At 71.3% G+C, this 56,513-nt stretch carries 51 protein-coding genes (1 of these 51 running past the window's edge); 25 read left to right on the top strand and 26 right to left on the bottom strand.

The window, feature by feature from the left end:
* The first annotated feature begins 148 nt into the window (after positions 1-148).
* Genes OHA21_RS21080 through OHA21_RS21070 form a run of 3 tightly spaced genes read left to right on the top strand, consistent with a single transcriptional unit; the run spans position 149 to position 2,616 of the window.
* Positions 149-784 (top strand): hypothetical protein, encoded by a 636-nt coding sequence (locus OHA21_RS21080; protein WP_328476119.1) that lies wholly within the window; start codon positions 149-151, stop codon positions 782-784.
* A 42-nt stretch (positions 785-826) separates the two neighbouring features.
* A complete protein-coding gene (locus tag OHA21_RS21075) occupies positions 827-2,086 on the top strand; it encodes a serine hydrolase domain-containing protein (RefSeq protein WP_328476117.1) in 1,260 nt (419 codons plus the stop codon).
* A complete protein-coding gene (locus OHA21_RS21070) occupies positions 2,083-2,616 on the top strand; it encodes a pyridoxamine 5'-phosphate oxidase family protein (protein WP_328476115.1) in 534 nt (177 codons plus the stop codon). Before OHA21_RS21075 ends, OHA21_RS21070 begins: the two co-directional genes overlap by 4 nt.
* Before the next feature lie 13 nt (positions 2,617-2,629).
* On the opposite strand, the gene OHA21_RS21065 is transcribed toward OHA21_RS21070, so the two are convergent.
* Genes OHA21_RS21065 through OHA21_RS21050 form a run of 4 tightly spaced genes read right to left on the bottom strand, consistent with a single transcriptional unit; the run spans position 2,630 to position 6,150 of the window.
* Positions 2,630-3,274: a response regulator transcription factor gene (locus tag OHA21_RS21065; RefSeq protein ID WP_328476113.1), complete on the bottom strand. Its 645-nt coding sequence runs from the start codon at positions 3,272-3,274 to the stop codon at positions 2,630-2,632.
* A complete protein-coding gene (locus OHA21_RS21060; RefSeq protein ID WP_328476111.1) occupies positions 3,271-4,497 on the bottom strand; it encodes a sensor histidine kinase in 1,227 nt (408 codons plus the stop codon). The genes OHA21_RS21065 and OHA21_RS21060 overlap by 4 nt, the downstream gene beginning before the upstream one ends.
* Positions 4,498-4,507: 10 nt before the next feature.
* Positions 4,508-5,248 carry an ABC transporter permease gene (locus OHA21_RS21055; RefSeq protein ID WP_328476109.1) on the bottom strand — a complete coding sequence of 247 codons (741 nt, stop codon included), beginning with the start codon at positions 5,246-5,248 and terminating at the stop codon, positions 4,508-4,510.
* Positions 5,245-6,150 (bottom strand): ABC transporter ATP-binding protein, encoded by a 906-nt coding sequence (locus OHA21_RS21050; RefSeq protein ID WP_328476107.1) that lies wholly within the window; start codon positions 6,148-6,150, stop codon positions 5,245-5,247. Before OHA21_RS21050 ends, OHA21_RS21055 begins: the two co-directional genes overlap by 4 nt.
* Before the next feature lie 154 nt (positions 6,151-6,304).
* Between OHA21_RS21050 and OHA21_RS21045 the strand changes: the two genes are divergently transcribed.
* Positions 6,305-8,134, top strand: a complete 1,830-nt coding sequence (locus tag OHA21_RS21045; RefSeq protein ID WP_328476105.1) for a hypothetical protein — start codon at positions 6,305-6,307, stop codon at positions 8,132-8,134.
* Between the two features lies 1 nt (position 8,135).
* Here the strand turns inward: OHA21_RS21045 and OHA21_RS21040 are convergent, their stop codons facing one another.
* On the bottom strand, positions 8,136-9,344 hold the full coding sequence (locus tag OHA21_RS21040) for a helix-turn-helix domain-containing protein (protein ID WP_328476103.1): 1,209 nt from the start codon (positions 9,342-9,344) through the stop codon (positions 8,136-8,138).
* Positions 9,345-9,492: 148 nt separating this feature from the next.
* Between OHA21_RS21040 and OHA21_RS21035 the strand changes: the two genes are divergently transcribed.
* On the top strand, positions 9,493-10,113 hold the full coding sequence (locus tag OHA21_RS21035) for a sigma factor (protein WP_328476101.1): 621 nt from the start codon (positions 9,493-9,495) through the stop codon (positions 10,111-10,113).
* Positions 10,114-10,170: 57 nt separating this feature from the next.
* Complete coding sequence (locus OHA21_RS21030) at positions 10,171-12,918, top strand: helix-turn-helix transcriptional regulator (protein ID WP_328476099.1); 2,748 nt, start codon at positions 10,171-10,173, stop codon at positions 12,916-12,918.
* Here the strand turns inward: OHA21_RS21030 and OHA21_RS21025 are convergent.
* A complete protein-coding gene (locus tag OHA21_RS21025) occupies positions 12,915-13,712 on the bottom strand; it encodes an alpha/beta hydrolase (protein ID WP_328476097.1) in 798 nt (265 codons plus the stop codon). The genes OHA21_RS21030 and OHA21_RS21025 overlap by 4 nt on opposite strands.
* Positions 13,713-13,859: 147 nt before the next feature.
* Between OHA21_RS21025 and OHA21_RS21020 the strand changes: the two genes are divergently transcribed.
* From OHA21_RS21020 to OHA21_RS21005, 4 genes are read left to right on the top strand one after another with little or no spacing between them, the layout of a single operon-like run.
* Positions 13,860-14,735, top strand: a complete 876-nt coding sequence (locus tag OHA21_RS21020; RefSeq protein ID WP_328476095.1) for a patatin-like phospholipase family protein — start codon at positions 13,860-13,862, stop codon at positions 14,733-14,735.
* Positions 14,732-15,880 (top strand): macrolide family glycosyltransferase, encoded by a 1,149-nt coding sequence (locus OHA21_RS21015; protein WP_328476093.1) that lies wholly within the window; start codon positions 14,732-14,734, stop codon positions 15,878-15,880. The genes OHA21_RS21020 and OHA21_RS21015 overlap by 4 nt, the downstream gene beginning before the upstream one ends.
* The gene (locus OHA21_RS21010; protein ID WP_328476091.1) at positions 15,877-16,359 is read left to right on the top strand and encodes a hypothetical protein; all 483 of its coding nucleotides are present in this window, start codon (positions 15,877-15,879) and stop codon (positions 16,357-16,359) included. Before OHA21_RS21015 ends, OHA21_RS21010 begins: the two co-directional genes overlap by 4 nt.
* Positions 16,356-17,297 (top strand): hypothetical protein, encoded by a 942-nt coding sequence (locus OHA21_RS21005; protein WP_328476089.1) that lies wholly within the window; start codon positions 16,356-16,358, stop codon positions 17,295-17,297. The genes OHA21_RS21010 and OHA21_RS21005 overlap by 4 nt, the downstream gene beginning before the upstream one ends.
* 337 nt (positions 17,298-17,634) lie before the next feature.
* Here OHA21_RS21005 and OHA21_RS21000 read toward each other — a convergent pair whose 3' ends face one another.
* A complete protein-coding gene (locus tag OHA21_RS21000; RefSeq protein ID WP_328476087.1) occupies positions 17,635-18,867 on the bottom strand; it encodes a hypothetical protein in 1,233 nt (410 codons plus the stop codon).
* Between the two features lie 202 nt (positions 18,868-19,069).
* Here OHA21_RS21000 and OHA21_RS20995 point away from each other — a divergent pair, with 202 nt between their 5' ends.
* The gene (locus OHA21_RS20995) at positions 19,070-20,266 is read left to right on the top strand and encodes an MFS transporter (protein ID WP_328476084.1); all 1,197 of its coding nucleotides are present in this window, start codon (positions 19,070-19,072) and stop codon (positions 20,264-20,266) included.
* A gap of 17 nt (positions 20,267-20,283) precedes the next feature.
* On the opposite strand, the gene OHA21_RS20990 is transcribed toward OHA21_RS20995, so the two are convergent.
* The 3 genes from OHA21_RS20990 to OHA21_RS20980 form a co-directional block, all read right to left on the bottom strand.
* Positions 20,284-22,272, bottom strand: a complete 1,989-nt coding sequence (locus OHA21_RS20990; RefSeq protein WP_328476082.1) for a glycerophosphodiester phosphodiesterase family protein — start codon at positions 22,270-22,272, stop codon at positions 20,284-20,286.
* Between the two features lie 98 nt (positions 22,273-22,370).
* On the bottom strand, positions 22,371-23,966 hold the full coding sequence (locus tag OHA21_RS20985) for a GGDEF domain-containing protein (RefSeq protein WP_328476080.1): 1,596 nt from the start codon (positions 23,964-23,966) through the stop codon (positions 22,371-22,373).
* 63 nt (positions 23,967-24,029) lie between these two features.
* Positions 24,030-24,440, bottom strand: a complete 411-nt coding sequence (locus OHA21_RS20980; RefSeq protein WP_328476078.1) for a hypothetical protein — start codon at positions 24,438-24,440, stop codon at positions 24,030-24,032.
* Positions 24,441-24,527: 87 nt separating this feature from the next.
* On the opposite strand from OHA21_RS20980, the gene OHA21_RS20975 reads away from it, so the two are divergent.
* Positions 24,528-25,679 (top strand): glycosyltransferase family 4 protein, encoded by a 1,152-nt coding sequence (locus OHA21_RS20975; RefSeq protein ID WP_328476076.1) that lies wholly within the window; start codon positions 24,528-24,530, stop codon positions 25,677-25,679.
* Positions 25,680-25,724: 45 nt separating this feature from the next.
* On the top strand, positions 25,725-28,550 hold the full coding sequence (locus OHA21_RS20970; protein ID WP_328476074.1) for an ATP-binding protein: 2,826 nt from the start codon (positions 25,725-25,727) through the stop codon (positions 28,548-28,550).
* A 44-nt stretch (positions 28,551-28,594) separates the two neighbouring features.
* Here the strand turns inward: OHA21_RS20970 and OHA21_RS20965 are convergent, their stop codons facing one another.
* The 7 genes from OHA21_RS20965 to OHA21_RS20935 all read right to left on the bottom strand — a co-directional run bounded on the left by OHA21_RS20965 (position 28,595) and on the right by OHA21_RS20935 (position 36,661).
* A complete protein-coding gene (locus OHA21_RS20965) occupies positions 28,595-30,274 on the bottom strand; it encodes a CocE/NonD family hydrolase (RefSeq protein ID WP_328476072.1) in 1,680 nt (559 codons plus the stop codon).
* Positions 30,271-31,155 carry an MBL fold metallo-hydrolase gene (locus OHA21_RS20960; protein WP_328476070.1) on the bottom strand — a complete coding sequence of 295 codons (885 nt, stop codon included), beginning with the start codon at positions 31,153-31,155 and terminating at the stop codon, positions 30,271-30,273. Before OHA21_RS20960 ends, OHA21_RS20965 begins: the two co-directional genes overlap by 4 nt.
* Positions 31,152-32,018 carry an alpha/beta hydrolase gene (locus tag OHA21_RS20955; protein ID WP_328476068.1) on the bottom strand — a complete coding sequence of 289 codons (867 nt, stop codon included), beginning with the start codon at positions 32,016-32,018 and terminating at the stop codon, positions 31,152-31,154. Before OHA21_RS20955 ends, OHA21_RS20960 begins: the two co-directional genes overlap by 4 nt.
* 2 nt (positions 32,019-32,020) lie before the next feature.
* A complete protein-coding gene (locus OHA21_RS20950; RefSeq protein WP_328476066.1) occupies positions 32,021-33,118 on the bottom strand; it encodes an FAD-dependent oxidoreductase in 1,098 nt (365 codons plus the stop codon).
* 25 nt (positions 33,119-33,143) lie between these two features.
* Positions 33,144-34,091, bottom strand: coding sequence for a hypothetical protein (locus tag OHA21_RS20945; RefSeq protein WP_328476064.1), 948 nt, complete (start codon positions 34,089-34,091; stop codon positions 33,144-33,146).
* Positions 34,092-34,102: 11 nt separating this feature from the next.
* On the bottom strand, positions 34,103-35,035 hold the full coding sequence (locus OHA21_RS20940; RefSeq protein WP_328476062.1) for a hypothetical protein: 933 nt from the start codon (positions 35,033-35,035) through the stop codon (positions 34,103-34,105).
* Positions 35,036-35,110: 75 nt separating this feature from the next.
* Positions 35,111-36,661 carry an MFS transporter gene (locus OHA21_RS20935; RefSeq protein ID WP_328476060.1) on the bottom strand — a complete coding sequence of 517 codons (1,551 nt, stop codon included), beginning with the start codon at positions 36,659-36,661 and terminating at the stop codon, positions 35,111-35,113.
* Between the two features lie 124 nt (positions 36,662-36,785).
* On the opposite strand from OHA21_RS20935, the gene OHA21_RS20930 reads away from it, so the two are divergent.
* From OHA21_RS20930 to OHA21_RS20920, 3 genes are all read left to right on the top strand, one after another.
* Positions 36,786-37,409 (top strand): TetR/AcrR family transcriptional regulator, encoded by a 624-nt coding sequence (locus OHA21_RS20930; protein WP_328476058.1) that lies wholly within the window; start codon positions 36,786-36,788, stop codon positions 37,407-37,409.
* A 51-nt stretch (positions 37,410-37,460) separates the two neighbouring features.
* The gene (locus OHA21_RS20925) at positions 37,461-38,444 is read left to right on the top strand and encodes a hypothetical protein (RefSeq protein ID WP_328476056.1); all 984 of its coding nucleotides are present in this window, start codon (positions 37,461-37,463) and stop codon (positions 38,442-38,444) included.
* Between the two features lie 70 nt (positions 38,445-38,514).
* Entirely contained in the window at positions 38,515-41,067 is a 2,553-nt protein-coding gene (locus OHA21_RS20920) for an EAL domain-containing protein (RefSeq protein WP_328476054.1), read from the top strand.
* A gap of 106 nt (positions 41,068-41,173) precedes the next feature.
* On the opposite strand, the gene OHA21_RS20915 is transcribed toward OHA21_RS20920, so the two are convergent.
* From OHA21_RS20915 to OHA21_RS52780, 3 genes are all read right to left on the bottom strand, one after another.
* Positions 41,174-42,412 (bottom strand): serine hydrolase domain-containing protein, encoded by a 1,239-nt coding sequence (locus OHA21_RS20915; protein WP_328476052.1) that lies wholly within the window; start codon positions 42,410-42,412, stop codon positions 41,174-41,176.
* A gap of 61 nt (positions 42,413-42,473) precedes the next feature.
* Positions 42,474-42,806: a hypothetical protein gene (locus OHA21_RS20910; protein WP_328476050.1), complete on the bottom strand. Its 333-nt coding sequence runs from the start codon at positions 42,804-42,806 to the stop codon at positions 42,474-42,476.
* A complete protein-coding gene (locus tag OHA21_RS52780) occupies positions 42,803-43,132 on the bottom strand; it encodes a DJ-1/PfpI family protein (RefSeq protein WP_442875115.1) in 330 nt (109 codons plus the stop codon). The genes OHA21_RS20910 and OHA21_RS52780 overlap by 4 nt, the downstream gene beginning before the upstream one ends.
* On the opposite strand from OHA21_RS52780, the gene OHA21_RS52775 reads away from it, so the two are divergent.
* Together OHA21_RS52775 and OHA21_RS20900 are read left to right on the top strand one after the other, a co-directional pair.
* Positions 43,037-43,669, top strand: a complete 633-nt coding sequence (locus tag OHA21_RS52775; RefSeq protein ID WP_442875114.1) for a pentapeptide repeat-containing protein — start codon at positions 43,037-43,039, stop codon at positions 43,667-43,669. The two genes, OHA21_RS52780 and OHA21_RS52775, sit on opposite strands and share 96 nt — an antisense overlap.
* A 130-nt stretch (positions 43,670-43,799) precedes the next feature.
* Entirely contained in the window at positions 43,800-44,432 is a 633-nt protein-coding gene (locus tag OHA21_RS20900; protein WP_328476046.1) for a class I SAM-dependent methyltransferase, read from the top strand.
* 187 nt (positions 44,433-44,619) lie between these two features.
* Here OHA21_RS20900 and OHA21_RS20895 read toward each other — a convergent pair whose 3' ends face one another.
* Positions 44,620-45,018 (bottom strand): VOC family protein, encoded by a 399-nt coding sequence (locus OHA21_RS20895; protein WP_328476044.1) that lies wholly within the window; start codon positions 45,016-45,018, stop codon positions 44,620-44,622.
* A 39-nt stretch (positions 45,019-45,057) separates the two neighbouring features.
* Between OHA21_RS20895 and OHA21_RS20890 the strand changes: the two genes are divergently transcribed.
* The gene (locus tag OHA21_RS20890) at positions 45,058-45,234 is read left to right on the top strand and encodes a hypothetical protein (protein WP_328476042.1); all 177 of its coding nucleotides are present in this window, start codon (positions 45,058-45,060) and stop codon (positions 45,232-45,234) included.
* Between the two features lie 3 nt (positions 45,235-45,237).
* On the opposite strand, the gene OHA21_RS20885 is transcribed toward OHA21_RS20890, so the two are convergent.
* Positions 45,238-45,957: an ABC transporter permease gene (locus OHA21_RS20885; protein ID WP_328476040.1), complete on the bottom strand. Its 720-nt coding sequence runs from the start codon at positions 45,955-45,957 to the stop codon at positions 45,238-45,240.
* Positions 45,958-45,971: 14 nt separating this feature from the next.
* A complete protein-coding gene (locus tag OHA21_RS20880) occupies positions 45,972-46,853 on the bottom strand; it encodes an ABC transporter ATP-binding protein (protein WP_328476038.1) in 882 nt (293 codons plus the stop codon).
* Here OHA21_RS20880 and OHA21_RS20875 point away from each other — a divergent pair.
* The 3 genes from OHA21_RS20875 to OHA21_RS20865 are packed head-to-tail and all read left to right on the top strand — an operon-like array spanning position 46,834 to position 49,357.
* Positions 46,834-48,090 carry a sensor histidine kinase gene (locus OHA21_RS20875; RefSeq protein ID WP_328476036.1) on the top strand — a complete coding sequence of 419 codons (1,257 nt, stop codon included), beginning with the start codon at positions 46,834-46,836 and terminating at the stop codon, positions 48,088-48,090. The genes OHA21_RS20880 and OHA21_RS20875 overlap by 20 nt on opposite strands.
* Complete coding sequence (locus OHA21_RS20870; protein WP_328476034.1) at positions 48,087-48,689, top strand: response regulator transcription factor; 603 nt, start codon at positions 48,087-48,089, stop codon at positions 48,687-48,689. Before OHA21_RS20875 ends, OHA21_RS20870 begins: the two co-directional genes overlap by 4 nt.
* Before the next feature lie 2 nt (positions 48,690-48,691).
* Complete coding sequence (locus OHA21_RS20865; RefSeq protein ID WP_328476032.1) at positions 48,692-49,357, top strand: GOLPH3/VPS74 family protein; 666 nt, start codon at positions 48,692-48,694, stop codon at positions 49,355-49,357.
* Positions 49,358-49,605: 248 nt separating this feature from the next.
* On the opposite strand, the gene OHA21_RS20860 is transcribed toward OHA21_RS20865, so the two are convergent.
* Positions 49,606-50,676: a glycoside hydrolase family 43 protein gene (locus OHA21_RS20860; protein WP_328476030.1), complete on the bottom strand. Its 1,071-nt coding sequence runs from the start codon at positions 50,674-50,676 to the stop codon at positions 49,606-49,608.
* 284 nt (positions 50,677-50,960) lie between these two features.
* Between OHA21_RS20860 and OHA21_RS20855 the strand changes: the two genes are divergently transcribed.
* On the top strand, positions 50,961-51,485 hold the full coding sequence (locus tag OHA21_RS20855) for a hypothetical protein (protein ID WP_328476028.1): 525 nt from the start codon (positions 50,961-50,963) through the stop codon (positions 51,483-51,485).
* 54 nt (positions 51,486-51,539) lie between these two features.
* On the opposite strand, the gene OHA21_RS20850 is transcribed toward OHA21_RS20855, so the two are convergent.
* The gene (locus OHA21_RS20850; protein WP_328476026.1) at positions 51,540-52,901 is read right to left on the bottom strand and encodes an FUSC family protein; all 1,362 of its coding nucleotides are present in this window, start codon (positions 52,899-52,901) and stop codon (positions 51,540-51,542) included.
* 149 nt (positions 52,902-53,050) lie between these two features.
* Here OHA21_RS20850 and OHA21_RS20845 point away from each other — a divergent pair, with 149 nt between their 5' ends.
* Positions 53,051-55,357 carry a putative bifunctional diguanylate cyclase/phosphodiesterase gene (locus tag OHA21_RS20845; RefSeq protein WP_328476024.1) on the top strand — a complete coding sequence of 769 codons (2,307 nt, stop codon included), beginning with the start codon at positions 53,051-53,053 and terminating at the stop codon, positions 55,355-55,357.
* A gap of 79 nt (positions 55,358-55,436) precedes the next feature.
* Entirely contained in the window at positions 55,437-56,204 is a 768-nt protein-coding gene (locus tag OHA21_RS20840) for an alpha/beta hydrolase family protein (RefSeq protein ID WP_328476022.1), read from the top strand.
* A 161-nt stretch (positions 56,205-56,365) separates the two neighbouring features.
* Here the strand turns inward: OHA21_RS20840 and OHA21_RS20835 are convergent, their stop codons facing one another.
* Positions 56,366-56,513, bottom strand: partial view of an MOSC domain-containing protein gene (locus OHA21_RS20835; protein ID WP_328476020.1) — the 3' portion only. It continues 557 nt past the right edge of the window; 148 of the gene's 705 nt are visible here — the last part of the coding sequence; its start codon lies beyond the right edge, outside the window; the stop codon is at positions 56,366-56,368.

Here is a 56,513-nt window from a genome sequence, read left to right as displayed (position 1 = left end):
CGAAGGCGCGGGCTCACCTTGCCTACCGTGTCCGACCCGCAGATGCCCGCCGACGTCGGTGGTGACGTCGGGGTTCGGCGACGGCCCGGATCCCGATGAGGCCTGGAGTGGCGGCAGCAGACCCGGTATTCGCTGCATTCTTGACGCCATGCGATGGACTCCGGACGGGACCATTCGTGACGCGCTCTGGATCGGTGGCGGGCAGTGGTCCGGCAAGACCACCGTCGCGGCCATCCTCACCGGCCGGCACGGCCTGACCCACATGCACTGCGATTACCAGGATTCCCGGGCCTACGAGGATCGGCGCTTCGCCGCACGGGTCCGGCGTGGCGAGCCGCCGATCGACTGGACGCGGTACTGGCTCGAGCTCTCCCCGCGCGAGATGGCGGATCTGGCCGTCGGCAACGTTGCCGAACAGTTCCCCTGGGTGCTGGACGACCTGCGCGCCCTGGTGTCGGCACGCCCGGTCGTGGTCGACGGGTGGAACCTGCGGCCCGACCTGGTCGTGACCGTGGCCGATCCGCGGCGCATGGTGGTGCTCGTCCCGACCGATGACTGGCGCCGGCACCAGGCCGCCACCCTCGCTCGCGCCGTGGCGTTCGGCGCCGACCTGCCCGATCCGGACCGGGCCCGGCGCAACCGCCTGGAACGCGACCGCCTGCTCGCCGCGGACGCCGCCCGCCAGGCCCGCGCTCAGGGCATCCCGGTGATCGAGGTGGACGGCGATCGCGACGCAGACTCGATCGCGGATCAGGTGGCTGATTGTTTCGGTGCCGCCCTATAGCGATGAGTTTCCGGCGCTGGGCTGGTCTGCACTGTCATGACTATGCGAAGGCGAACACTGTTGGCAGGTGCCGGCGCGGTGGGTGCGTCGGCGTTGATTCCTCCGGGCCCGGCGTCGGCCGGGCTGTCCGGGCTCACCGAGCTGCGCCGGGCGATGGCGGCCCGCGTCGCGCGGGGTGAGATGACCGGCATCGTCTACCTCGTCGCGCACCGCGGCCGCGTGCACGTCGAGACGATCGGGGCGGCCACGCTGGACGGGGCCACGCCGATGCGGCGCAGCACGCCGTTCCGGCTGGCGTCGCTGACCAAGCCGGTTGTCGCGGCCGCCGCGATGATGCTGGTCGAGGACGGGAAGCTGGCGCTGGACGAGCCGGTCGACCGGCTGCTGCCCGAGCTGGCCGGGCGGCGGGTGCTGACCCGCATCGACGGGCCGCTCGACCAGACGGTGCCGGCGCGGCGCGCGATCACGGTCGAGGACCTGCTGACCTTCCGGATGGGGCACGGCATCATCTTCGAGCCGAGCTTCCAGCCGCCGTACCCGATCATCACCGCGGCCGCCGGTCTGCAGTTGGCGATGGATCAGCCGGATCCGCGTACGCCGCTGAGCCCGGACGAGTGGATCCGGCGCTTCGGCACCCTGCCCTTGATGTACCAGCCCGGCGATCGCTGGCAGTACAACACCGGGGCGCTGGTGCTCGGGGTGCTGCTGGCCAGGGCAGCCGGCCGGCCGTTGGAGGACTTCCTGCGTACCCGGCTGTTCCGGCCGCTCGGCATGCGGCACACCGGTTTCTCGCTGCCGCGGTCGCAGGCCGCGCGGCTGCCCGACCTGTACGCCGCGAACCCGCAGACCGGCGAGCTGGAACTGGCCCCCGGCTCGCCGCGGGAGGATTGGACCCGGCCGCCGGCCTTCCCGTCCGCGGCCGCGGGGCTGGCGTCGACTCTCGACGACTACCACGCGTTCGGCCGGTTCCTGCTCAACCGGGGTGTGCACCGTGGCCGGCGCCTGCTGTCCGCGGCGTCGGTCCGGCTGCTGACGACCAACCACCTGACCCCGCAGCAGATCGCGGACACCGGCCAGTTCCCGCTGGCCGGCATGGGCTGGGGCTACGGCATGGCGGTCAGTGTCACCCCGGACGAGATCTCCGCGCCCGGCCGCTACGGCTGGGACGGCGGCTACGGCACGACGTGGTTCAACGACCCGCACCGCGATCTCACCGCGATCGCGCTGACGCAGTCGTTCGACTTCCTGTTCAACGGGGCGTCCGTGGAGTTCCAGCGGCTGGCGGCGGGGGTGGCGCGATGACCGCCCAGGCCATCCCGCGCCGGGGCCGCGGGGTTCAGCCGGCGGACGGGACGGGCCCGCTGCCGGTCGCCGACTGGGACGAGGTGTGCGCGGTCCTGCGCCGCGGTGAGGTGGGCCCGTTCTGGCTCAGCATCGTCCGCGACGACGACAGCAGCCCGCATGTGCGGCCGGTCTTCGCCGCCTGGGGCGGGTCGTCGTTCTTCATCGCCTCGAAGAGTTCGGCCGCGAAGACGCGTCACCTCAACCGCCACCCGCACGCCACGATCAGCGTCGACCTGGGCAAGGTGCACCTGACCGTCGAGGGCGCGGTCACCCGGGTCACCGGCGCCGACCGGCTCGGGCTTGCTTCGAAGGCCATGCAGGAGGTGTTCAGCTGGCCCACCGTGGTGGCCGGCGACGAGCTCGACGCCGACTACGGCGCCCCGACCTCGGGCGGGCCGCCGTATCAGGTCTACGAGCTGGTGCCGGTACGGGCGTACGCGTTCCCCACCGCCGACCAGGTCCAACCGACGCGATGGATCTTCGACTGAACCGATGCGGATCTCAGCGTGAGTCGGGGATGAGCAGGCGCCGGTTGTAGCCCTCGGCCACGGCGGCGGCCCGGTCGCTGACGCCCAGCTTGGCGTAGATGTTGAGCAGGTGGCTCTTGACCGTCGCCTCGGTGATGAACAGCCGGGCCGCCGCCTCCCGGTTGGTGTTGCCGGCCGCCACCAGTTCGAGGACCTCGAGTTCGCGCTGGCTGAGCAGCTGCGGCGCGGGGGTGCGGACCCGGTTGACCAGCCGCACGGCGACCGACGGCGACAGCACGGACTCGCCTCGCGCGGCCGCGCGCACCCCGCGCAGCAGGTCCTCACGGGGCGAGTCCTTCAGCAGGTATCCGGTGGCGCCGGCCTCGATCGCGGGCAGCACGTTCGCGTCGTTGTCGTAGGTGGTCAGCACCAGCACGTGGGCCGGGTTGCCGGTGCGGGCCAGCTCGGTGATCGCGGTCAGCCCATCGGTGCCGGGCATCCGCAGGTCCATCAGGATCACGTCGGGGTGCAGCGCGGCGGCCATCCGCACCGCCTCGGCGCCGTCGGCTGCCTCGCCGACCACCGTGAACCCGGGCGCTGAAGCGAACATGCTGCTCAGCCCGTCCCGCACGACCGGGTGGTCGTCGGCGATCAGCAGCCGGATGTCGTGGTCGCTCATCGGTGACTCCCGGTGGGCAGCAGGGGGACGCGGGCCGAGATGCCGGTGCCGGCGCCGGGTTCGGACTCGATCTGCAGCGTGCCGGAGTGCGCTTCGACCCGCTGCCGCATGATCGTAAGGCCGTAGCCGCCGGAGCCGGGGCCGGCCGGATCGAAGCCGGCGCCGTCGTCGACCACGTCCAGCGCCACCTCGTGCTCCAGATAGGACAGCGTCACCCCGACGCGGGTCGCGCTCGCGTGCTTGGCGATGTTGGCCAGCGCCTCCTGCGCGGTCCGCAGCAGGGCGAACTCCGCCTCCGGCGCCAGCGGCCGCGGCGTGCCGGTCGTGGTGACCTGGACCGGCACACCGTGCAGCGTGGACCAGTGGTCGACGGCCTCGCCGAGCGCCTCGCTGAGCCGGGCGGTCTCCAGCATCGCGGGGCGGAGCGCGTCGACCGAGCGCCGCGCCTCGGTGAGGCTGTCGCGGGCCAGCTGCTTCACCGCCTCGAACGGCCGGCGCCACGGCTCGGGCACCTCATGCCGCTGCTCGGCGGCCTGCAGCTGGGTGATGATGCCGGTCAGGCCCTGCGCCACGGTGTCGTGGATCTCGCGGGCCATCCGCTGGCGTTCCTCGAGGATGCCGGCCTCCCGCGCCTGGGCGAGCAGCCGGGTCTGCAACGCGTTGTTCTCCGCGAGGGAGGCTTCCAGCAGGCGGTTCGCCCGGCTCAGGTCGTCGTGGGAGCGTTCCTCGATGCGCAGCACCCACGCCATGCCGGTCATGATGACGATGTTGACCGCGATGACGATCACGGTGATCGCGATGCCGGCCGCGTCGGACTTCGCCACGCCGGACACCTGCGCGATCCCGGCGACCACCGCCACGACCGAGACCGCCGGCAGTCGCCACGGCCAGGGCAGAAGGGCGAAGGCGTAGATGTAGGGGGCGGTGGTCAGGAACCCGAACGTGGGCTGGCGCAGCACGAGCACGGCGTTCAGCAGCACGAGCCCGAGGAACAGCACGGTCATCACCGGCGGCCGGCTCAGCCGGCCGGGGCGCGGCGGGAACATCGCCAGCATCCACAAGGCGGTCAAGGCACACAGGGCCAGGTCGATCTGCCAAGGGCCGCCTTCGGTGTACGTGTCGACGACCGCGAAAACGGTCAGCAGGGCGAGCAACGCGTACGGCACGACGGTCACCAGCACCCATGGCGGGCGCGGCAGCTCCCTGCTCACCTCGGTGTCCACAGTCGTCACCCTAAGCCCACCGGAACCAGCGGACGGCGGCCAGCGCGCTCACCACGGCGTAGCCGGTGAGGATCAGCAGCGGCTGGACGGACGGGAAGTCACCGGCGTAGGCGTCCTGGAAGGCCCGCATCCCGGCGCCGAGCGGGGTGAGGTGGCTGATGTCGCGCAGCAGCGGCGGCATCTGGGTGATCGGGATCCACAGCCCGGCGCAGAACATCAGCGGGAAGTACAGCACCGTGCCCAGGGCGGTGGCCTGTGCCCGTCCGGGCGCCAGCGCGGTGAGGAGCAGGCCGATGGACATCACCGCGGCGGCGACCAGCAGCCAGGCGATGAGGAAGCTGAGCGGCGCGGCGGGCAGGCCGACACCGAACGCCAGGCGGGCGACGGCGAGGAACAGCCCGGCGGCGACGACCGCGGTGGCCAGGTTGGCGGCGAGCTGGGCGCCGAGCACCCGGGCCGGGCCGACGGGTGTGGTCTGCATGCGGCGCAGCACCCCGCTCTCCCGGTAGCCGGCGAGCACGTTCGGCAGGGCAATCAGCGCCAGCGTGGCCAGGTTGAACAGGACCAGGACCGGCACGTACAGCTCGAAGGTGGACACCCCGCCGTTGACGGCCTGGGGTTCGCGCATGGACGGGACGCTGCCGAGGATGACCAGCAGGACCAGCGGGAAGCAGACGCCCCAGAGGGGGCCCACCTTGTCGCGTACGGAGAGCACGGTCTCGATCCTGATGAGCCGCCAGGTCGTGGTCATTGGAGTTCCTTTCCGGTGAGCGCGACGAACGCGTCCTCGAGGCTGGCCTGCTCCACCCGCAGTCTGCGGGCGGTGATCTGGTGCTGGGCGAGCACCATGACGACGGCGGTGATGGCGTCGTCGGTGCCGTCGACGATGACCAGGTCGTCGCGCCGGCTCACCCGGATGACGTCGGGCAGGTCGGTCAGCAGCGCGTCGTCGAAGGGCCGCGACGGGCGGAACTGGATCCGCTGCCCGGCGCGGGCCTGCTCGATCAGACCGGCCGGGGTGTCGACGGTGGCGACCCGCCCGCCGGTGATCAGCGCCAGCCGGTCACACAGCCGCTCGGCCTCCTCCATGAAGTGGGTGACCAGCACGATCGTGGTGCCGCCGCGGCGGACCTGCTCGATCAGCTCCCAGGTGTCGCGCCGGGCCTGCGGGTCCAGGCCGGTGGTGAGCTCGTCGAGGATGGCGATCCTCGGGTTGCCGACCAGGGCCAGCGCGATCGAGAGCCGCTGCTTCTGGCCGCCGGACAACTTGTCGTACCGGGTCTTGGCCTTGGCCGTGAGGTCCAGGGCGTCCATCAGAGTGCGCCAGTCGGCCGGGCCGGGGTAGAAGGAGCTGTACAGCTCCAGGGCCTCGGCGACCTGCAGCCGTTCGGGCAGGTGGCTGAGCTGCAGCTGGACGCCGACCTGCCGGGTCAGCTCGGCCCGGTCGCGTTGCGGGTCGAGCCCGAGGACGGTGATCCGGCCGCGGTCCGGGGCCCGCAGTCCGGCGATGCACTCGACGGTCGTGGTCTTGCCGGCCCCGTTCGGGCCCAGGATGCCGAAGATCTCGCCCTCTTCGACGGCGAGCGAGACGTCGTCGACAGCGACGGTGTCTCCGTAGCGCTTGTGCAGGTCGTTGACCTCGATGACTGCCATGCCCACGACTTTTCCGTGGGCGGCCTTCGGCGGGCAGTCACCGGTGGACGGGTTCGGTCCGTCGCCCGGCGGGTGCCCCGAACCAGCCGATCGGCTGACCGGACGGACCGCTGACGGGGTCACGGCAAGATCATCAAAGCCCTATCCTGGCCTGATGTCTTCCTCACCGCCCCCGGGGCTGCTCGGCAACGTGGTCCTGGGCTACGCGGTCGCCTGGCGGGACCGGCGGCCGCTGTTCGCGGTGCTGCTTCCGGTGGTGGCCGTGCTGCTGCTGGCGACCGCGCTGCTGGATCTGCTGCTGGGCGCGGACCGGCTGGTCATCGTGGACGGGATCGTCCGGCCCGGCGAGGCGGACGTGCTGGCCTGGGCGAAGCTGGCGACGGCGGTGCTGTTGTGGCTGCTCGGGCTGACCGCCGGAACAGCGGCGCTCACCGGTGGCCGGGGCACGATCGGTGCTTTCCGGCGCGCGGCGACCTATCTGCCGGTCTTCGTGATCGGGCTGCTGGCGGCCGGGGTGGGCCTGTTCGTGGCGTTGTGGGCGGTCGCCGGGCTGGCGACCGGCTGGTTCGGCGTGGCCGTCGTGTTCGGGGTGCTGGCCGCCGGAGCGCTCATGTCGGCGCTGATCCTGCTCACCGGGCTGACCCGGGTGGCCGGTGCCGCCGACCGGATGCCGACCTGGGTCGAGGCGGGCTCGTTCGTGCTGGGCGGCATCGTGGTTCCGCTGCTGCTCAGCAGCGTGCTGGGCCGGGTTCCGTACGTCGAGGCTCTGCTCCAGGCGGTGGTGATACTCGTGGCGCTGGCCGCGCAGGTCGGCGTGGCGGTGCGTCCGCTCGTACCGGAAACAATGCCGTCGCGGCCGGCCCGGCTGTGGCCCGGCGCCGTCCTGATCACGGTGGCCGTCGGGATTTCGATTTCCCTGGTCGTGGTGAACCCTCATCAGGTGCCGTCGGTGCGCACCAACGACGGCCGGCCGAGCGGCCCGGTCGCGGTGGCCTGGCCGGCCGGGCAGCATCCGGTGATCGTCACCGATGCCGGCGTCTGGTTCTGCGACGACGACCTGTGCGAGTCGTTCACCGACGTCAACGGTGGCCCGTCCGCGTTCGGCGGCTACGCCACGGCGGGGATCGGCGCGGACGGCACCGTGGTGAAGACCGCGGTGACCGGTGGCCCCGACAACGGCGGGCCGTTCGTGCACTATGCGACGTGCGTACGCTCCGGTTGCCGGGAAGCGTGGTTGCCGGTGCGCGCGAGCGCGAGGGAGAAGCTGGACCAGGAGGCCCGGGTGGAGGTCGCCGGCGCCGCCGCGCCGGACGGCGCCCTGTGGATCTTCGTGGCCGCGCCGGTCCAGGGCGGTGAACACGGCAGATACCGGTTCTCGCTGATCCGGTGCGCGCAGTTCGGCTGCGCTGCCCCACAGCGCCACGAGCTCGGGATCGCCGACCGGACCCCGGAGGACGGCTACCAGGACGGCCGGCGTGCCCGGCTGTCGATCGGCGCCGACGGGCGCCCGGTGGCGTCGTTCTGGATCGGCTGGTCGGTCTACCGGTTCAGCTGCGAGCCGGGGACCTGCGCGAAGCCGCAGCGGGCCACCCAGGAGGCTGCCCCACCGGACGCCGTGTGGGAGACCGTCGGGGACCGGACCGTCGCGTTCCGGGCCGGCCAGCTCTACGACGGCGCCGACTCGGCGCTGATCAGCACCGATGTCGCGGCGCAGCCGGGCGGGCTGGCCACGGTCGGGCAACAGGTGTACGTCGCGGGTGCCCAGCCCAGCGCGCCGGACTCGGGTTTCCGGGTGAGTGTCGGCGAGGCGGCGCAGCATTGGCGGCAGACCGTGTGGCGGTGCACCGGTTTCGACTGCGTGAGCTCGCCGCTGGACGTGTACGAGGGCGAGGCCCGCGACGCCCTGCTGGCGGTCGCCGACGACGGCCGGGTGCTGGTCGTGCGCTACGACCGCATCGTGCTGCTCCAGACCCCGATCGGCTGACTCAGGCCGCCACCTGCAGACGTTCGGCCAGGCCCCGCAGCTCGGCGCCACCGGCCTGCCGGATCGAGCGGTCCAGCAGGGCGCGGGTGGTCTCCCGGGCCATCGCGGAGGTGTGCAGGTGCTGCGGCGCCAGTCGTTCCGCGGCGAGCAGGAAGCGGATCGCCTCCCGGTCGCGGCCCCGCAACCGGGCCAGGGCACGGGCGGTGTCGGCGAAGTAGAACACCTGCCGGAAGCCGACCGGCAGGGCCGCCGGGTCGGTGTCGCGGGCGATCTGCGCGGCCCGGCCGGGGTCGCCGCCGTCCACCTCGATGCCGATCTGCCAGAAGGCGACGTTGGTCGGCCCGAAGTACAGGCCCATCGTGGTGGTCTCGCCGGTGCGCCCGGCCAGGTCGGCGGCCTCGGCCAGCCAGGAGCGGCTGTCGTCCAGGCGCCGGCGACCACGGCTGCCCAGCGCACAGACCAGCTGCAGCGAGCCGAGCATCTCGGCCGCGCCGGGCTGAGCGAGGTGGCCGTGCAACTCGTCCACCGCGCGTTCGGCCAGGGTGAGTCCACGCTGGTAGGAGCCGCAGGCGGTGGCCGCGGTGGCGCGCGCGTAGGCGGCGTACCCGGCGAGCACCGGGTCGCCGGTGGCTTCGGCGGCGTCGCGGCAGCGTTCGGCGCCCAGCCAGGCGTCGGCCGGGCGGCCCAGGTTGCGCAGCACCGATGAGGCGATGAAGGTGACGTCGCAGAGCAGCCGCAGCGCGACCTCGCGGTCCGGCCCGGCGGTCTCGGCGTGCAGGCCCCGCAACAGGTCCGGCAGCAGGCGTGCGGCGCCGGCGTAGTCGCAGGCCTGGCGCAGCGAGTCGACCAGGGCGGCCGTGCGGGTCAGTTCGGCCACCGGCGTGGCCGGATGTTCGCCCGGTTCGCTCAGGTCGATGTCGACCAGCGCCTGCCGTACGGCGTGCACGTCGGCATGCGCGGCGACCAGGTCGCGGTCACCGGCCGGCACCGGCACCCCGGTCAGCTCCGCCGGTGCGCAGTCCAGCGCGGCGGCGATGTCGGCGAGGGTGAACCGGTTGTCGGCGGCCTGCCGGCCACGCTCGATCCGGCTCCAGGTGGCGTGCGAGAGGCCGGCGCGGCTGGCCGCGTACCGGATGCTCCAACCGCGCAGCAGGCGGCGGGCCTGGATGCGCGCCCCGATGCCGGGGTCCCCGCTCAGTCGTGGCGTCATGCCCGGACGGTAACCCGGCGGTCCGCGGGTGGCGGTACATGCCGGTACCACCGGGACCACGGGGTGGTCCACGGGCTGCCAAGGGTTCGGTGCACGGGTCCGGCAGGCGATGGTGCTCGCAGTCGCTTGGGACGGAGTGGGGGCTGCCGTGACCGGGAGTGTGCTGGAGGGCTGGAGAGACGACAATGCGGTGTTCGCCGCGGCGCGGCCGCGGCTGTACGCGGTAGCGTTGCGCGTCCTCGGTGACGTGGGTGACGCCGAGGACGTGGTGCAGGACGCCTGGCTGCGGTGGGAGCGGGCTGATCGCTCCGATGTGCTGAGTCCGCCGGCTTTCCTGGCGGTGACCGCGTCGCGGCTGGCGATCAACGTTGCGGTGTCCGCCCGCCGGCGGCACGAGACCCCGGTCGGCCCGTGGCTGCCGGAGACGGTGGACCGGGGCGTCGGCCCGGAGATGGCGGCCGAACGTCAGGAGGCGGTGGACGCGGCGATCCGGTTGATGCTGGAACGGCTGACGGCGACGGAACGGGGCAGTTACCTGCTGCGGCGGGCGTTCGACTACCCGTACCGGCGGATCTCCGAGGTCCTGCAGATCGGCATCGATCATGCCCGGCAGCTGGTCCGGCGCGCGCACGCCGCGATGGGCGGCAGCCGCCGCCGGCCGGTGGACGCCGTCACCCATCGCCGGCTGGTGCGGACCTTCCTGGCCGCCGCGCAGACCGGTGACCTCGACGAGTTGGAGGAGCTGCTGGCCGCCGACGTACGTTCGTGACCGACGCCCTATCGCGAACCGATCGACCGCTCTAGCCTCGGATGCGGGGGTAGAGCCATGACGAGCGGTGCTGCGGCGCGCGCGTTCCGTGGCCGGCGTGCCGAGTGTGCGGTCCTGGATCGAGTGGCCGCCGAGGTGCGCTCCGGCCAGGGACGATCCTTGCTGATCCGCGGTGATCCGGGCGTCGGAAAGTCGGCTTTGCTCGATTACATCCGTAACCGTTCCACGGGCTTCCGGGTCGCCCGGGCCGCCGGTGTCGAGTCGGAGATGGAGCTCCCGTTCGCCGGGCTGCACCAGCTGTGCGCGCCGATGCTGCACCTGCGGGACCGCCTCGCGGAGCCGCAGAACGACGCGCTGGCCGTCGCGTTCGGCTACCGCTCGGGGACCCCGCCCAATCGGTTCCTGGTCGGGGTGGCCGTGCTGAACCTGCTGGCGGTCGTGTCGGAGGACCGGCCGCTGCTCTGTCTGATCGACGACGCCCAGTGGCTGGACCAGACGTCGGCGCAGACGCTGACCTTCGTCGCGCGCCGCCTGCTCGCCGAACGGGTCGGCGTGGTGTTCTCGATCCGCGAGTCGGCGGCCGGCCCGGCCTGGCGAGGGTTGCCGGAGCTGCGGGTCGGCGGGCTGATCGACGACGACGCCCGCGCGCTGCTGGAGTCGGCGGTGCCCGGCCGTCTCGACGTACAAGTGCGGGACCGCATCGTCGCGGAGACCCGCGGCAACCCCCTCGCCCTGCTGGAGCTGCCGCGAGGGCTGACCGCGGCGGAGATGGCCGGCGGCTTCGGCCGGCCGGACGCCCAGCCGCTGGCCGGCAAGATCGAACGCAGTTTCGCCCAGCGCCTGCAGTCGCTGCCGGAGCCGACCCGCAAGGTGCTGCTCATCGCCGCGGCCGAGCCGCTCGGGGACGCCGCGCTGCTGCGCCGGGCGACTCGGCTGCTGGGTCTTCCGATGAGTGCCGCGGCGCCGGCCGAGACAGCCGGGCTGATCGAGCTGGGCTCGCGGGTGCGCTTCCGGCACCCGCTGGTGCGCACGGCGGTCTACCGGGCGGCGACCCCGGCCGACCGGCAGGACGTCCATCGTGTCCTCGCCGAGGCGACCGACCCGGCCGTCGACCCGGACCGGCGGGCCTGGCACCGGGCGCACGCAACGGCCGACACCGACGAGGACGTCGCCGCCGACCTGATCAACTCGGCGGACCGGGCCCAGCGCCGCGGCGGGGTGGCGGCGGTCGCGGAGTTTCTGCGGTGCGCCACCGAGCTGACCCCCGACCCGGCGACACGTGGGGTGCGCGCCCTGGCCGCCGCCGAGGCCCAGCTGCGCTGCGGCGCCTTCGAGATCGCGCTGAAACTGCTGCTCACCGCCGAGGAGGGACCGGCCGACGAGCTGCACCAGGCCCGGATCAACCTGATCCGGGCACAGATCGCCTTCGCCTCCGGGCACGACATGGCCGCGCCGCGGTTGCTGCTCGACGCCGGGCGCCGGTTCGAACCGCTGGACGCCGCGCTGGCCCGCGACACGTACCGCGACGCGATGGGCGCGGCCATCCTCGCGGGCGGGCTGGCCGACGGCTCCGGGGTCGCCGAGGTGGCCCGGACGGTGCGGGCCGGGCCGCAGCCGGTGGCGTACCGGCCCGGCGACGCGCTGCTGGACTGCCTCGCGGTGCTGTTCACCGACGGGTACCGGGCGGCGGCGCCGCTGACCCGCGAGGCGCTGCGGGCGTTTCACGCCCGCGACACGCCCGCGGCCCAGGACCAACCATGGCTGTGGCTGGCGGCCATGAACGCCGCCATCATGTTCGACGACGAGAGCTGGGCGGATCTGAGTGCCCAACATGTACGCGTCTCGCGCTCTCTCGGCGACCTCAGCACCCTGCCGCTCACCCTCAACTCGCTGGTCGTGGTGCAGATGCTGGCCGGTGACCGGGCGGCCGCCGCGTCGTCGGTCGCCGAGATCCAGGCGATCGAGGAGGCGACCGGCGTGGCCCTGGCGCCGTACGGTGCGCTGACGCTGCTGGCCTGGCACGGCGACGAGGCGGCCGCGCTGCCGCTGATCGAGGCGAGCCGCCGCGACGTCGAGGCCCGCGGCGAGGACAGCGGGATCATGGTGACGCACTGGGCGCAGGCGTTGCTGCTCAACGGGCTCGGCCGCTATCCGGAGGCGGTGCCGGCGGCCCGGATGGCGTCCGCGCATCCGATCGAGTCCGGCGTCGTCTACTGGGCGCTGCAGGAGCTGATCGAGGCGGCGGTGCGCAGTGACCAGCGCGAGACCGCGCTCGGCGCGTACGAACGGCTCGCCGAACGCACCCGGGCCAGCGCGACCGACTGGGCGCTCGGGGTGCAGGCCCGCGCGGAGGCGCTGCTGGGCACCGGTGTGACTGCGGACGCCCGCTACCGTACGGCGATCGAGCACCTCGGCCGGACCCGGCTGCGCCTGGAGCTGGCCCGCACCCATCTGCTGTACGGCGAGTGGCTGCGGCGGGAGAACCGGCGCAGGGATGCACGCGTTCATCTGCGTACCGCTTTCGACATGCTCACCGCGGGTGGCGCCGACGCGTTCGCCGAACGGGCCCGCCGCGAGCTGGCCGCCGCCGGCGACTCGGTCGCTCCGCGCGCCACCCGGGCCAGCGATGCGCTGACCGTGCAGGAGGCGCACATCGCCCGGCTGGCCGGCAGCGGGCTGACGAACGCCGAGATCGGCGCCCAGCTGTTCCTCAGCCCGCACACCGTGGAGTGGCACCTGCGCAAGGTGTTCACCAAGCTGGGGATCACCTCGCGCAGGCAACTGCGCCCGTCCGAGACCGGTTAGCGCTTACCGCGCGCGGCCCGTTCGATGCCCTGGGCGACGGTCCTGGCATCCGACAGCAGGCCGAGGTGCCCGGCCGGGTACTCGGTGACGGCCGAACCGGCCCGCTGAGCCATGGCCCGCTGCGCGCTCGCCGGGATGATCTTGTCCTTGGTGCCGAGCAGGTACCAGGACGGGATGCTGCGCCAGGCCGCGACGCCGGACGGCTCGTTCAGGGCGCCCAGCGTGGCCGGCCGCTGAGTGGCCGCGACGAGCGCCTTGTCCTTGGCGTTCAGGCCGGTCGCGAACGACGCGAACACGGTCGACTTCTTCAGGTACAGGTCGGTCTCCGGGGTGGGCGGCAGGGTGGCGGGCACGAAGTCGAACACCGTGGTCGGGTCGACCGACAGCGCCGAGTCCGGCCCCGCCAGCTGCGTCGCCGACTCGCCCTGATCCGGCGCGAAGGCGTTGACGTAGACCAGCGCCTTGACGTTCGGGTTGCCGGTGGCCGCATTGGTGATCACGGCGCCGCCGTAGGAGTGCGCGACCAGCACGATCGGCCCGGTCAGGCTCTCCAGGTAGGCACGCACGTAGGCGGCGTCCCCGGACAGCGACCGCAGTGGGTTGGCGACCGCGGCCACGGTGTAGCCGTCGGCATGGAGCCGCGGTATCACCTCGCTCCAGCTGGAGGCGTCCGCCCAGGCGCCGTGCACGAGCACGACGGTGGGCTTCGCCGTGGCGCTCTGCGCCGGGCCGGGCTGCAGCGAGACGAGCAGTCCCGCGGCGAGCAGGACGGCGGCGATTCTTCTCCTGGTCATGGTCTTCTCCGTTTCGGTGACGAGGTTGTTCCGCTGGAGTGACCGCGCGCCGGCCCCGGACGTGACAGCCGCCGCCGATGTCACGGATCCGAAAGCTGTCCGGTCTACCCGGTAGGAGGCCTGATCCGTGACGGAAGAAGGTGGACCATGAGTGGCCTGGATGCTCTTCCCCGCCCGGTCGCCGCGGTGGTGGGCGGCGGGGGAGTGCTGGGATCAGCGCACGTCGGCGTCGGGTACGCGCTGGAGCAGCGCGGATTCGTGCCGGACATGATCTTCGGTACGTCGGTGGGCGCCCTCACCGGAGCCATCGCCGCCGCCCACGTCGACAGCGCCGCGCCGTGGCTGGACCGGGTGTGGACCAGGTTGCGCCGCCACGACGTGTTCCCGCTCGGGCGTCTCGCCACCCGGGTCAGCCTCTGCGCCGACCGGGGGCTGCGGCGGCTGATCGCCCGGGCCGGGCTGCCGGCGCGGATCGAGCAGCTGCCGATCCCGTTCACCGCGGTCGCCATGGACCTGGTCACCGGCGCCGAGGTGCTGCTCGACCGCGGTGACCTGGAATCCGCGCTGCTGGCCAGCGCCGCCATCCCGGGGATCTTCCCGCCGGTGGTCCGCGACGGCCGGACGCTGGTCGACGGCGGGGTGGTCGCCTACGTCCCGGTGCGGGCCGCGCTGCGCGCCGGGGCGGCCAGCGTCGTAGTGCTGTCGATCGGACCGGAGAGCTGGCCGCTGCAGCCGATCATGCCGCCCCGGCGTCCCGGAGCCATCGCGTCGCGGGCCGGGATGATGCTCTTCCACCACCAGATCGAACGTGACCTGCGTGAGGTGTCCCAGCAGATCCCGACGGTGGTGCTGCCGAACGGCGTACGGGACTGGCCCGCGCCGTGGGACTTCGGCCATTCACAGCGGCTGATCCGCACCTCCTCCGCGGCGGCCGGCAGCTTCATCGACCGGTTGCAGGTCGACGGACCCGGCCTGTACCGGACGCACACATTGACCGCCACCGGAACAGGGGTGACCCGATGAGCACCATCGCCTTCCTCAACATCGGCATGCACGGCCGCGTCAACCCGACCCTGCCGGTCGTGGCCGAACTCGTCCGCCGCGGCCACTCCGTCACGTACCACACCTCGCCGGCGTTCAGCGCGGAGATCGCCGCCGCCGGCGCCAAGGTCCACCCGTACCCCGGCGGTGACCTGCCGCTGCCCGACCCGCCGACCCCGCCCACGCTGATCACCGGGCTCACCCGGACCGCGCTCAGCCTGCTGCCGACTGTGCTCGCCGAACTGCGCGACATCCGGCCCGACCTGATCGTGCACGACTCCGCCTGCCCGTGGGGCTCGGTCGCCGCCTCCCAGCTCGGTGTGCCGGCGGCTTCGTCGTTCACCACCTTCGCCTACAACCGGCGGACTCCCAGCCCGACCCGCGCCTCGTGGGAACTGCTCACCACACCCGCTTTCCTGAGGGCGCGGCTGGAGTTGTCGCGGCGCTACCGTACGGGCAAGCTGCCCTTCTTCGACCTGGGCAACATCCGCCAGCCGCTCAACCTGGTGTTCACCTCGCCGGAGTTCCAGCTCGGCGCGGCGGACTTCGACGACTCGTACCGGTTCGTCGGCCCCAGCATCGGCGCCCGCCCGGCCGACCCGTCGTTCCCGGCCGACCAGTTGAAGGACCCGGTTCTGTACGCGTCGCTGGGCACCGTGTTCGCTGCCGACCCGCAGGTGCTGCGAACCTTCGCCGCCGCGCTGGCCCCGCTGGGCGGCACGGTGGTCATCTCCACCGGGGCGACCGATCCGGCCGCGCTCGGCCCGCTGCCGGGCAACGTGCTCGCCCTGCATTCCACACCCCAGCCGCAGGTGCTGGCCCGGGCGGCCATGTTCGTCACGCACGGTGGCATGAACAGCGCCAACGAAGCCCTGTACGCCGGAGTCCCGATGCTGGTCGTCCCGCAGGGCGCCGACCAGCCACTGGTGGCCTCCCGCGTCGCCGCACTCGGCGCCGGGCTCGCGCTCGACCCCGCTGACGTCAGCGTCGACGCGGTGCGTGCTCGCGCCCAGCGGCTGCTCGACGAGCCGGTGTTCCGGGCCGCGGCGGCCGGACTGCGGCAGGCTCAACGGCAGGCGGGCGGCGCGCGGCGGGCCGCCGACGAACTCGAACGCCGCCTGTCATGACTCCGGCGGTCGGGATTCTGCTGCTGTTGGCGGGCCTGTCCGAGGCGCTCGGGCGGGTCCTGCCGGTGGTGGCGCGGGGTGCGGGGGTCACCCGTACCCGGGCTGCGGGTCTGGTTCTGGGTGGCGCCGTGGTCGAGGCGGCCGTGTTCGCGCTGTGGCCGGTGACCGCCTGGGTGCTGGCGATCCCGCTGGCGCAGACCGACGATCCCGTGCCGGCCTGGACGCCCGCCCTGGTCGCCCCGCTGCTGCTCGCCGCGGTCCTGGCGTTTCCGCTGCTCGGGCCGTTCCTGCACCTGCTGCTCCTGATCGGCGTCGGCGCCGGGCTCGCGGAGGCGCTCGCTGCGTCCACCGGGATCGGCTGGTGGGCCGCGGCCGGCTGCGTGTCCGTCGCCGGTATCGGGCTGGCGGTCGCCGTCGCGGGCGTGCGCCACCTGGTCGCCCGCCTCACCGCGGCTCGTGCACCGGAGGTCCTCGCATGATCGAGTTCGTGTTGTTGCTGCTGCTCGGCGGGCTTGGGCCGGTCCTGCTCGCCGAGGCCCTGCTCGCCCGCTACGAGGTGCTGTCCTATGTCGCCGGCTGGCGGACGCCGGGCACCGATCTGCCCACCGGCATGCCGTACGCCCGTGGCGCCGACCCGGACCGCCCACCCGCCGCCTATCTGGTCTATCTGGACGGCATCGGCAAACGCCGGTTCCGGGACACCCGGGACGGCGGCCGGCTGGTCGTCGCCCTGATCGACGGCGCGCCGGAGATGCGGGTGCTGGGACAGGTCCTGCCGTACTCCCCGCTGGCCGACCCGCTCGCCGACCGCCCGGTGTGGGCCTGGCTGCGGCACCACATCGGGCTGATGCTGTTCCTGCACAACGTGATGCAGATCTTCATCGCCGCGGACCACCGCTACCGCCCGTTCTACAACCGGGCCGTCGGCACGCAGATCGCCGCCCACCTGCGCAACGCCGGCTACCAGCCGGACAGCGGCATCCCGGTCGTGCTGCTGAGCTACAGCGGCGGCGCGCAGGTGGCCACCGGCGCGGTTGAAGGACTGTGGACGCAGCTGCGCTGCCCGATCTGGCTGATCACCCTCGGCGGCTTCCACAACGGCGCCAACGACATCACCCACGCCGAGCACCTCGACCAGCTCACCAGCACCGTCGACTGGATCGAACGCGTCGGCGCCCGGATCTTCCCGCAGCGCTGGCGGCTGTGGCCGCGCAGCCCCTGGAACCAGGCCGTCCGCGCCGGCAAGATCAGCGTGCACCTGCTCGACCCGGCCACCCATGTGGGGCCGCGCAGCTACATCAGCCCGGACGCCACGCTCCCCGACGGGCGCAGCCATCTCGACCGCACCGCCGCAACCGTGATCGAGCTGATCCGGGCCCGTCACCGCTCCACCGCCGCCACCGACGACCCCCACTGACCCAGCCCACCCGGCTGACCGCCACCGCTCCATAAACCCGCGCGAAGCAGCGCTGGCCGTCAGCCGCCGCATGCTGGCTGACGTGGACTGCTGCTTCGGCGCGCGGGAGGCAGCGCTGGCCGTCAGCCGCCGCATGCTGGCTGACGTGGACTGCTGCTTCGGCGCGCGGGAGGCAGCGCTGGCCGTCAGCCGCCGCATGCTGGCTGACGTGGACTGCTGCTTCGGCGCGCGGGAGGCGACGCTGGCCGTCAGCCGCCGCATGCTGGCTGACGTGGACTGCTGCTTCGGCGCGCGGGAGGCGACAGTGGGTGTCAGCCGGGTTTGGCGCGGAGGGTGGTTAGCTGAGGGGGACTGGCTGGTTGCCTCGGGTCAGCTGGGCGCCCGGGTCGGCATCGTGACGGTGCAGCGCCTCGCGGATCAAGGCGATCCCGGCGTCCAGGTCGTCGGTGATGGCTACGGTGAGATGCTCCTCGGTGTAGCCGCGGCCGGGGGCTGACGTGGAACCGGAATGCTCCGCCCAGCCGCGGTCGGCGTCGCGTAGCACGCGGTCGAGGTCGGCGCGCAGGTTGCGGGCGTGCGCGGTCGGGCGGCCCTCGACGGGTAGCGCCAGCTCGAGCTGGTAGCGGCGGGAGTCGCGTAGGGGGCTGGGGCCGCAACGGGCGGCGATCAGCGAACCGCGGGCTACGCCGGTGTGCGCCTCCTCGGTCCAGTACTGCTCGATCGGGCTGTCCGGGGTGGGCAGGGTGCCGTTCGCCAGGGTGGACTCGGCGGCGGACAGCAACTGCTGCCAGGCGGCGAAGGGGAACTCGCCGTCGGGGCGGCGTGTGCTGTACAGCGTGCGGTCGACGTCGGCGCCCTCCTCCTGGTCGACCGTCCAATTGCCGGCTGCGTCCCGTTGCCACCGCACGCCGTCGTGGCGGCCGTCGGCGCTGTGCAGCCAGTCGCGGGTGCGCGGCCAGAAGGTGGCGCCGGGCGGGGGAGGGCCGTAGGCGGCGTCCATCAGCGGGGTGATCGCGTCGAGGTCGTCGCCCGGGTCGAGGATGACGAACCGGGCGGCGAGCGCCAGGACCGGGCCCGGGTGCGGCAGCGACGGGTCGAGCACGGCGGCGGCGCGGCCGATCAGGTCGAGTTCGGACCAGCGCAGGGCGTCGGGATGCCAGTGGGCCTCGTCGTCCCAGCCGAGCTCCAGCGTGCCGACGGAATCCGAGCCGGGCGCCGGGCGGTCGGCGGAAGCCGGGACATGTTCCAGCGTGCCGACGGAATCCAAGCCGGGCGCCGGGCGGTCGGCGGAAGCCGGGCCGTGTTCCAGGGTGCCGGCGGAGGCGGAGCCGGGCTTCTGGGTGTCGGCGGGAGCTTGGGTGCGCACCCCGAGGTTGACCATGCTGAGCGCGACGTCGATGTCGAGGACCAGGGCGTAGCCGCCGCCGACCGGGAATTCCACGGTTACCGCTGGGGGCTCGTCGTCGGCCGCGTCTTCGAAGGGGTCGGCGTCGGGGTCGGGCTCGAAGGCGTAGGCGCGCCAGAAGTCGGGGTCGTGCAGGCGGGCCTGCAAGGCGGCGGGCAGCGGCATGCCGGGCAGCCTAGTGGCGGGCTATTCGCTTTCGTCGGGGCGGGCGGCGGGCTAGGGTCGGCGGCGATTGATTCCCGGCGAGGAGTTGAGGATGCCCGGTCGTTCGAGCGCGCGTTGACGTCCCGGCCGTGAGCGGCCTGTCATCGCGTGCTGCCTCCCGTTGCGCGGCACAGCGTCGGAAACGACCTCGAGGAATCAACCTGTGCCGAGTTTGTGGCGTTCTGCGGATTTTCGTTATTTGTGGGCGGGTCAGACCGCCTCGCAGCTGGGTGAGCACACCAGCCTGGTGATCCTGCCTCTGATCGCCGTCCTGTCACTCGGCATCGGCGCGGATCAGCTGGGTGTGCTGCGCGCGGTCGGACAGGCGCCACTGCTGCTGCTCACCCTTTTCGCCGGGGTCTGGGTGGACCGCTGGCGTACGCGTACCGTGATGGTTCTTGCTGATCTTGGTCGTGCCGTGGCGTTGCTGGCCGCCGCTGCGGCGGCGATGCTGGCCGGCCTCACCGTGCCGGCGTTGCTGGTGGTCGCGTTCGTGATCGGGACGTTGTCGGTGTTCTTCGACGTCGCCTACCAGGTGTCGCTGATCCGCCTGGTCCGGCGCGACGAGTTGCTGCAGGGCAACAGCGCGATCGAGGGAAGCCGGTCCGCGGCGCAGATCGCCGGCCCGGCGCTGGCCGGGTCGATGGCGTCGCTGCTGTCCGTGCCGGTCGCCGCCGCGGCGACCGCGCTTTTGTTCGTCGTGTCGTTCGGGTCGATCGCCGGGATCCGTCACCGCGAGCCCCCGGTGCGACGGCGTGGCCTGCGGCGGCAGCTCGGCGAGAGTCTGCGGTTCGTGGCAGGTGAGCCGAGGCTGCGTGCCGTGTGTCTCGCCGCGGCGGCGTTCCATCTTTTCCTGGCCGCGACGATGACCGCCTACCTGGTCTTTCTGCCGCGTGAGCTGGGGTTGTCGGGCGCTGAGATCGGGCTGGTGCTCGCTGCGGTCGGGCCGGGCGCGCTGGCCGGTGCGCTGCTCGCGGGCCGCGTGCCCATACGCGGGACGGTGCTGGTCACGGCGGCCCTGGGGGACGGGGTGATGGTGTTCGTGCCGGCACTGCATGGTGACTCGGCGGCGACGATCGTCGCGCTGGTGGCGATCAACCTGGTGTTCGGTGCTGTCGGTCAGCTGGTCAGCGTCATGGTCATGACGATCCGGCAGGCCGTGACCCCGCTGGCGATGCAGGGCCGGGTCGCGTCGACGATCACCTTCGCCGGCATGGGGCTGGCGCCGGTCGGATCACTGGCCGGTGGCCTGCTCGTGGCGAGCTGGGGGATCCGGCCGGCGCTGCTGGTCACGGCCGCCGGGATGCTGCTGTCGCCGCTGGTGATGGCGTGTTCGCCGCTGCGCACATATGCCCGTTGAATGAGCGCAGCGGCGAATCACCGCAGTCCGTTGCGGATCGCCACGCTGATCAGCAGGTCCGGGTCGTCGCTGATGATGCCGTCCACCCCGAGGTCGATCACCCGCTGCATCACGGCCGCGTCGTTGATCGTGTACGGCACCACCTTGAGGCCGTACCGGCGCTGCAGCACCGAAACCTCCGGCCCGTGGAAGTAGGCCGGGTTCTCCCGCAGGTACCAGTCGTCCGAGGCGACGGTGCCCTGCTCCGGGTCGTGGACCTGCCAGTTCGACGAGACCGTGCCGGCCCCGGCGGCGCGGACCAGCGCGCCCACGTCCCGGAACTTCCACCAGTCCAGCCCGCCGGTCCACGGGCTCTTGACCGCCGGGTTGCCGTAGACGGCCTGCAGCGAGCACTCGTCGGCCAGGCCGGCGCATTCGGCCGGGCCGTACTGCCAGATCAGCGCGACCGTCTCGATGCGCCGGTCCAGCTTGCGGGCGTAGCGGATAGTGCGCCAGTCGAACGACTGCACAGTCACCCGGTCGACGAATCCGGCCCGCTGGATCTCGCGGACCAGGGTGCGGGTGAAGACGTCGTAGGGCGCGGTGTCCGCGACCACCGGGCTGATCCTCGTCTCGATGTTCAGCGCGATTTCGTCGCGGCCGCTCTGCTTGACCAGGGCGAACACCTCGGCGAGCGTGGGAATGCGGGCGCCGCAGTCCAGGGTCTTGAGCTGGGCCAGGCTCAGATCGCGGACCAGCTTGCCGACGTACGGGAACTCGGGGTCGCCGGGCCGCACCGGTGTGGTGTCGGCGCAGTGCGAGCCGTTGACGGTCCGGTCGTGCAGGACGACGAGTTTGCCGTCCTCGGTGACGCCGGTGTCCAGTTCCAGAGTGGAGATCGCGGGGTTGGCCAGGGAGTGGGCGAACGCGGGCAGGGTGTTCTCCGGGTGGGTGGCGCGGCCACCGCGGTGCGCCTGGACGTCGAACGGGGAGGCGTACTTCCGGGGCGGGTGCGCGAGCAGCGTACGCAACCGGTCTGGATAGTCCGTGATGATGCCGTCGACACCGTCGGAGATGAGCTTGCTCATCGTCGGGATGTCGTTGATCGTCCACGGCACCACTTTGATGCCGTTGGCGTGCGCGTGCCGCACCATCTCCCTGGTCACGTACGGCCGGTAGGCCGGATCGGTGACCGTGCCGTTCTGCGGGAAGCCGTGCACCGGCGAGAACGTGGTCGCGCCGAAACTGCGGATCGCCTTGATCGGGTCGCCGCCGAAGTCGTCGATGTCGATGCCGCCCAGCCACGGCGAGGCACCCGGCTGCCCGGTCTGCAGGAAGTCGTAGTTGGTGAGCGCGACCAGCGGCAGGCGCGGCTCGACCTGGCGCATTCGCATCAGCGCGCCCCAGTCGAAGCTCTGGATGGTGACCTGCCGCAGCAGCCCGGTCCGGCGGATCTCGGCGGCGGTCACCTGGACGAACTGCTCGCGCGGCGCGGTCTCACTGGGCGCGCCGGCCTCCACCTTGGTCTCGACGTTGAGCTTCACGCCGTCCGCACGGTAGCGCTTGACCAGGGCGAAGACCTCACGCAGCAGTGGCATCCGGGCGCCCGGAACGGCGAGCTGACCGGGCCGGTCGGGGAGGGTCTTCGAACCACAGTCGAGGGTGCGGACCTGCGCGAGTGACAGCGTGTTGACGTACTTGCCGACGTACGGGAACTCGGGGTCGCCCGCGGTTGCCGGAGCGGTGTCGGTGCACTTGGCGCCGCTGACCCGGCGGTCGTGGGTGACCACCGCCTGCCCGTCCTCGGTGATCTGCACGTCCAGTTCCAGAGTGCTGACCCCCAGCTGCAGCGCGTTGCCGAACGACGCGAGGGTGCTCTCCACCCGCAGGCCCAGGCCACCGCGGTGCGCCTGCAGGTCGAACTGCCGGTCCCTGCTGCCGGCCGTGGCCACGCCCGGAACGGCGAGTGCGGCCGCCACGGCCCCGGTCGCCAACAGCGTTGTCGCCCACCTGCCCGTACCCGACATGCTCGTCTCCCTTCGACGGCGTCAGCCTGCGGGCAGCGCACAGCGTACGAACGAGCAGAGAGCGACGTTCCTGTGAATCCGCAGTGGACAGCTCGGGGTCAGGCGGCGAGCTCGGTGCCGTCGTGGTCGAACACGCCGACGCCGTCGCCGCCGGCACGCTTGACCTCGTACATGGCGTCGTCGGCACGTCCCACGGTATCCGGCAGGTCGGCGGCGGCGCCGTCGGCGACGCCGATGCTCAGCGTGGCGGGGCAGTCGGGCAGCTCGTGCACGGCCCGCACCATCCGGATCGCGATCTCGGTCGCTTCCGCCGCACCGGCGTCGTCGAGCAGCACCGCGAACTCGTCGCCGCCCAGCCGGGCGATCAGCCCCGGGCCGCTGACCTGGCCGGCGAGGGTGGTGGCGATGGCGCGCAGCACGGTGTCGCCGGCCGCGTGGCCGTACGTGTCGTTGATCTGTTTGAAGCCGTCGGTGTCGATGATCAGCACCGCGGTCAGGGTGCTCGCCGCCTCCGGCCGGGACCGGGCCTCCTCCAGCGCCCGGTCGAAGGCGCGCCGGTTCGCGATGCCGGTCAGCGGGTCCAGCTCGGCGGCGCGCGCCATCTGCTCGTGCTGTTCGCGCAGCGCCTCCAGGTCGTGCATGGTGCGGGCGGCCTGCAGGTTGTTGAGCCGCTGCCGCCACAGCGCGGCGGCCAGGGTGTCGCCGTAGGCGAGGGTGGCTTTCGCTTCGGGCGAGCCGCGGTTGGCCATCAGCACCGCCTGAGTGCGGTAGGTGCTGGCGGCGACCAGCCATTCGACGTCCGGCGGGAGTGCGGCGACCGCCGCCTCCATCACCCGCAGCGCCTCCTCGGCGTAGCCGGAGCGGCTCAGCGCCACTCCGTGGAAAACCCGCGCCAGCATCATCGCGGGGCCGGTGAAGCCGCGTTTCTCCAGCCGCTCGGTGTAGTAGGCGATGTCGATCGCGGCACCGGCCGGATCCCGCCGGTCGGCGCGCGAGCAGGCCTCGAACAGCAGGGCGTTGTCGCGCCAGGCGTCGGCGTCGGGCCCGTCGACCTCGGCGGCCGCGCGTTTTGCGTACGCCTCGGCCTCGGCGGTGTGTGACTCGGCCTCGCCGACCTGGCCCACCTGGTACAGCTCCAGGGCCCACCGCAGGTGGATCTCGGCGAGGTTGAGCAGCCACATCGCGCGGTTGCCGTTCTGCTCGGCGTCGGCGCTGCTCATCTCGTAGGCGGTGCGGAACTGCGGCACCACCAGCTCGTAGAGCCGCAACTCGTAGTAGCCGATGGCGATCGCGACACGGCCGTTGACGGCGGCCACCGGGTCCGGCTCGCCGGCGACCACGGCCTCGGCGGCCACCAGGTCGTGCAGCACGGCGTCCAGGTTGTGTTCGGCGGCGTCGGCTTCGCCGAGCCGCAGCCGCTGGGAGGCGCGGGTGGCCAGGGCGGCGGCCTGCCAGCCACCACTGGCCTCCCGGATGGCGGCGTGCAGCATCAGCTCGGTCGCGGCGATGGCCAGGCGTGGTTCACCCCGGGTGAGGTACGCGACCGCGCGCACGAAATGCATGCAGGCCGGCCCGTCAGCGATGTCGCCGGTCACCGCCCGGAGCTCAACCTCGGCCTCGGCGAGCGCGGTGTGCGCGTCGCCGGTCTGCGCTTGCTCGAGCAGGCGCACCGCCTGCCGCGTGATCTCCCGCATCGGCCCTCCCCGTGGATCATATCGGCACGCGACGGGCAAACCCGAGAACTGTTCACCGGGTTGTCAGCGGACCGGCAGGGTGGAGTTGTCGTCGGCGCGGACGACCGTCCGGTTGCCCACCGGCGCGGCCAGGTGCACGCCGACCCAGGCCGTGTCGTCGATGGTGCCGAGGCCGTCGCAGAACTGCCCGGGGAACACGCGGCTGATCACCGCGCCGACGCGGACCTCGGTCGCCGTCTCAATGGCCCGCGCGGTGAACTGGCCGTCGCAGTAGCCGTCCTCCGACCACGGCACGCCGACCATCAGGACCAGCGGGTCACCGCCCTCGCCCAGCAGCGCCGCCTTCTCTGGCCGCAGTTCCTGCTCCGGGACCAGCGGTCCGACGCCGTGATGGGCGGCGGCGACCAGGCCGAGCCCGGTGACAGCCAGCGCGGCCAGCCCGGCGACGGCGAGCCGGCGGCGAGCGATCTTCATGGGCGTCAAGCTAACAGGACCGGGCGAGCCTTCCGGGCGCCGACATGACAGGTCACTGTGGATTGACTGAACGCATAGGTTGAACTGGTGAAGGTTCGGTATGTCCTGCACAACGCCTATGGGGTCGGAGGCACGATCCGTACCGTCTTCAACCAGGCCAACGCGCTGTGTGCCGAGCATGACGTGGAGATCGCCAGTGTGTACCGGTCGGCGGCGGCGCCGGCGTTCACCCTGGATTCGCGGGTGCGTCTGGTCCCACTGACCGGCCTGCGGTCGAACGGGACGAATTGGGACGGCACGTCACGGTTCTGGCGTAAGACCCGGCGTCTGCCCAATCCGCTGCCGCACCGATGGGACTTCCGGTACCGGCGGTGGGATCCGGTGGTCGACTGGCACGTGGTCCGCTACTTCCGGGCGCAGCGGGACACGATCCTGGTGACCACGCGGCCCGGGCTCAACCTGCTGGCGGCGTGGTTCGCCCCGCGCGCCGCGGTACGGATCGGGCAGGACCACATGAACTTCGGCAGCTACGGTCCGCGGCTGCAACGAGCGATCGCCCGCGCCTACCCGAGGCTCGACGCCGTCACCGTGCTGACCCGGGCCGACCTCGCCGCCTATCAGGAGGCGCTCGGCGACACGGTTCGCCTGGCCCGCATCCCGAACGGGATTCCGGCCCGGCCTCCCGTACCGCCGGGCGAGCGCGCCCCGATCGTGGTGGCCGCCGGACGGCTGACCCGGCAGAAAGGCTTCGACCTGCTCATCGACGCGTGGGCCGAGGTGCACGCGAAGCATCCGGACTGGCAGCTGCACATCCACGGCGCGGGCAACTGGCGGCCGAGGCTGGCCGCCCAGGTCACCCGACGCGGCCTGGACCGGGCGGTACGCCTGCGCGGCCTCACCCGCACCCTGGACGCCGAGCTGGCCCAGGCGTCGATCTTCGCGCTCAGCTCCCGCCGGGAGGGCCTGCCGATGGTGCTGCTGGAGGCCATGGCCGCCGGCCTGCCGGTGGTCTCGTTCGACTGCCCGACCGGCCCGGCCGAGGTGGTGGCGGACGGGGTGAACGGTCTGCTCGTGCCGCCCGAGGACGTGGCCGGCCTGGCCGCCGGGCTGTCCCGCCTGATCGCCGACCGCGGCGAGCGCGAGCGAATGGGCGGGGCCGCCCGGCAGACCGCCACCGGCTACGAGATGCCGGTGGTCGCCGCCCAGTGGAACGACCTGTTCGCGCAGCTGGCACGGTAGTGAACGCGGCGGCCGAGCCCCGCCGCGTCATTCGACGATCGCGCGGTGCCGGCCACGGTGTCGTGCGCGTGCCGCCTGGTCGGCCGGCAGCAGTCCGCGCATGTCCAGATCATCGACCAGCCTGTCGATCGCGCCTTGCGCTCGATCGATGGCGATGGCGATCTCGACCAGCGCCGTGAGAGTCTGGCGCAGCGGCAGGGCGTTGTCGCTGGTTGCGCCGCCGCCGTGCTTTCGCACCGACGGCGACGCGCAGGCGTCGGGGTTCAAGGAGGCCTCCGGAGGTGTCGATGGGTGATTCCGCCGCTGCGATTCCACTCCGTCCACCGGCTGTCGGCCAGCCGCGCGGCCGAGCTCGGACAGACCCGGATGAGCTCGGCTGACGACGAGGGCTTTCCCGATCCTGGCGAGGCGGAGGACATCGCGGCTTTCGTACGGGCGCTGCGGACGGTCAAGCTGTGGGCCGGAGATCCCTCCCTCGAGGTTCTGCACCGGCGCACCGGGATAGCTACGAGCACTCTGTCCGACGCGCTGAACCCGCGACGCCGCCGGTTGCCGCCTCTGGAGATCGTTCGGGCGCTTGTCCGGGCCTGCGGTGCGGATTCGTCGCAGGCCGCGCGGTGGGAACGGGCCTGGTACTCGCTGCGTCAGCGGATCGACAGCGCCTCGACATCCACTCGGGTGCCGAAGAGTTGGGTGCCTCACCAGCTCCCGTCGGACGTCACCGGCTTCGTGGGCCGTTCCGAAGCACTCGCTGCGCTGACCGGTTTGCAGGGAGCAGCGCCCGCAACGTTGATCACCGGTACCGCGGGTGTCGGCAAGACGGCTCTGGCCGTGCATTGGGCTTATCGAATCGCCGACCGCTATCCGGACGGCCGTCTCTACCTCGACCTGCGCGGGCACACCGGCGATCCGGTGATCGGGCTCGGGGAGGCGCTGTCTTTTCTGCTGCAGTCGCTGGACGTCCCGGGCGAGCGCATACCCGTCGACCTGAACCTGCTCGTCGGTATGTACCGCTCGGTGCTGGCCGAGCGCCGCGTACTGATCGTCCTCGACAATGCGCTGGATGCCGCACAGGTACGACCGATGCTGCCGAGCGGCCCGCATTCCCACGCTGTGATAACCCGCCGTGACGCGCTCACCGGACTGGTGGTCCGCGACGGGGCAGCCCGCATCACTCTCGGCACCCTCGACCTGGCCGACTCCGTCGAGTTGCTCGCCGTCCACCTCGGGGCCGACCGGGTGGCAGCCGACCCCGAAGCCGCCGCACGACTCGCCGATCTCTGCGCACACCTGCCCCTCGCGCTCCGGATCACGGCCGCCAACCTCGCCGGGCGGCCCAGCCAGACGATCGCCGGCGTGGTCCGTGAGCTGGAGAGCGCAGATCTGCTCGAGCAACTTCATGTTGTTGGCGACCCGGAGAGCGCGGTGGCCGCGGCCCTCGACATGTCGTACCGGCTTCTGCCATCGGAGACGCAACGCCTCTTCCGGTTGTTCGGCCTCGCACCCGGGCCGGAGATGACGCGCGATGGCTCAGCAGTCCTTCTGGGCAGGGCTCCGACAGACCCCGTGCCCGAGCTGGAGCAGTTGTTCACCGCACACCTGCTGTTCGAGGCCGGCCCCGGTCGCTACCGCATGCACGACCTGCTGACGCTCTATGCACGGCGCCGCCGGGAAGCCGATCCGGACGCTTTGCATCGACTCCTGTCCTGGTATGTCGTCAACACGGACGCGGCGACCCGCGTCATGCTGCCCACCTTCTGGATCGAAGACCGCACGGAACTCTCCCTCAACGGCACGCCGTATGACTTCAAGGATGTCGGCGAGGCACAGGCATGGCTGGCAGCTGAGCTGCCCAATCTCACCCAAGCGGTCACGTACGCGGCCGAGTTCGGGCCGGCGCCGTTCGCATGGCATCTCGCCCATGGCCTGCGTGGGTTTTTGCATACCCGAAGCTCCAGCACCGAGAAGCTCGCCGTCGCCCGGGCCGGCCTGCGGGCAGCTCAAGTCGCCGGGCACACCCTGGGGCAAGCCCTGTGCCACATGTTCCTGAGCATGGTGGCGGTCACGATGGACGATCTTCGAGCGGCGGCGCACGAGTTGGAGACTGCACGGGAACAGTTCGTCGACGTCCGCCATGACCGGGGTGCGGAAGCAGCCGCGAACAATCTGGGCGACATCTGCATCCGGCTCGGTGACATTGTGCGTGCCCGGCGGCACCTCACGGGGATCCCGGTCGACCCGTCGAAGATCAACCCGAGCCACATCTGCAATCTGGCTGTCGTCCATCGGATCTGCGGGGAGTACAGAGAGGCGCTGCGCCTCAACGCGGAATGCCTGGCCCTCGCGGAGCGCAGTGGCGCCGTCCAGCTGACGGCGATGGTCAAGACCAGCCTGGGCATGACGCATCTGGAAATGGGTGATCCAAGAGCCGCCGATCCGCTGCTCCGCCAGGCCCACGAGGCGGCGGCCGCCATCGGCAGCGAAGTCGACCTGTACGACGCGGTGGCCGGGCTGGTCCTCACCTGCGCACGCACCGGGCGCCATGACGAGGCCCTCACCTGGGCGAACACGCTGACCGAACTCATGGACCGAGGGCTCTACAGCTCCTCGGGCGACGACTGGGCACATGCCGCCATCGTCGAGGCCCACCTACGGTCCGGCCGGCTCGACGAGGTGCTTGCCGTCGGCACTCCGGCGCTGGACCGCTATGAGCGGGCCGGTCACCAGTTGACAGCCATGCGGCTACACGTTCTGCTCTGCCGGGCGCTGGCCGCACAGGGCGACCCGGCCGCTGCCGGCACGCACCGGAGGGCCGCCCTGGACTACGCCGTTGAGCAGGACCTACCCGATCGCGCCCGGATCGGGCTTTAGGCCGAGCGGGGTCGAAGGCGGGCGCCCGCCTGCGACCCCGCGAATCAAACCCTGTCCGCGGTGAACGGCAGGACCAGCCGGGACGGGTGCTGGGCGTCTCGGTAGATCTTGTGGGTTACCGGGCGGCCCACCGGCAGGTGGAAGGCGTCCGGGGGCAGCAGCGCGTTGTGCGCGTCGGCGAGGGGCTCGTCGTTGGAGAGTTCCACGACCAGGCGGTGGCCGGGGCGGAAGGTGCTGGCGAACGGGTAGAGGCGTACCACGTACTCCTCGATCTTGCCCGGCTCGACCGGCACCGCGCGGGTGTGCGGGTGGTAGGGGTTGCCCTCGGTGGTGCGTTCGTCGAGTTCGCGGTGTGACGCCTTGAGGAAGCCGGTGGTGATCAGCTGGCGGGTCCCGGTCGGGGCGGTGTCCCACAGGCGCAGGATGAGGTTGGTGTCCTCCTGATCGATCTCGACGAACAGGTGGGCGGCACCGGTGCCGATCATCTCCACCGCCTGCTCGAACGGCTCGCTGGTCCAGGTGACGACCTGCACGGTGTCGGTCACGGTCAGCGGGGCCTGGTAGAAGCCGTCGGGCGCGACGTCCTCCATCAGCTCGGGCTCGCTGGAGATCTTGTGGCGCGGGCGCAGGTAGAGCGATCGGTATGCCACCGGGCGAGGCGGCCACTGGCTTCCGGTGACCACGGACCGGGAGCCTTCGACGAAGACGCTGACCGCCGGCTCGTCCATGATCCCGTTGTCGATGCCCTTGAGCCAGTAGTCGTACCAGCGGAACATCTTGTCGTGCTCCTCGATCCAGGGGCGCGACTGCATCGGCGGGTAGGAGCCGATGTCCAGCTTCTTCGGGCCCGTCAGCACGTCGAAGAGCTCGATGTGGCCGTCGACGGTCCAGCCGCGGCCCTGGTCGATCTGCAGGTAGACCGGGATGTCGATGTTCGCAGCCAGGGTGATCGGGTTGCGCTGCTCGTACCAGTCACCGTCGAGCTCGTTCATGACGATGTCGAACCAGAGTTCGCGGTTCTTCGGGTAGCGCAGGACGTGCACCAGGTTGGGCCAGGCGGCCACGTCCGGATCTTGGAGCCGCTTCGCGACCAACTTCTCGATCTCGTCCGCAGAGAACTGAGAAAGCATCCGGGACTGGACGTTGGTGTGCGCGATGCCGGAGTCGCCGCCGCGTCCCTCGCGGGCCGCGCGCGGCATGAACCACATGACGCCGCCGTGGTACGTGGTCTCGTAGAAGTCGAAGTGGCCGCCGCTGACGAAGATCGCCTTGAGGTGCGGCGGGCGTTCGGCGGCGGCGAGGACCTGCATCGACCCGAAGTAGGAGATGCCGATCATGCCGACGTTGCCGTCACACCACGGCTGCGCGGCGACCCACTCGATCACGTCGTACAGGTCCTGGCCCTGGGGGACACCGCCGAAGTTGTAGTTGCCGATCATCACGCCGCCGGAGTCGCCGGTGCCGCGCATGTCGCCGATGACGTGGACGTACCCCTCACTGACCACCCGGGCGATGTCGCCGGCCTCGATGCAGCCGTCCCACATCGGGCTCGGCCGCCGCTGCGGCGGCGTGGTCAGCGCGAGCGCCTGCAGCTTTTTGCCGTAGGCGCTCATCGCGATCAGCGCCGGGCGCGGCCGCTCGTCCGAGCCGTCGTGGTAGGCGTCGGCGGCCAGTTCGACGCCGTCGCGCATCGGGATCCGCAGGTCCTTGCGTACCTTGATCATGCTTTGTCCTTGACGTATCCGTGCATCGTCGTGAAGAACGGCGACGGTTCCAGGGTGGGGTCGCCGCGGTAGCCGAGTTGGCCGGCGGCGCCGGCGAACGGGGAGTAGGGGGAGTCGCTCGGCCCGCGCGGGCCTTCGGCCGCGGCAGCGACGCGGGCTTCGATGTCGAGACTTTCCTGCAGCGCCGCACGCGCTTCATCAGCATTGAGTTGTACGCCGTAAGCCGTGCCGTCGGTCCGCCGGTAGGGATGGCCCAGATACAGGTGACGCGGACGAACCGTGTCCCGCAGGTAGCGGAGACTCTCCCGGTAGGCGGCCGGGTTCTCGTATCCGGGGAAGTGGTTCGCCGCCCCGTGGATCTGCACGGCGTCACCGACGAACACGTCGCCCTGCCCGTCGACGACGTAGGCGACCGATCCGGCCGTGTGACCGGGGATCGCGTGCACGGAAACGGTCACGTCACCACCCAGCGACAGGGTCTCGCCGCCCTTGACCAGCAGCGTCGGCTCCATCTCGCCGGAGATGACCGTCTCCGCCGTCGCGAGCTGCGCCGCAGCCTTGCCGGCGTCGTCCCGTTCCCGCACGTGGGCGCGGCGCGAGCGCAGCAGCGGCGCATCGGCCTCGTGGATGACCAGCCGGGCGCGGCGGCCGGTCAGTTCCCACAACGCGTACGCGCCGCCGATGTGATCGATGTGACCGTGGGTGAGCAGGATCCAGCGCACGTCCTCGATGCGGCGGCCGAGTTGCTCCAGCGCGGGGGCCATGCCCTCGGCGGGGGAGGAGGCGATGCCGGTGTCGACGATCGCCGGTTCCGGGGCGTCGAGGTAGAAGCTGTAGAGCCCGAACCGTCCCCACGGCGAGTAGAGCGGATGGACGTTCACCGCAGGAACTCCGCGGTCTCCTCGAACGCCCGGTGATATTCCGGGATCCAGGAGAAGTGCTGGACGAAGCCGTGGCCGGCGCCGGCGTAGCGGCTCACCGTGACCGGGACTCCGGCGGCGCGCAGGCGCAGACCGTAGAGTTCGGCCTCGTCGCGCAGCGGGTCCAGTTCGCCGGTGACGATCAGCGCCGGCGGCAGGCCGGTGAGGTCGGTGCGCTTGATCGGGGAGACCCGCGGGTCGGCCGGGTCGGCGCCGCTGGCGAGGTAGAAGGCGTTGAACGGCTTCAGACCGGCGGTCTCCAGGCCGTAGCCGACGGCGTTCTCCCGCAGCGACGGGTAGCGGTCCTCGTCGAAGTCCAGGTCGAGCGATGGGTAGTAGAGGATCTGGTGGCTGATCCGGTCGAAGCCGTCGTCGTGGGCCATCGCGGCGATGGCGGCGGCGAAGGTGCCGCCGGAGCTGTCACCGGCGATCGCCACGGTTCCGGTTTCGCCGGCTGCCCAGCGCACCACCGCGTAGCAGTCGTCGAGGCCGGCCGGGAAGGCTGCCTCGGGGGCGAGCCGGTAGCCGACGGAGATCACCTGGAAGCCGGTCGCTTTCGCGAGGGACCGGGCCACGTGGTCGTGAGTGTCCAGGCTGCCGAGGAAGAAGGCGCCGCCATGAAAGAAGACAATTTTTCCGTACGGATCATCGGGTGTGTAGATCCTGATCGGAACCTCGCCCACGGTGGTGTCCTCGACCCCGTGCAACGTCGTGGTCACTTCCGGCCGGGCTTCGGCCGCGCGCATGGCGACCGGGTCGAGCGGACCCGGCGGCGGCGCCGGCAGGGTCGCGAGAACCTTGGCGATCTCGGGATGCAGCGGCATCGTCACGCCTCCCGCGGCTGCTGCGACGCCGGCTTCTGGCCGGGGAAGACATCATTGACCTCGTCGGCGGACCAGCCTTGGCGCGAGATGCGCTGCAGTTCGTCGGTCACCGGCTTGCGGGTGGCCTGGAAGGCGGCGAGCGCCTCCGTGACCGAATCGGCCCGGACGAGCGCGTCGGCGAGCGCACCGGCGTCCATGATCGCCGAGTTGGCGCCCTGACCCTGGTGGTGCAGCATCGAGTGCGCAGCGTCGCCGATCAGCACGACCGAGTCGGTGTGCCAGGTGTCGATCGGGTCGATGTCGTAGACCGCCTTGACGTTCACCGTCGTCATGTCGAGGTCGCGGGTGATGTTCACGATCCGCTCGTCGAAGCCCTCGACCGTCTTGAGCAGGTCGTCCTTGGTGACGACCGGGTTCCAGGTGCTGTCCGGGCACAGCGCGGTGATGTCGAACGACACCTGGTCGCGGTGGCGCAGCGGTAGCAGGTAGACCTTGGTGCCGCGGCCGATGTACATGCGCAGGTTGTCGTCGGTGCACATGCCGTGAGCGGCGTCGATGTCGATCACCACGCGGTAGGCGTGCTCCCCGGAGAAGACCGGCTCCTTCTCTTCGCCGATCATCCGGCGCACCACCGACTTGATGCCGTCGGCGCCGATGATCAGGTCGGCGGTGACGGTCTCGCCGTCCGCTCCATTGACGGCGAACGTCAGCTCGTTGCCGTCGATGCGCTCCAGCCGGTGGCCGAGCCGGACCATGCCGTCGGGCAGCTCACCGAGCAGGGCGTCGATGAAGTCGCCGCGGTGGATCAGGTGGGTGGTGTGGTCGAAGACGTCCTTCTCCGGCCACTCCTCCTGCATGATCGGCTCGCCGGTGGCGGTCAGGATCTGGAAGTAGTCGCTGGGCGAGCTCACCCTGGCGATCGCGTCCCGGATTCCCCACCGGCGGAACAGCGCCATGGTGGACGGGCGCAGGCCGATCCCGGCGCCGACCTCGGTGATCCGCGGCGCCTGCTCGTAGACGGTGACATCGGCGCCGAGCAGGCTGAGGGCCTTGGCCGCCGCGGCGCCCCCGTACCCCGCGCCGACAATGGCGATTCTCAAGCCGTTGATGTCCATGGGTGCTCTCTCAGTTCTGAATGGTCAGGAATTCTGCGGGGTTGTCGACGAAGATCGTCTTGATCGCGGCCGCGTCCAGGCCGGCCGCGCGCAGATCCGGGATGAGCTGCTCGAAGATGTAGTTGACGGTGTGGCCCTGCACGCCGGGCCAGCCCAGCGGGCTGCAGTTCGCGTCGGCCGAGGCGAGGACCTGCGAGATGCGGCCGTCCCCGCCGATGAAGCGCAGGAAGTGGTCGAGGCGCTCCTGGCGCGGCCGGGCCCAGAACGGCGGGTCAGGCAGCTCGGTCTCGTAGCCGAACGTGTCGAAACCGATCCGGCCGCCCTGCTCGGCGATCCACACGTCGCGGGTCTTGTCGGCGTTCACGCCGTCGTCGACGTGGCCGAACAGCACCCGGTCGAGCGGCAGGCCCTCCTCGCGGAAGATCGCGATCGCGTTCTCCGCGTCGATCGCGAGGTGGGTCAGCACCGGCACACCGGTCTGCAGCGCCGCCCGGGCGGCGGCGCGGTAGATCCGCTTGTCCAGGTCGGTCATCTTGCCGCCGCGGCTCACCCCGACCTTGATGATCCCGGCCCGGCCGCCGCTCGTGCCGATGCCGACGGTGATCTCGTGGACGAAGTGCCGGGCCAGGTAGTCGACCGTGGCGCGGGCGAAGAACGGCAGCGCGGTGTCACCGCCGACGAAGCCGGTGGAGGCGACGATGTGCACGCCGGTCTTCGCCGACAGCGAGCGGTAGTAGTCGACGTCGCGGCCGTTGCAGATGCCGGTGGCGTCGACGAAGGTGCCGCCGCCGTACTCATGGAACTGCCGCAGTTTCGGAACCGTCTCCGCGTAGCGCTGCTCGGGCGTCTTCCACCAGCGGGTGTCGAGTTCGGAGCCGGGCATGCCGTACCCGATGTGCTCGTGGACGGCGACGATGCCCAGCTCCTCGGCCGGGATCGGGCCCAGGACGGTGTTCACTCTCGACATCTTCAGTTCTCTTTCGACAAGAGGGTGCGCGGGTTGTCCACCAGGATCTGCCGGGTATGGGCGGCGGGCAGGCGGGGCGCGAACGTCCGCAGGACGAACTCGAACGGCAGGTCATGTTCGGGGTGCCCCTTCGCGACCCCGACGGCGTTGCTGGAGAGCAGGATCTGGTGGCCGTGTCCGGCTTCGATCAGGCCGAGCACGAGGGCGACGCGCTCCTCGTCGTCGAGGTAGGCGTCGTCGTCGTTCAGGCCCACGTGGTCCAGTGCGACGAACGCGCCGTGCCGGGCCGCTTCGAAGGGTTTGGCATCGCGGCGGTCGAGTTCGCCGACGACGACCCGGTCCGCCGGCAGCCCTTCGTCCAGGACCACCCCGAGATCACCGCAACGGATCGAGACGGGAACGCCGGTGGCCAGCGCGGCGCGGGCGGCGCCGCGGAACAGGCTCTCGTCGGTGGCTGTCATGCCCTCGCGCGTGGCGGCCGTGACGACCAGGCCGGCGGCGGCGCGCCGCTCCACCCGGGGGACGACCATGCCCTCGGTGACCTCCTTGGCGAACAGGTCGGCGAACTTCTCGGCCGGCCACGGCGTCGGCGGGTTGGTCTGCGGGGTCAGGAAGTAGCCGCCGAGCATCTCCTCGGGACCCATCCCGGTCGAGGCGACGATGTGCACGCCGGTCTTCGCGGACAATGCCTCGTACAGCCGCACGTCGCGGCCGTGGAACATGCCGGTGCTGTCGACGATCGTCCCGCCGCCGTGCTCCCGGAACGCGGTCAGCTTCGCGGCCAGGGTCTCGAAGATCTCGGCGCGGTCGATGACGACGTCGAACGCGTGCTCGGCGCCCGGAACCACCGACAGCAGGGCCTCGTGAACCGAGACGACGCCCAGCTGATCAGCGGGAACCGGGCCGAGGACGGTGTTGACCGTGGTGCCCGTCATCGGCACTTCCTTTCGTTCGATCGTGATGGCCATCACCGTAAGCGAAAACTTTACAGAGTGTCAATGAAACTGACTTCATGATGAAAAACTTTGCGCCGACTCCATCATTTGCTCCTCGGGCGTGGTGTCGCGGGTGTTGCGCAGGCCGAACAGGGTGAGCGCGGCAGCCACCAGCGCCCCGATCGCGCACACCAGGAACGCCAGCTGGAAGCCGCTGCCGAGCGCGTCCATCGCGACGGCGTGCGCGCCCGAACCGGGTACGCCCGGCGGCAGGCTGTTCACCGCGATCGGTCCGGCGGCCTCGCCGATCGCCGTGGCCGCGCCCAGCTCGGCCGGTGGCAGCCCGGAACCCGGCAGCGCCTCGGCGAAGCGCGCGCCGGCGCTGCTCAGCGCGATCGCGCCGACGATCACCGGGCCGAGCGCGAATCCGAGGTCACGCAGCAGGTTCGTGGTCGCGCTGGCCATGCCCGCGTAGTGCAGTGGCACGGTGTTGATGGCGACCGCGGTGATCGAGCCGACGGTCAGCGCGAAGCCGATCCCGACCAGCAGCAGCGGCGCGATGAACCGCGTCCACCCCAGGTCCTGCACGTCGAACCGCGAGCACCAGAAACCGCCGACGGCCATCAGCGCGAAACCGCCGGTCAGCACCCAGCGCGGCGGCACGTGCCGCAGCAGGTAGGAGATCAGCGGGATCAGCGCGAACGCCGGGCCCTGGATGAACAGGAACAGGATGCCGATCTTCAGCGCGCTCTGGTGCTGGACGGCGCCGAGCCAGATGCTCGTCGAGAAGCAGATGCCGAGGAAGCTGAACATGCCGACCACCGCGACGACTGAGGCGATGCTGAACGACCGGTTGCGGAACAGCCGCAGGTCCAGCAGCGGCGGGTCGGTGCGCAGCTCGATCACCACGAACGCCGCGAGCAGCGCCGCGCCGGCCACGAAGCCGCCGACGATCTCCGGCCGGCTCCAGCCGACCTCGGCGCCCTGCACCGCGGCGTACAGGACCGCGATCAGGCCGAGCGCGAGGGTGACCTGGCCGGGGATGTCGACCTTGCGGCCGGAGGGTGCGGACGAATCCTGCGCGCCCAGGGTCAACAGCGCGGCGACCGCCGCGAGAACAGCAACCACGATGTACGCGCCACGCCACGAGCTGTACTCGGCGAACAAACCGGCCAGCAGCGGGGAGATCGCCGCGCCGAGCGACAGGAACCCGGCCCAGATCGCGATGACCCGGGCCCGGGCGTGCGCGGTCGGGGTGATCGCGGCGCTGAGCGTCAGCGAGATCGGGAACAGGATGCCGGCGCCGAGACCGCTGAGCGCCTGACCGGCCCACATCGCCTGCACGGTCGGTGCGGTGGCGCAGACGAGCGCGCCGGCGACGAGCAGGCCGGCGCCGCCGATCAGCAGCTTCTTGCGGCCCCACATGTCGCCGATCAGGCCGAACGTCAGCTCGAAGACGACCAGCGGAATCATGAACGCGGCCGTGATCCAGGTCAGCTCGGTGCCGGCGGTCTGGAACTCCTGCTGGAACGTGCCGTTGAGCGCGCCGGGCAGCGCGTTGGTGAGTTGGGCGACCAGAACCGCGGTGCAACTGGCGATCAGTGTCGCCCGGGTCTTTGAGACCACGTCGGAACTCCTTCAGGTGATCGGGGTCACGTTCGGGTGGCACGCAACCTGTCATTAACGCTTACGTCGTGTCAAGAAAAAACTCGCCGTGTATGCGTTGAGGGGTGTGGCGTAAGCTGCCGACGTGGCGAATTTGCGGGCAGTGCAGAAGGAGATGACCCGTAAGCTGCTGGTCTCCACAGCGCTCGAGCTGTTCCGGACCAAGGGCTACGCCGCGACCACGGTCGACGACATCGCCTCGACCGCCGGCACCACGCGCGTGACCTTCTATGCGTACTTCAAATCCCGCAGCGACCTGGCGCGTGCCCTGCTCGCCGAGCTGAACGAGGTGCTCGAGCGCACCACCTCCGAGCAGCACGGGACCACGGCGCCGGAGCTCGTCGACGTCGTCCGCGACGGCAGCTACGAGGCGATGGCCGGGTGGCTCGGCCAGCGGTCCCGGACGTGGGTGCAGATCCGGCCCTACCTCAACGCGATCAGCGAGGCCGCCCACGTCGACCCCGACCTGCGCGACCTCGTCGACAGCTGGTTCGAGGAGGTCATCGCCGACATCAAGGACGGCCTCGACCAGGCCGGCCGGTTCCCGCCGGAGATCCGGCACTCCCGGGCCGTGCTCGCCTTCGCCCAGCTGGACTACCTCGGGCAACACTGGACCGAGGGCCGCTGGGGAGTCGACCGCGAGCAGGTCGTCCACGTCCTGGCCGAAAGCTGGTTCACGCTGCTCGGCGAGCGCCCGCCCGCCAACTGACCGCTGCACATATCGGTGGCTGTGCGCTCGCCGCAGTGATCGAATGGCGCAATGAGTGGACGGGAGATGAAGGCGCCGGTGCTGCCGCTGCGCCGGCACGGCCGGATCGCGCCCGCCGTCGGCGGCGACGTGCTGCTGTCGGTGTCGATCGGTCCGGCCGGCGAGGCCGTCGCACTGTGGTCGGCACCGGCGGACCGGGAGGCGCTGACCTCGGTGACGGTGCAGCCGGGCTGGGCCTCGTTCCCCGACTCGCGGGCGGCGCAACCGGCGGCCGCGCGCATCACCGTGCACTCGCCGGAACCGTCCGCGCTCGTACCGATCGCGGCTCTGCCGATCGCGCATGCCACCGTGCAGCCGCTGCCGGACGGCCGGTTCCTGCTGGTCGGCGCCCGCTGCCGGTGGCGGCCGGACGGACCCGACCGCAACGCGATCGTGTACGGACCGGACGGGACCGCGCTTGCCGAGCACACCTTCGGCGACGGCATCCAGAACGTGTTCACCACCGCGTCCGGCGACGCCTGGGTCGGCTACTTCGACGAGGGCGTCTACGGCAACTACGGCTGGGGCGGATCCGGCGCCCAGCCGATGGGAGACTGCGGGCTGATCCGGTTCGGCGCCGACGGGCAGCCGCAGTGGCGGTTCCCGGCGGACGACGCGCCGTTCATCGACGACTGCTACGCACTCAACGTCGTCGGCGAGACCGCCTGGGCGTGCTACTACTCGGACTTCCCGGTGGTGCGTATCGAGGGCGACCGGGTCGACGTGTGGGACAACGGCCTGGCCGCCGGCGCGACCAGCCTGATCGTCGGCGCCGGCACCGTCGGGCTGGCCGGTGGCTACAGCCCGCATCGCGACCGGCTCGTCGTGGGCGAGCTGGGCGACGGGCGGCTCGGCGACGGGCGCGAGTTCCGGCTCGTGCTCCCGGACGGAGACGCCCTGCCGGACCAGGTGTGGATGATCGGGCGCGGGCCGGACCTGCACGTCGTGCACGGCGGCGACTGGTATCGGGTGGGTCTGGACGACGTTCGGCCGTAACCGGATCGGGTCTGCCTCGTTGATAGGGGAGTTCGAGGAACACCCCCCTCGCAATACTTGGACGACGACGATGGCAGGCGGATCCCTCCTCCGCTCGCGGCGGGTGCTGTACGCCGTACCCGTGCTGGTGGTCTTGATCGTTGCTCTCGGCACGCTGCCGGCAGCCGGTCTGGCCGGGCTGCTCACCGGCTGCTCCGCCGCGATCGCGGTGGTGATGGCGCGTGCCGCCGTCGGCGGACGTGCTGCCGGGCCGCGCCTGCGTGCCCTGACCCTGGCCGGTGGCGCCGGGCTCGCCGCGCTGGCCGGGCTGGGCAGCGGGATCGCCGCGCTGCTGGCGCCGCACGTGCTGGTCGACGGTGTGCCGCTGCCGGCGGAGATCCCGCTGGTCACGCTCTTCCTGGTGGCCGCGCTGTACCTGCCCGCGGTGCTGCGCCCGTCGCAGCGCCGCGACCAGCTGGGCCGGCTGCGGTTCGGCCTGGACGTGCTCGGCGTGACCGCCTGCCTGATCTACGCGTCGTGGGTGCCGCTGTTCAGCGGCGGTGACCGGCGGGGCGCCGCGATGACCGCGCTGGTGTTCGGTGGTGGCGCCGCGGCCACGGCTGCCGTCGCCGGCGTGCACGCGATCCGGCACCGGGCCGCGCTGCAATGGTGTGCGCCCGCCGCGGCGCTGTCGTTGATCGGGCTGACCGCGCTGGTCATCGCCATGGACTACCCGGGCAAGCCGAACGCCGCGATCGGCGCGCTGGTCGCGGCCGGCGCGGTCAACGTGGCCGCCGGGCTGCTCTGGTACGGCTCGGTGCGGGTCTCGCCCGACGTGGGGTCGATGCCGGCGCCCGGCAGCGAACCGCCGGCGAGCTTCCCGCTGCTCGCCCTGCTGATCCTCGGCTCGGCGCTGATCACCGCGTTCCACCTGATCAATGGCGGGCGGATGGACGCCACGTCGATCCTGCTGGGCACAGTGGCGTTGTCGGCGGTGGCGACCCGGGAATGGGTGACGGCGGTCGCGCTGCGCCGGCAGGCCGGGCGACTCACCGTTCAGGGCAACCGGCTGCGGACGCTCATGTACGGGTCGGCGGACGTGGCGATGGTGCTCGACTCGAATCTGGCGGTGCGCTGGCAGTCACCGGCGGCGGCACGCCAGTTCGGGCTCTCCGACCAGGAAGTTCTCGGCCGTACGGTGTCGGCGCTGGTGCATCCTGATCAGGTCGATGCGGTGCACGCGTACCTGATCGGGCGTTTCCGCGGCTCGGGCACCGGCGACGGTTTCGCGGTGCGCCTGCGTGATGGATTCGGGCGGTGGCGGGAGACGGAGTGGGCCATCACCGCCGCGGACCCGGCCGACCCGGAGAACACGCTGGTCATCCACATCCGCGACGTCACCAACGTGCGCGGACTCGAAGAGGCGCTGCGGCAGAGCACCCATCTTGACCGGCAGACCGGCCTGGCCAACCGGGACGGCCTGCTCTGCGCCGCCGAACTCATCCCGGACGCCGGCGCGATGATCGTGATCGAGCTCGACGGGCTGACCGCGACCGGTGACGTGCACGGCCGGGACCACGCCGAGTTCGTGCTGGTGGAGGCCGCCCGTCGGCTGCGGGCCGCGGTGGCCGAGGCGGACGTGCCGGCGCGGATCGGGGAGGCGCGGTTCGCGGTGCTCACCCACTGCGGGGCGGTACGCGCCCACCTGCTCGCCTCGCAGCTGGTCAACGCCCTGTCCGCGCCGTACCCGGTGGCCGGCACGGTGTCGCACCTGTCCGCGTGGGCCGGGCTGGACGACGTCGCCGCCGACGACAGCACCGACGAGGTGATCCGGCGTGCAGGCCTGGCCCTGCGCTCGGTGCGGTCCGGGGCGCCGGGCGCGGTCGAATGGTACGACGCCGAGATGGAGACCCGCCTGCTGCGCCGCTCCACACTGGAACAGGACCTGTCCCAGGCGATCGAACGCGGCCACATCGACCTGCACTACCAGCCGATCGTCGAGCTGCCCGGCCGGCAGCCGGTCGGCATCGAGGTCACGCCGGTGTGGCGGCACGCCACGCTCGGCCCGGTGCCGGCCGGCGAACTGTGCCGGCTCGCCGAGGACCTGGGCCTGCTCGCCGACATCGGGCACCGGGTCCTGCACCGGTCCTGCCGGCTGCTCGCGGACTGGCGGCGGCTGCACGAGTCACTGTGGCTGGCCGTCAACGTGCGACCGCGCCAGCTGCTCGACCCGGCGTTCGAAGCCAGCCTTCACACGGCCCTGGAGAAACACCAGCTGCCGCCGTCGGCTTTGGTCATCGAGATCGACGAACAGGACCTCGCCGACGTGGAGGACGTGGCCGCCCAACTCGGCCGGCTGCGGGCGCAGGGCCTGCGGACCGCGGTGGACAGCTTCGGTGCGGGCCCCACCTCGCTGAGCCGGCTGCGGATCCTGCCGATCGACCTGCTGAAGATCGACCAGTCCGGCGCGCTGCTCGACGTGGCGGTGACGCTCGGGCACCGGCTGGGCCTGGAGGTCGTCGCGCACGGCGTGCAGGAGGAGGCCGATTTGGAGACCGCGCAGGCCGCGGGCTGTCGGCTGGGCCAGGGCGACCTGCTCGGGCGTCCGATGCCGGCGGAGCGCCTGGAGGCCATGCTCGCTTGATCGCGGCGCTCGCTCTCAGTCCGGCGTTCGCTCTCAGTCCGGGCGTTTGCTCTCAGTCCGGGCGCTCGCTCTCAGTCCGGGTTTTACTCAGTCCGGGCGTTCGCTCTCAGTCCGGGCTCTGCGAGCGCTCGCCGAGGACAGTCCGGTAAAGGGCTTCGCGCAGGGCCACCTCCCTCGGATCGTCCCAGATGTGGAAGCCGGTGCGGTTCATCGCGTAGGCGAAGCCGACGCCGGTCTCCGGATCGGCGAACCCGAACGAGCCGCCGGCGCCGGGTGTGCCGAACGCCTGATTGCCGCCCGCGCCGAAACGGAAGCGGGGGAACGGTTTGAGATAGCCGAGCGAGAACGCGGTGTCAACGCGCAGCACGACATCCCGCAGGCCCTGCGACGGCGGCTCGGCCGGGCGGATCAACGCGTCCAGCGTGGACGGCGTCAGCCCGAGCGTGGCACCGCCGGTTGCCGCGTCGCCATAGGCGCGGGCGATGGCCCGTACCTCGCCGGTGCCGTTGGCGGCGGGCAACTCCAGGCGGCGCACCTCGGGCAGGTTGTAGTTGCCGGTCTGCGACAACACCTTCGGATTAGCGAACGAGCGGGCAGTGACGCTGCGCGGATTCAGGAAATTCAGCACGAAACCGCGCGGCATCGTCCCCATGTGCAGCAGCAACTCGGCCGGCTTGTAGCCGTGGACGTGCGCGATCCGCTCCGGGTCGACAGTGTCCGGCACGCCGATGTGGAAGTCGAGACCGAGCGGCGCGGCGATCTCGTCCGCGAAGAACCGGCCCAGCGACCGGTGGGCCGGATCGACCCGGCGGATCAGCTCACCCTCGTACCAGCCGAGGGAGATCGCGTGGTACCCGTGCCGCGTCCCCGGCTGCCAGGCCGGGCGCTGTGCGGCCAGGGCCGCGGCGACCACGTCGAGATCAGCCAGGTCGGTCACGCTGAGCGGCCGGTCGATGGCGGCGAGGCCGCCCTGATGAGACAACAATTGGCGTACGGTCATCGCCTGCTTGCCGTGCTCGGCGAACTCGGGCCAGTAGGTGCTCACCGGGGCGTCGTAGTCGAGCAGCCCGCGGGAGTGCGCTACGGCGATGGCGAGCCCGGAAACCCCTTTCGTCGAGGAGAAGACGGTGACCAGGGTGTCCTCGCGCCACGGCGCCCGGTTGCGGCCGTCGCGGTAGCCGCCCCACAGATCGACCACCTTGCGCCCGTCGCGGTAGACGGCGCAGGCCGCGCCCACCTCCCCGCGCTCCGCGAAGTTGCGGCGGAACGCGTCGGCGACCGGACCGTACCCCTCGTCCACATCGCCGCTTACCAGGTCGGACGGAACGTCGATCTTGAACACCACGGTGGCCTCCACAGCGACGGGTGCCCCGATTTTGACACCCCGAGTGCAAATTTCCTATCGGTCATCGGCGTGTACCCGTCACGGTCGTGCGCGGGAGCCGCCCGGCCCGGGAGAAACCGGTCATGCTGTCGGCGGTGACCAGCACGTCGAAGTCGAGATTGAGCCGCATCGGCCTGGTGATGGCCTGCTGCCAGGTGAGCCGGACAGCCGATCCGGATCCGGATTCTGGATCCGCCGTGATGTTCCGCAGCGGCACGGTTTCCTCGCGGCCGGTGGCGGTGCCACTGAGCGTTCCCTGCTCGTGATGCAGCACGAGGGTGACCGGTAGCCGGCCGATCGGGGTGGCGAGGATCAACGCCCAGGTGCCGGCCACCTCGGCGATCGGCCCCGTCATGCCGCGACCGGTTCCAGGCCGGCGTTGCGCCAGACGATGCCGCGACGCTCGTACTGGAACAGCTGCTCCACAGCGTGCGCGACCCGCGGCCCGAAGGACCGCTCGAGCAGGTGCAGCCCCAGATCGAGCCCGGAGGTGACGCCGGCCGCGCTGACCAGGTCGCCGTCGTCGACGACACGGGCATCCACGACGGTCACCCCGGTCGCTTCCAGAACGTCCATCCCTTGCGCGTGGGTGACGGCCGTCCGCCCTTCCAGAAGCCCCGCCATCGCCAGTGCCAGCGACCCGCCGCACACGGTGGCGACCGTGACGTCCGGCCGCGCCATCGCCTTGCCGATCAGACCCGGCAGCGCGGTGTCACCGACCCGGGCGAGCAGCACCGGAATGGTGTCCACCAGCTCCGGATCCCCCGCGATCGGCCCCGAGGCCCCCGGCACGACGACGTAGCCGGGCAAGTCGGGATCCAGGACCGCGGTCGCTTCCAACGCGAGACCAAGCGTGCCACTGACCACCCGGCGCGCCCCTTCCGCCGACACGAGGCGCACCTCAAGCGCGCCGCAGTGCACGCTGCGGGCCTGCACGCCGCCGACCAAGACTCCGCCGGCCTGCGTGGCTCCGGCCTGCGTGGCGCCGGCCTGCGTGGCGCCGGCCTGCGTGGCGCCGGCCTGCGTGGCGCCCGCCTGGGTGGCGCCGGCCTGCGTGGCGCCGGCCTGCGTGGCGCCCGCCTGCGTGGCGCCCGCCCGCGTGGCGCTGGCCTGTGTGCTGCCCGCCAGGGCTCCGCCGGCGGCGAGCACCTCGAAGGGGGCGACGACGTCGAGCGGATCGAAGCCGTCGAAGAGAACGATTTGCGCGTACATCAGTGATCCTCTCGATGCGGATGCTTCCAAACGCTAGAAATGCGCCCGCGCCGCCGGAAGTGGCTGAAATGCCGCGCCTCAACGAGTTCTAGCCAACCCGGGCCCCGCGCATACCCCCCGATCTAGCCTAGGATTGGTGACTTCTGAGACGTTCGACCGGAACTCCTGGGAACGACGCTGGGCCCAGGCTCTCCGCGATCATGCGGACGTGGTCGCAACCCGGCCGCCGAACGCACATCTGCTCGCCGCAGCCAACGACCTCCCGCCAGGCTTGGCCCTCGATGCAGGCTGCGGCCACGGCGCCGAGACACTCTGGCTGGCCGCCCACGGTTGGCGGATCACCGCGCTCGACTTCGCCGAAACCGTTCTCGAGCATTGCCGTGCCCGAGCCGAAACCCTCGGCGCCGACATCGCCGAACGTGTCGACTGGGTGCATGCCGATCTGAGCACCTGGACCCCGCCGCCGAGCCGTTTCAACCTGGTCATCTCCCTGTATGTCCATGTCGCCGGCTCAGTCACGGAAACGGTGCGACGCCTGGCCTCCGGAGTCGCCCCAGGCGGAACGCTCCTGCTGGTGGGTCACCGCCCGATCGACCCGGCCACCGGCAAGGCAACCGCTGCTGCCGGGCAGACCCAGATCTCCGTCGGCGAGGCGGTCGCCGCGCTCGACCCAGCCGGCTGGGAAATCCTTCTCGCCGAGGACCAGCCGCGGCCGGCCCTCGGCTCCGGCGTCGACGCGGTGGTGCGTGCACGTCGCAGCCCGGCGTGATCCTTCAGGTCCGGCGGCGGGTGGGACCAGCCACGCTCTGCTTGGCGCATACCTGCGAAGGCCGCCTGAAACCCGGTGCTCCCGCTCTTCTCTCGCGACTCGGCCGGACCTGGCGGTCTCGAGGCCGCCGATCAGAAAGACCGGGCAGCCGTGCGTTCTGTGACCACCGGGGCCGGGCCCGGTTCGCTCAGCCGAGGGCTTCGTTGATCTCGATGAGGTGACCGTCCGGATCGCGCAGGAACGCTCGGACTTCACCGCCCCACTCCGGCTCGACCGGCTCACCGAGCAGTTCGACGCCTGCCGCGACGAGCTCGGCGCACGCCTCGCGGCAGTCCGCGACCTGCACGACGATTGCCGCCACCACCGCGCTTGCCGTCTCGTCCGGCGCCGCCAGCGCGACATCCGGCCGATCCGGCGGCGCGTCACCCGGAGCGGCGAGGTGCAGGATGCCACGCCCGTTGACGAGCTTCGCGTAGCTGGACCACTCCACAACCGGCTCGAACCCCAGCCGCCGGTAGAACTCGACACTGCACGCGACATCGCGCACCGCCACCAGGGGAGCAACACCCAACGCCTGCACGCGCACACGCTAACCAGGTGGCGCAATGTCACTACGCTCCTGACCATGACTGCACCTCAGCTTGCGTGCCCGCTGTGCCGTGGCACGGAGTTCCAGCAGGAGGAAGCCCGTCAGGACAGCCGGTGGGGGTTCACCAGCCATCGCATGACGCTGATGATCTGCGCTCGCTGCCGCTACGTGCTGCATTTCTACGACAAGCACAGCATCTTCGATTTCGACTGAGCATCACCGGCGCGGCTCCCACTGGAACATGCGGGTGGCGAGCGCCACCGCCACGACGACCCAGCTGACGGTCGGCGCCAGCAGCAGCAGTGACTCGCTGACGGCGACGCCCCCGTTCCACGCGTTGAGGACCAGTTCGGTGGCCGAGCCGCCGGGGAGCAGCCGCTTGAGCAGGGTGAGCTCCTCGGTTCCGGTGATGCCGACCCAACTGGCCACGGCGATGACGCCGAGGCTGATCGGCAGGGTGGTCACCTGGGCGTGCTCGGGTGAATTCGTCAGCCCAGCGGTGGCCAGTCCCAGGCCGATCATCATCGTGACTGTCGCGAGGACGGCCGCGCCCAGCAGCAGCACGTTGGCCGGCTCACCGGCGACCACGGCCAGAGCGGTCAGGATGACGACGACCTGCACCAGCGCGAGCGCGGTGACCGGGAGGAGCAGGCCGGCGAGGATGCTGCTGTCCGGTGCCGCGGTGGACCGCAGCCGCTTCAGGAAGAGGTTCTGCCGGCGGGCCGCGAGGGTGGTCACCACGGTCGCGTAGAGCCCGAAGGCCCCGACGGTGAACATTGTGATCGCCGCGATGTAGCCGAGGCTGCCGAGCGTCGCGAAGGCCTCGTGCCGGTAGATGAAGAACCCGCTGACCACCGCGGGCATGATCAGGCTGGTGACCAGCACGAGCCGGTTGCGGAAGATCTGGATCAGTTCACTGAGTGCGATGGCGAGCATGGGTGGAGCTCCCTTCAGTTGCTGCTGATAGCGCGGAAGACGTCGTCCAGCCGGGTCGGCCCGGCCTGCAGGTCGCCGAGCTCGACGGAGTGGTCGTCGGCCCAGCCGAGCAGCACGCGCAGGTCTTTCTGCAGGGCGAAGGTCTCGATGTGGAAGCCGTCCCCGTCGGCGACGGCTGGCAGCGGGAGCGCCGGCACCGCACGCGGCAGTGAGAACCGGATGACTGCCGGCAGCGTGCGGGTGAGCTCGGCGACCGTGCCTTGGCGGTGGAAGGTGCCCTGGTGCATCAGCCCGATGCGGTCGGCGCGCTGCTGGGCCTCCTCCAGGTAGTGCGTGGTGAGCACGATGGTGGAGCCGTTCTCACGGAGGCGGTCCACCGAAGTCCAGAGGTCGTCGCGGGACTGGATGTCCAGGCCGGTCGTCGGCTCGTCCAGGAAGATCAGCTCCGGCGACCCGTACACGGCGGTGGCGAAGTCCAGCCGCCGCTTCTCTCCGCCGGAGAGCTGGGCAACCCTCGTGCCGGCTTTGCGGGTCAGCTGGACGACGTCCAGCACCCGGTCGACCTCGTCGGTCCGCCGGGTGAGCTTCCCGATGAGCGCGACGGACTCCCGAACCGTCAGATCGGGGCTGAAGCCGCTCTCCTGCAGCATGATGCCCATCTTTGGTCGCACGGCCCGTCGATCGTCCGGGCTGTGGCCGAAGACGCGAACCGTGCCCGAGGTGGCCCGCCGGTGCCCTTCGACCGTCTCCAGGGTCGACGTCTTTCCCGCCCCGTTCGTGCCGAGCAGGGCATAGAGCTCGCCGCGGCGCACGTGGAAGGACAGATCCTTCACGGCGTGGAATTCGCCGTAGTTGACATTCAGGTGTTCGACTTCGATGACTGGGGTCGTCGCCATGCCATCGATGACACCAGCCGGCGCGCTCTTCGAGCAGTGCCGTGATGTCACCCCTGGATATGACGTGGTGTCACTGGTCGGTGCACCCGGCGCCCCGAATACTGGCAGGGTGAACGCAAGATCGGTCCAGCTCACCGAGCCCACGCGGGGACGGCTGCATCGGCTCAACATCGCCCTGATGCTGCCGATCCTCGCCGTCGCCGGGGCCTTCGTGGTGGTGTTCGATGCCGACACCTGGTGGGACGCCGTCGTTCTGAGCCTCGGAGTGGCGGCCGCCCTGGTCGCCGCCGAGCGGTGGGCGGCGGGTGACCTGGTCCGTCCCCGGGTGGCGATTCCCTGCCTGCTCGTCACCGCTGTCGTCTGGCCGTTCGGCGCCCTCGTGACCGACAGCCCCAACGCGTTCTGGGGGCTGTGCGTGGTGGGCTCGCTTATCGCGCCCCGCCTGCCGCGCCAGCGCGGCGTCGCAGCGGCCGCGCTCATCGTCTACGTCGCCGCGGTGGGAGCGTCACGGCTCCTGCTGCTCTCCGGCGACATCCGCGGCGACCTGATCTCCTACCTGTTGGTGCCCACCGGCATCACCATCGTGGTCACCGCCCTCCAGTTCCCCAACGAGCAGTTCTATGACGTGGTTCGCGAGCTCGAGCAGTCCCGGCAGCGTGAGGCCGAGCTGGCGGTCATCCGTGAGCGCGTCCGGTTCGCCGGCGACCTGCACGACATTCAGGGCCACACGCTGCATGTGGTCAAGCTGAAGACCACGCTGGCCGAGAAGCTGGTGCACACCGACCCGCATCGGGCAGAGCAGGAGCTGCGCGAGATCCGCGCGCTGGTCAGCGACACGATCACACAGACGAAGGAGCTTGCGTACGCACAACGCAGGCTCAATCTGACGGCGGAGCTGGAGAATGCGAAGAACCTCTTCGAGGCGGCCGGCATTCGCGTCCGGATCACGCGGGAAGCCGACGCTGACGCGCGCGTGAGCGAGCTGCTGGGCCAGGTGTTGCGCGAGACGACGACGAACATTCTGCGGCACGCGCAGGCGTCGCAGGTGCGGATCACCCTGGCCGAGTTGGGTATCACCATCGTCAACGACGGCGTGCAGGGGGAGGCGTTGCCTGAGTTGCGGGGCCTGTCAGCGCTGCGGCAGCGAGTGGCCGGCGACGGCGGAGAGCTGACCGTCGAGCAGCGGGACGGGGAGTTCGTGACAGCCGCGGCGTTCAGCGGGGGAGGAGCCGGATGACGACCGTGGTGCTCGCCGACGACGAGGCGCTGTTGCGCAAAGCTCTTGCCGCGCTGCTTCCGCTGGAGGGCGACATCACTGTTCTCGCGGAGGCGGAAGACGGTGACAGCGCCGTGGAAGCCACTCTGCGCCACCGGCCCGACGTGCTCGTCATCGACCTGGAAATGCCGAACGTCGACGGGCTCGGCGCAGTCGCGGAGATCCGCCAGGCGCTGCCTCAGCAGGCCGTCCTCATGCTGACCCGCCATGCCCGGCCCGGCGTGCTGCGCAAGGCCCTCAAGCTGGGGGTGCAGGGCTTCGTCACGAAGTCCGCGGAGCCCGCCCACATCGCCACCGTGATCGACACCCTGCGCGCCGGCAAACGATGGATCGACCCGGACGTTTCCGCGCTCGCGGTCATCGACGACTGCCCGCTCACCGACCGCGAGCTTGACGTGCTGCGGGAGACCAGCGAGGGCTACTCGGTCGCCGACATCGCCGCACGGTTGCACCTGGCACAGGGCACCGTCCGCAACTACCTCTCCAACGCCATGCAGAAAACCCAGACGCAGACCCGCCACGAGGCGGCGCGTTACGCCCGCGAACACGACTGGTTGTGACCATGCTGATCGTCGAAGACCTGATGCTGCTACTGCTGGACGACGAGACCGGGATCCCGGCCGGAGCCGGGACCCTGCACTACACGCTCGGCGGTGCTGTCCTGGCCGAGCTCGCGCTGCTCGGCCGGATCGAGACCGACGGCGGCTACCCAGCGCTGAACAATCCGATGGTCCACGCGGCCGGCGACGGCCCGCTGCCGGATCAACTGTTGCAGGAGGCGTATGACAAGGTCGCAGAAAAGCCACGCCTCGCGCAGACGCTGCTCATCGAGATCGGCACCCGCCTGCGAGAGCCGGTGATCGACCGGCTCCTGGAACGCGGCCTGATCCGCCGTGAAGAGAAGCGGGTGCTGGGCCTGTTCCGCTCGACGAGGATGCCGACTGACGACGCCCGCCACGAGGAGGAGCTGCGCAGCCGGATCCGCGCGGTGCTGGTGGACGGCGCGGAGCCGGACGCACGGACCGCCGTGCTGACGGCGTTGCTGTCAGCGAGCGGTGCCCTGCCTGCGCTGCGTCCGCCGCTCGCCTGGTCGAGCGAGGTGGCCCAGCGAGCGAAGGCCTTGGAGAACGGCAACTGGGGCGCCGCGGCCGTCAACACAGCGGTCGCCGGAACCGCCGCAGCGATAGCCGCCGCCAGCGTGGCCATCACAGTGGTCACGATGACGTAGTGGCGCACGCCCGTTGCGCGGCCTCCGGCCGAGGACGGCGGTTGCATCCGACCGCCGTCCAAGTCGAGTATTCACGCAGGTAGGCCATGTCCGATCGCGCTTTGAGCGGTATGTCTCGTGTGATGGATGGTGACGAAGTCACGAAGGTCAGGGCCAAAATGGCTCCCAAACGAGCCATGTGTGTGTGCGGGGTTATTGCATTCGGAGCACGGCCGCTGGCGCTTCCGACCTCCGTGGCGGAGCAGGTTTCACTCGAAGAACTTGAGGCTGAAGCCGGTGTCGGTGGTTGCGCCGGGGACGTTGGCGCGCCGGTACGTGGTGTTGCCCCACCAGGCGAACGTGCCCGAGTACCAGTAGCGGTTCTCCCAGGCGTACGGGGTGCCCTTCGGGACGGCGTGATACATCAGCGGGAAGCGCGGGCCGGCCGGCGGGCTGGTGGCGATGTCGCCGTTGAGCAGGACGAACGTGTGGTGGCCGGGGCCGTTGGCGTACAGGGTGGGGTCCCAGCCGGGCATCATCGTGGCCCGGTTGGAGCCGAACAGGCAGCCATTGGACTTGTACCAGTCCCAGACGTAGGTGGGATTGCCGCCGGCGCGCAGGCGCAGGTCGGCCAGGCAGTACTGGTCGCTCCAACTGCCATTGGCGGAGTAGACGATGTGCAGCTGGCCGTTGGGGTCGCGGATCGCCTCGGGGCCCTCGTTGATGAACGGGTTGCCGACTACCCGCTCCCAGGACTCGCGCGGCTGGGAGATCACGTAGCGCGCGCCGGTGGTGGTGGTCGGGCTGGTCATGCGGGCGATGTAGAGGTTCTGTTCGATGTTGGTGTCGCCGGCCCAGCCCGACCAGACGAACCAGCGCTGGCCGTTGAAGACGAACATCGTGCCGTCGATGGCCCACTTGTCGTCGGGCAGCGCCATGCGGGTCGCGGATGTGTAGCCCGCGCCGGCGGTCGCGGAGCTGATCACGTACATCCGGTGGGCGGCGCCGCGGCCCGCGGTGAAGTAGATGTAGAAGCGGCCGCCGTCGTAGTGGATCTCCGGCGCCCAGACCTCGCCGAGGTTGCCGGTGTCCGACCAGACCTGCCGGGCGGCCGCGGCTGCGAGCCCGTCCGGCGACGACGCCTGCCGGACGGCGATGCCCCCACCGAGCGACTGCACCCCGATGTAGGTACTGCCGATGCGCAACACGCTCGGGTCGGCGGCCCGCAGGCTGGTACGGGCTGCCTCGGCCGGTTCGGCGGTGGACAGCGCCGGGCTGAAGGCGAGTGCGCCGACCAGCGCGCATACGCCGAGTTTGAAGAGCTTGCGTGAGATGGTCATGAACCCTCACCCGGGGATCAGCCGCCGGTTCGACGCTTTGCAGCTGCGGAGGGCAGGTGCTGGGGAGGCGCGTCCGGTCAGGAACGCGGAGACGGCGGCATGGCGGGGGAGCGCTCTCTGACCGTGCCGACAGTGCATCACATCGATGCTCCATCCGTCACCGTTAACTGTTCACTTTGTTTCGAGCGCCGCAACAAGCCGTCCGCGCAAGCGGCGTGAGCGGAAATAGCCCGATCGCGTGACGCGGACAGCGGCGCGTTGCGGCACTATCGACGCCCATGAGTGTGGATGACGGCGCGGCGACATACGGCGAATCCGCTTCGCCTGCGAAGAACGAAGCTGATGCGCCGGCGGCGGACCGCCATGCGGACCAGGGCGCGCTGCTGGGTGCCGCGCTGGCGGCCACCGTGAGTATCAGCGTGGCGGAGACTGACTGGGAGCCGATCGAGACAGTGATCGGGATCGTCCTCATGATCATCGTCCTCGCGTACTGGGATCCCTCGGCCAACCAGCGCAGTCCCCGGCCCGGTGCCAGGCGAGCTGCCTTTGCTGCCGTCCTCGCATTGTGTACGTGTCTGGCCGTCGCCTATCCGTTGTCCAGGTCCGGCGCCGACACCGTGACCTGGTTGCCGATCGTGTGGCTCAGCGTCACCGCGGTGATCCTCGCTTGGCCACGAATGCGTTCCGCGCAGCGCTGGCTGCGGAGCGGCCGAACCGTTGTCCGGGACAACTGGGCCGTCCTCAAGCAGAGCCGAGCTCAGGCTGCCCGGTCGGACGGGGGGCTGAGCCGCCGGCACACGGCGGAGTGATCGAGTCGGGTCGCCTTCATGGAGCTCTGAACGTGCCGAGCCGGCCACGGTAAGTCACGGCCGCCCCGCAGTCATCAGCGAGCGGTCACGGCGCCTCTCCCAGGCGCGGCGGACGGCTGGCAGGACCTCGGAGACCGCCGGAATGCCGGGCTCCAGGTCCCGCTCGCCCACGGCCAGGGCCGGCGCCGAGCGGGACAGCGTGCCCGTCATCCGGTCGACGTCGGTGATGATCGAGCCGGTCAGGACCAGTACGCCGGTGTCGTCGACCTCCGTGCGGACCTTACGGACGGTTCGCTGGCGGGCCTCGCGCAGGTTTTCCAGCAGCTCAGTCAGGTTGCCGGTGTCCTGGGCGGCGTCGGCCCGCGGGTCGGCTGCCAGGGTGGCGTGGGCCGCGAACGCGTCGGAGGCGGCGGCGAGGACCTGGCCGACGTGCTGGGGCACGCCGGGGACGTGCGGGGTCGCGGCGGCGTCGTACATCGAGCGGGCGACCGAGTTGACCTGGTGGACGCCGTGTTCCAGGGCCCGCAGCGTCTGGTGCAGGGTGCGCACCTGCGTGGCCGCGGTGGTCAGGGACCAGCGTGCCTGCCGGGCCACCTCGTCGACGGCGTCGCGAGCGTCGTCGAGGTCTTCGCCGAGTTCGCGGGAGCGGGCCAGCCACTGCGCGGCCTGGTCGCGGCTGTAGCCGCCGCCGGCGCCGGTGCCGAGTGCCTTGAGCAGGCGGGCGATCTCGGTCGACAGTTGCGAGAGCTGGTGCCGGGCGCGTTCCAGCGGGGTCATGCCGCCGACGAGCGGGGACAGGATGACGCCGACGAGGATGCCGAGGGCGGTGGCGGCGACGCGTTCCCAGACGAACGCCTCGGTGACGGTGCTGCCGGCGACCAGAACGCCCATCGAGGTCAGCGGCACCATGACGGCGCTGTCGCCGAGGCGCAGCAGCCGGCCGGCGGCGAGCCCGCAGGCGGCGATGACGGCGATCGTCCAGAACGTGAGGCCGAACGCGCCCCAGACGACCACGGTCAGGGCGATGCCGGCGAGCGTACCGATCAGGCGTTGTGCGCCTTCGCGCAGCGAGGCATGCGAGCTCATCTGCACCGACAGGGTGGCGGAGATCGCCGCGGTGACCGGGCCGACCATGTCGAGGGTTTCGGCGGCGGTCCAGGCGATGCCGGCGGCTGCGCCGGTGACCAGCACCGACCGGCAGGTGGCCGGGTCGATGCGGTGCAGGCACCGGCGTACCGTGCGTCGCAGTCGGGCCGGGAGATGCGGCCGCAACCGGTCAACCATGGCCTGGAAGGCCGTTTCGGCCGCAGGCCGGACCTTGCGGCTCAGCAGTGCCGCGGCCAGCGCGCACAGCGCGAGGCCCACGAAGACGATGGCGGTCGGCGTCAGCAGGGGAGCGGCGAGGGAGAGCAGCAACGGTACGGCTTTCTCGTGCGATTTCCGGTCACTAGGAGATTCGCCGCCGAGGACCGTTCGCCGAGGCGAAATGCGCGAAATGTGACGGCCGTCGCGCCCGAAAGAGGAGGCCGCCGGACAGGAGTCTCAACCGGCACGACAGGCGGCCGATGAGGATCCCCGTGAAGTCCGAGCCGGTCGTAGCCGGGGCAGTTCCGTCGTGGCGGCTGACCCGTACCGTCGCTGTGTCCGGCGCCCTTGTCGTGCTCACCGCGATCTGGTTCGCGGTCGGCCTGGCCCGGCCCACCTGGCCGGTGTTCGGCTGGCTGCCGTTGCTGGTCGTGGTGCCGATCGCGGCGGCCGCCTCCTGGCGGGCCGCCGGTGAGGGCCGCACGCTGTGGCGGTACGTGTCGGCCGGCATCACGCTGATCGGCCTCGGCGCCGCCTGCAACGCCCACGACTACTTCAGCGGCGCGCAGCAGGGCCAGCACATCAGTGGCCTGACCGCCTCGGTGTACAGCTCCGGTCTGGCCGCCATCCTGCTCGGGCTGCTGCGGATTCCCGGCGCCCGCCGGTCGCGGGTCGAGTGGCTGCGGTTCGGCCTGGACATCGCCACCGTGATCGTCACCGTGCTGACGCTGTGCTGGCATCTGGTCTTCCACCGCTGGGAGAGCTGGCTGAGCGACGGCCTCAACGGCGCGATCACCGTGCTGATCGTCGTCGTGGCCGGTTTCATCTGCGTCTTCGCGTTCGTCAAGGTGGCCTTCACCGGCACCGGGCTGATCGACCGGCGTGCGCTGCACCTGCTGGCGCTGACCGGCGCGGTCGGCGCGGGCGGCGGGTCGCTGGCGCCGCTGATCGCCGACCGCCCGTACCTCAACACCGCCCACGTGCTGCTGCCCGGCGTCTGCCTGTGCCTGTGCCTCGCCGCCGACCGCCAAATGCGGGCCACCCAGGCCGGGCGCCCCGCCCCGCGCGCGGTCTCGCGGCGGCCGAGCGTCATGCCGTACGCGGCGGTCGCTGCCACCGGCGGCCTGCTGCTCTACAGCACCGTGACCGACACCCCGGACCTGATGGCGATCGCCGTCGGCTCGGTCTCGGTGACGCTGCTGGTGGCGGCGCGCCAGCTGGTCGCGCTGCGGGACAACGCGCTGCTGCTGGAGAACCTCGACGCCCGTCAGCGGGAACTGGCACATCAGGCGACCCATGACGCGCTGACCGGCCTGCCGAACCGAACCGTGCTGGTCCGCGAGATCACCGCCGCGCTGGCGGACGGCCCGGCCTCGGTCAGCGTCGCGCTGATCGACCTGGACGACTTCAAGGAGATCAACGACGACCTGGGGCACGCGGTCGGCGACGCGCTGCTGATTGCGGTCGCCGAAAGGCTCTCCGGGCAGCTGCCGGCCGGGGCTGTGGTCGCCCGGCTGGGCGGGGACGAGTACGCGCTGATACTGCGAAACGGCGACCACGGCGCGGCGCTGGACGCGATCGCCGCCGCGCTGCGGCTGCCGGTGTGCGCCGCCGGTCACGAGCTGGTGGTCGAGGCAAGCCTCGGACTGGCCCCGGCGCGCGCCGACGACACCGCCGACGAACTGCTGCGCCGCGCCGACGTGGCGATGTACGAGGCCAAAGGGCTGGGCAAGGGACGGCGGGTGGCGTACTCCGCGGAGATGGACCAGCGCACCGCCGAGCAGTCCCGGCTGGCCGCGGACCTGCGGATCGCCCTCGACACCGACCAGCTGCAGCTCGTCTACCAGCCGATCGTGGCGCTGCCCGACGGCGACCTGTACGGCGTGGAGGCGCTGGTCCGCTGGACCCACCCGGAACGCGGTCCGATCGGCCCGGCCGTGTTCATCCCGATCGCCGAACGCACCGGCCAGATCGTCCCGCTGGGCGCCTGGATCCTGGAGCAGGCGTGCCGGCAGGCCGCGACCTGGCTGTCGAAACTCGGCCACGCCGCCCCGCAGACGGTCACGGTCAACGTGTCGGCCCGTCAGCTGCGCGAGGCCGGTTTCGCCGGTGAGGTCGCCGCGGTGCTGCACCGCACCGGTCTGCCGCCGCACGTGCTGACCGTCGAGGTCACCGAGACCGCGGTGTTCGACGGCGGGGCGGCGCTGACCGAGTTGCGGGCGATCGCCGCGCTCGGCGTGAACATCGCGCTGGACGACTTCGGCACCGGGCACTCCTCGCTCGGTCTGCTGCGCACCTGCCCGGCCGACGTCCTCAAGGTGGACAAGTCGTTCGTCGACGACATCACCGAGGGCGGCCAGCACGCGGTGGTGGTGGCAGCCCTGATCGGCATCTGCGACGGGCTGCGACTGCGCGCGGTCGCCGAGGGGGTGGAGACCGCTGAGCAGGCCAGGGAGCTGCACCGGCTCGGCTACCGGTACGCCCAGGGCTACCACTACGCACGGCCGATGTCCGCCGAGGCGGTTGCGGCGTACCGTCCGCCGCTGCTCGCCGAGCTTTTGCGCTGACCACCGATCGGCTGAAAGGCGGGCGAATTCACCCGTAGCGCGGTCGCCCTGATCGATCTCCACTTCATACCGTCACAGTGTGCGGAGAATCGGGGCGATCGCGGCGTTCGCGCTGCTGGTGGTGGCGGGCTGCGGCACCGTCCCGCGGGCGGAGGCCAAGGCGGCCGATTCCGGTCCCGAGGTGGTGACCCGCGTCGTGCAGTTCGCCCGCGGTCCGGGTCGCCCACTGCCCACCACACTCTGGTACGCCAGTGGCATGACGGCCGGCCGGCACCCGATCGTCTTGTTCAGCCACGGTCTCAACGGCCTGCCCGAGCAGTTCGCGCCGCTGGCCACCGTGTGGGCCCGGGCCGGCTATGTGGTCGCCGCCCCCACCTACCCGCGCACCAACGCGAACGTGAAGGTCGACGCCGGTGACATCCGCCGCCAGCCGGCCGACGCGGCGTATGTGCTGAAGCAGCTGCTCGCCGGTGATCTGGCGCCGCATCTGGACGGCGACCGGATCGCCGCGGTCGGCTTCTCGGCCGGTGGTACTACCACACTCGGTCTGTTCCGCAAGGGACACTCGGCGTCGCTGCGAGCCGCCGTGGCGATCTCCGGGCGCCGGCCGTCCAGCGACTTCGCCGGCCCGGCCGCCCCGATCCTGTTCCTGCACGGCGACGAGGACGACGTGGTGCCGATCGAGGCGGGCCGGGCGGCGTTCCATGCGGTCCCGTGGCCCAAGCAGTTCGTCACGATCCGCGGGGCCGGGCACGGCCAGTTCCTGAACCCCGGCAACCCGGCTTACGCGTCGACGTCAGCGCGCATCCTGCGGTTCCTCGAGGAGCACGTGCCGGCCTACCGGTAACGCACCACGGTGGGTTCCACCGCGTCGTGGGGCCGGCGCGCCGCGAGATCATCACCGATCGACCCGCATCGGTCATGGCCGCGGCGCGCGCCGCACGGTCGGCCTCCGCTGGGTCGGCATTGAGCGGCACAGCAGCGGCGCTGCCTGCAGGTCCTGGCGGCTCATGCCCACGTACACAGATCGCCGGCGGCAACTCGGCCCGGGTGTTCCACGGCTGCCATGACACCGAAGGTCATCTCATGATGGTCGGCGAGGGTCTTGAGCAGGTCGTTCCGCTCGACCGCGCCATCCTGCGACATGTCGATCATC

This window comes from Actinoplanes sp. NBC_00393 (assembly GCF_036053395.1).
Classification (GTDB): Bacteria; Actinomycetota; Actinomycetes; order Mycobacteriales; family Micromonosporaceae; genus Actinoplanes.
Note: the sequence above shows the minus strand (reverse complement) of the source record. Positions and strands in the feature narration are given on the sequence as shown.

Bases quoted from the DNA above. Each gene is read 5' to 3' on its own strand.
- OHA21_RS20940 (WP_328476062.1), bottom strand. From the start codon at position 35,035: ATGACGGGCACCACGGTCAACACCGTCCTCGGCCCGGTTCCCGCTGAT.
- OHA21_RS21010 (WP_328476091.1), top strand. From the start codon at position 15,877: ATGACTCCGGCGGTCGGGATTCTGCTGCTGTTGGCGGGCCTGTCCGAG.
- OHA21_RS20890 (WP_328476042.1), top strand. From the start codon at position 45,058: ATGACTGCACCTCAGCTTGCGTGCCCGCTGTGCCGTGGCACGGAGTTC.
- OHA21_RS21000 (WP_328476087.1), bottom strand. From the start codon at position 18,867: ATGCCGCTGCCCGCCGCCTTGCAGGCCCGCCTGCACGACCCCGACTTC.
- OHA21_RS20875 (WP_328476036.1), top strand. From the start codon at position 46,834: ATGACTGGGGTCGTCGCCATGCCATCGATGACACCAGCCGGCGCGCTC.
- OHA21_RS20870 (WP_328476034.1), top strand. From the start codon at position 48,087: ATGACGACCGTGGTGCTCGCCGACGACGAGGCGCTGTTGCGCAAAGCT.
- OHA21_RS20885 (WP_328476040.1), bottom strand. From the start codon at position 45,957: ATGCTCGCCATCGCACTCAGTGAACTGATCCAGATCTTCCGCAACCGG.
- OHA21_RS52780 (WP_442875115.1), bottom strand. From the start codon at position 43,132: ATGGCGCGGCCGGACGTCACGGTCGCCACCGTGTGCGGCGGGTCGCTG.
- OHA21_RS21075 (WP_328476117.1), top strand. From the start codon at position 827: ATGCGAAGGCGAACACTGTTGGCAGGTGCCGGCGCGGTGGGTGCGTCG.
- OHA21_RS21045 (WP_328476105.1), top strand. From the start codon at position 6,305: ATGTCTTCCTCACCGCCCCCGGGGCTGCTCGGCAACGTGGTCCTGGGC.
- OHA21_RS20845 (WP_328476024.1), top strand. From the start codon at position 53,051: ATGAGGATCCCCGTGAAGTCCGAGCCGGTCGTAGCCGGGGCAGTTCCG.
- OHA21_RS21050 (WP_328476107.1), bottom strand. From the start codon at position 6,150: ATGGCAGTCATCGAGGTCAACGACCTGCACAAGCGCTACGGAGACACC.
- OHA21_RS21040 (WP_328476103.1), bottom strand. From the start codon at position 9,344: ATGACGCCACGACTGAGCGGGGACCCCGGCATCGGGGCGCGCATCCAG.
- OHA21_RS20925 (WP_328476056.1), top strand. From the start codon at position 37,461: ATGAGTGGACGGGAGATGAAGGCGCCGGTGCTGCCGCTGCGCCGGCAC.
- OHA21_RS21020 (WP_328476095.1), top strand. From the start codon at position 13,860: ATGAGTGGCCTGGATGCTCTTCCCCGCCCGGTCGCCGCGGTGGTGGGC.
- OHA21_RS21005 (WP_328476089.1), top strand. From the start codon at position 16,356: ATGATCGAGTTCGTGTTGTTGCTGCTGCTCGGCGGGCTTGGGCCGGTC.
- OHA21_RS20920 (WP_328476054.1), top strand. From the start codon at position 38,515: ATGGCAGGCGGATCCCTCCTCCGCTCGCGGCGGGTGCTGTACGCCGTA.
- OHA21_RS20980 (WP_328476078.1), bottom strand. From the start codon at position 24,440: ATGAAGATCGCTCGCCGCCGGCTCGCCGTCGCCGGGCTGGCCGCGCTG.
- OHA21_RS21025 (WP_328476097.1), bottom strand. From the start codon at position 13,712: ATGACCAGGAGAAGAATCGCCGCCGTCCTGCTCGCCGCGGGACTGCTC.
- OHA21_RS20910 (WP_328476050.1), bottom strand. From the start codon at position 42,806: ATGACGGGGCCGATCGCCGAGGTGGCCGGCACCTGGGCGTTGATCCTC.
- OHA21_RS21070 (WP_328476115.1), top strand. From the start codon at position 2,083: ATGACCGCCCAGGCCATCCCGCGCCGGGGCCGCGGGGTTCAGCCGGCG.
- OHA21_RS20955 (WP_328476068.1), bottom strand. From the start codon at position 32,018: ATGCCGCTGCATCCCGAGATCGCCAAGGTTCTCGCGACCCTGCCGGCG.
- OHA21_RS21055 (WP_328476109.1), bottom strand. From the start codon at position 5,248: ATGACCACGACCTGGCGGCTCATCAGGATCGAGACCGTGCTCTCCGTA.
- OHA21_RS21080 (WP_328476119.1), top strand. From the start codon at position 149: ATGCGATGGACTCCGGACGGGACCATTCGTGACGCGCTCTGGATCGGT.
- OHA21_RS20860 (WP_328476030.1), bottom strand. From the start codon at position 50,676: ATGACCATCTCACGCAAGCTCTTCAAACTCGGCGTATGCGCGCTGGTC.
- OHA21_RS20990 (WP_328476082.1), bottom strand. From the start codon at position 22,272: ATGTCGGGTACGGGCAGGTGGGCGACAACGCTGTTGGCGACCGGGGCC.
- OHA21_RS20880 (WP_328476038.1), bottom strand. From the start codon at position 46,853: ATGGCGACGACCCCAGTCATCGAAGTCGAACACCTGAATGTCAACTAC.
- OHA21_RS20965 (WP_328476072.1), bottom strand. From the start codon at position 30,274: ATGATCAAGGTACGCAAGGACCTGCGGATCCCGATGCGCGACGGCGTC.
- OHA21_RS20985 (WP_328476080.1), bottom strand. From the start codon at position 23,966: ATGCGGGAGATCACGCGGCAGGCGGTGCGCCTGCTCGAGCAAGCGCAG.
- OHA21_RS21065 (WP_328476113.1), bottom strand. From the start codon at position 3,274: ATGAGCGACCACGACATCCGGCTGCTGATCGCCGACGACCACCCGGTC.
- OHA21_RS20865 (WP_328476032.1), top strand. From the start codon at position 48,692: ATGCTGATCGTCGAAGACCTGATGCTGCTACTGCTGGACGACGAGACC.
- OHA21_RS21015 (WP_328476093.1), top strand. From the start codon at position 14,732: ATGAGCACCATCGCCTTCCTCAACATCGGCATGCACGGCCGCGTCAAC.
- OHA21_RS21030 (WP_328476099.1), top strand. From the start codon at position 10,171: ATGACGAGCGGTGCTGCGGCGCGCGCGTTCCGTGGCCGGCGTGCCGAG.